55 protein-coding genes and 1 pseudogene (2 of these 56 running past the window's edge) are annotated in these 56,544 nt (G+C 59.6%); 31 read left to right on the forward strand and 25 right to left on the reverse strand.

Features of this window, described 5'->3' with window-relative positions; genetic code table 11:
- The 5 genes in view from lysA to A8O26_RS01090 are tightly spaced (at most 13 nt apart) and all read left to right on the forward strand, a layout consistent with a single transcriptional unit that may run on beyond the window.
- A protein-coding gene (lysA, locus tag A8O26_RS01070) for a diaminopimelate decarboxylase (protein ID WP_064116396.1) crosses the window boundary here: on the forward strand, window positions 1-546 show its 3' end. 702 nt of this gene lie to the left of the window's left edge; 546 of the gene's 1,248 nt are visible here — the last part of the coding sequence; its start codon lies beyond the left edge, outside the window; its stop codon occupies window positions 544-546.
- Between the two features lie 3 nt (window positions 547-549).
- Window positions 550-1,380: a diaminopimelate epimerase gene (dapF, locus tag A8O26_RS01075; protein WP_064116397.1), complete on the forward strand. Its 831-nt coding sequence runs from the start codon at window positions 550-552 to the stop codon at window positions 1,378-1,380.
- A gap of 13 nt (window positions 1,381-1,393) precedes the next feature.
- A complete protein-coding gene (locus A8O26_RS01080; protein ID WP_064116398.1) occupies window positions 1,394-2,119 on the forward strand; it encodes a DUF484 family protein in 726 nt (241 codons plus the stop codon).
- 2 nt (window positions 2,120-2,121) lie between these two features.
- Complete coding sequence (xerC, locus tag A8O26_RS01085) at window positions 2,122-3,021, forward strand: tyrosine recombinase XerC (RefSeq protein WP_064116399.1); 900 nt, start codon at window positions 2,122-2,124, stop codon at window positions 3,019-3,021.
- Window positions 3,018-3,725 carry an HAD family hydrolase gene (locus A8O26_RS01090; RefSeq protein WP_064116400.1) on the forward strand — a complete coding sequence of 236 codons (708 nt, stop codon included), beginning with the start codon at window positions 3,018-3,020 and terminating at the stop codon, window positions 3,723-3,725. Before xerC ends, A8O26_RS01090 begins: the two co-directional genes overlap by 4 nt.
- A gap of 191 nt (window positions 3,726-3,916) precedes the next feature.
- On the opposite strand, the gene sutA is transcribed toward A8O26_RS01090, so the two are convergent.
- The 4 genes from sutA to glnK form a co-directional block, all read right to left on the reverse strand.
- On the reverse strand, window positions 3,917-4,243 hold the full coding sequence (gene sutA, locus A8O26_RS01095) for a transcriptional regulator SutA (protein ID WP_007920420.1): 327 nt from the start codon (window positions 4,241-4,243) through the stop codon (window positions 3,917-3,919).
- A 102-nt stretch (window positions 4,244-4,345) separates the two neighbouring features.
- Window positions 4,346-4,771 (reverse strand): secondary thiamine-phosphate synthase enzyme YjbQ, encoded by a 426-nt coding sequence (locus A8O26_RS01100; RefSeq protein WP_064116401.1) that lies wholly within the window; start codon window positions 4,769-4,771, stop codon window positions 4,346-4,348.
- A gap of 214 nt (window positions 4,772-4,985) precedes the next feature.
- Complete coding sequence (locus tag A8O26_RS01105; protein WP_064116402.1) at window positions 4,986-6,323, reverse strand: ammonium transporter; 1,338 nt, start codon at window positions 6,321-6,323, stop codon at window positions 4,986-4,988.
- Between the two features lie 38 nt (window positions 6,324-6,361).
- On the reverse strand, window positions 6,362-6,700 hold the full coding sequence (gene glnK, locus A8O26_RS01110; protein WP_002555808.1) for a P-II family nitrogen regulator: 339 nt from the start codon (window positions 6,698-6,700) through the stop codon (window positions 6,362-6,364).
- Between the two features lie 413 nt (window positions 6,701-7,113).
- Here glnK and A8O26_RS01115 point away from each other — a divergent pair, with 413 nt between their 5' ends.
- Entirely contained in the window at window positions 7,114-7,374 is a 261-nt protein-coding gene (locus A8O26_RS01115) for an accessory factor UbiK family protein (protein ID WP_007920416.1), read from the forward strand.
- Window positions 7,375-7,737: 363 nt separating this feature from the next.
- Complete coding sequence (locus A8O26_RS01120; protein WP_064116403.1) at window positions 7,738-8,259, forward strand: BRO-N domain-containing protein; 522 nt, start codon at window positions 7,738-7,740, stop codon at window positions 8,257-8,259.
- On the opposite strand, the gene A8O26_RS01125 is transcribed toward A8O26_RS01120, so the two are convergent.
- A complete protein-coding gene (locus tag A8O26_RS01125) occupies window positions 8,254-8,523 on the reverse strand; it encodes a HigA family addiction module antitoxin (RefSeq protein WP_064116404.1) in 270 nt (89 codons plus the stop codon). The genes A8O26_RS01120 and A8O26_RS01125 overlap by 6 nt on opposite strands.
- A gap of 910 nt (window positions 8,524-9,433) precedes the next feature.
- On the opposite strand from A8O26_RS01125, the gene A8O26_RS01130 reads away from it, so the two are divergent.
- The 9 genes from A8O26_RS01130 to A8O26_RS01165 all read left to right on the forward strand — a co-directional run bounded on the left by A8O26_RS01130 (window position 9,434) and on the right by A8O26_RS01165 (window position 18,261).
- The gene (locus A8O26_RS01130) at window positions 9,434-9,886 is read left to right on the forward strand and encodes an N-acetyltransferase (RefSeq protein WP_224794712.1); all 453 of its coding nucleotides are present in this window, start codon (window positions 9,434-9,436) and stop codon (window positions 9,884-9,886) included.
- 34 nt (window positions 9,887-9,920) lie between these two features.
- Window positions 9,921-10,091 carry a hypothetical protein gene (locus tag A8O26_RS29915; RefSeq protein ID WP_172828102.1) on the forward strand — a complete coding sequence of 57 codons (171 nt, stop codon included), beginning with the start codon at window positions 9,921-9,923 and terminating at the stop codon, window positions 10,089-10,091.
- 171 nt (window positions 10,092-10,262) lie between these two features.
- Window positions 10,263-11,756: a YifB family Mg chelatase-like AAA ATPase gene (locus A8O26_RS01135; protein ID WP_064116405.1), complete on the forward strand. Its 1,494-nt coding sequence runs from the start codon at window positions 10,263-10,265 to the stop codon at window positions 11,754-11,756.
- 304 nt (window positions 11,757-12,060) lie between these two features.
- Window positions 12,061-13,233, forward strand: a complete 1,173-nt coding sequence (locus A8O26_RS01140) for a hypothetical protein (RefSeq protein ID WP_064116406.1) — start codon at window positions 12,061-12,063, stop codon at window positions 13,231-13,233.
- Between the two features lies 1 nt (window position 13,234).
- A complete protein-coding gene (locus A8O26_RS01145; RefSeq protein ID WP_437339872.1) occupies window positions 13,235-13,849 on the forward strand; it encodes an adenylyl-sulfate kinase in 615 nt (204 codons plus the stop codon).
- A 2-nt stretch (window positions 13,850-13,851) separates the two neighbouring features.
- On the forward strand, window positions 13,852-14,601 hold the full coding sequence (locus tag A8O26_RS01150; RefSeq protein WP_064116408.1) for a class I SAM-dependent methyltransferase: 750 nt from the start codon (window positions 13,852-13,854) through the stop codon (window positions 14,599-14,601).
- Window positions 14,602-14,607: 6 nt separating this feature from the next.
- Window positions 14,608-16,923: a PEP/pyruvate-binding domain-containing protein gene (locus A8O26_RS01155; RefSeq protein ID WP_064116409.1), complete on the forward strand. Its 2,316-nt coding sequence runs from the start codon at window positions 14,608-14,610 to the stop codon at window positions 16,921-16,923.
- Window positions 16,920-17,540 (forward strand): gamma-glutamyl-gamma-aminobutyrate hydrolase family protein, encoded by a 621-nt coding sequence (locus A8O26_RS01160; protein ID WP_064116410.1) that lies wholly within the window; start codon window positions 16,920-16,922, stop codon window positions 17,538-17,540. The genes A8O26_RS01155 and A8O26_RS01160 overlap by 4 nt, the downstream gene beginning before the upstream one ends.
- Window positions 17,541-17,547: 7 nt before the next feature.
- Complete coding sequence (locus A8O26_RS01165) at window positions 17,548-18,261, forward strand: phosphocholine cytidylyltransferase family protein (RefSeq protein WP_064116411.1); 714 nt, start codon at window positions 17,548-17,550, stop codon at window positions 18,259-18,261.
- 12 nt (window positions 18,262-18,273) lie between these two features.
- Here the strand turns inward: A8O26_RS01165 and A8O26_RS01170 are convergent, their stop codons facing one another.
- On the reverse strand, window positions 18,274-20,250 hold the full coding sequence (locus A8O26_RS01170) for a methyl-accepting chemotaxis protein (RefSeq protein WP_064116412.1): 1,977 nt from the start codon (window positions 20,248-20,250) through the stop codon (window positions 18,274-18,276).
- Window positions 20,251-20,434: 184 nt separating this feature from the next.
- Window positions 20,435-21,355 (reverse strand): LysR substrate-binding domain-containing protein, encoded by a 921-nt coding sequence (locus tag A8O26_RS01175; RefSeq protein WP_064116413.1) that lies wholly within the window; start codon window positions 21,353-21,355, stop codon window positions 20,435-20,437.
- A 158-nt stretch (window positions 21,356-21,513) separates the two neighbouring features.
- Between A8O26_RS01175 and A8O26_RS01180 the strand changes: the two genes are divergently transcribed.
- The gene (locus A8O26_RS01180) at window positions 21,514-22,908 is read left to right on the forward strand and encodes a NorM family multidrug efflux MATE transporter (protein WP_064116650.1); all 1,395 of its coding nucleotides are present in this window, start codon (window positions 21,514-21,516) and stop codon (window positions 22,906-22,908) included.
- Between the two features lie 141 nt (window positions 22,909-23,049).
- On the opposite strand, the gene A8O26_RS01185 is transcribed toward A8O26_RS01180, so the two are convergent.
- Window positions 23,050-24,723: a putative bifunctional diguanylate cyclase/phosphodiesterase gene (locus A8O26_RS01185; RefSeq protein ID WP_064116414.1), complete on the reverse strand. Its 1,674-nt coding sequence runs from the start codon at window positions 24,721-24,723 to the stop codon at window positions 23,050-23,052.
- A 263-nt stretch (window positions 24,724-24,986) separates the two neighbouring features.
- Here A8O26_RS01185 and rep point away from each other — a divergent pair, with 263 nt between their 5' ends.
- On the forward strand, window positions 24,987-26,996 hold the full coding sequence (gene rep, locus A8O26_RS01190) for a DNA helicase Rep (protein WP_064116415.1): 2,010 nt from the start codon (window positions 24,987-24,989) through the stop codon (window positions 26,994-26,996).
- A gap of 59 nt (window positions 26,997-27,055) precedes the next feature.
- On the forward strand, window positions 27,056-27,628 hold the full coding sequence (locus A8O26_RS01195; protein WP_064116416.1) for a xanthine phosphoribosyltransferase: 573 nt from the start codon (window positions 27,056-27,058) through the stop codon (window positions 27,626-27,628).
- 137 nt (window positions 27,629-27,765) lie between these two features.
- Here A8O26_RS01195 and A8O26_RS01200 read toward each other — a convergent pair whose 3' ends face one another.
- The 6 genes from A8O26_RS01200 to dadA all read right to left on the reverse strand — a co-directional run bounded on the left by A8O26_RS01200 (window position 27,766) and on the right by dadA (window position 34,045).
- The gene (locus tag A8O26_RS01200) at window positions 27,766-29,688 is read right to left on the reverse strand and encodes an acetyl-CoA hydrolase/transferase C-terminal domain-containing protein (protein WP_064116417.1); all 1,923 of its coding nucleotides are present in this window, start codon (window positions 29,686-29,688) and stop codon (window positions 27,766-27,768) included.
- A 323-nt stretch (window positions 29,689-30,011) separates the two neighbouring features.
- Complete coding sequence (locus A8O26_RS01205; protein ID WP_064116418.1) at window positions 30,012-30,428, reverse strand: c-type cytochrome; 417 nt, start codon at window positions 30,426-30,428, stop codon at window positions 30,012-30,014.
- Window positions 30,429-30,610: 182 nt separating this feature from the next.
- Window positions 30,611-31,159 carry a cupin domain-containing protein gene (locus tag A8O26_RS01210; protein WP_025112726.1) on the reverse strand — a complete coding sequence of 183 codons (549 nt, stop codon included), beginning with the start codon at window positions 31,157-31,159 and terminating at the stop codon, window positions 30,611-30,613.
- An 88-nt stretch (window positions 31,160-31,247) separates the two neighbouring features.
- Window positions 31,248-32,321, reverse strand: a complete 1,074-nt coding sequence (alr, locus tag A8O26_RS01215; protein WP_064116419.1) for an alanine racemase — start codon at window positions 32,319-32,321, stop codon at window positions 31,248-31,250.
- Window positions 32,322-32,415: 94 nt separating this feature from the next.
- A complete protein-coding gene (locus A8O26_RS01220; protein WP_064116420.1) occupies window positions 32,416-32,769 on the reverse strand; it encodes a RidA family protein in 354 nt (117 codons plus the stop codon).
- Complete coding sequence (gene dadA / locus A8O26_RS01225; protein WP_016985828.1) at window positions 32,741-34,045, reverse strand: D-amino acid dehydrogenase; 1,305 nt, start codon at window positions 34,043-34,045, stop codon at window positions 32,741-32,743. Before dadA ends, A8O26_RS01220 begins: the two co-directional genes overlap by 29 nt.
- Before the next feature lie 156 nt (window positions 34,046-34,201).
- Here dadA and A8O26_RS01230 point away from each other — a divergent pair, with 156 nt between their 5' ends.
- Complete coding sequence (locus A8O26_RS01230) at window positions 34,202-34,690, forward strand: Lrp/AsnC ligand binding domain-containing protein (RefSeq protein WP_003177284.1); 489 nt, start codon at window positions 34,202-34,204, stop codon at window positions 34,688-34,690.
- Between the two features lie 110 nt (window positions 34,691-34,800).
- Here the strand turns inward: A8O26_RS01230 and A8O26_RS01235 are convergent, their stop codons facing one another.
- The gene (locus A8O26_RS01235) at window positions 34,801-35,154 is read right to left on the reverse strand and encodes a YkgJ family cysteine cluster protein (RefSeq protein WP_064116421.1); all 354 of its coding nucleotides are present in this window, start codon (window positions 35,152-35,154) and stop codon (window positions 34,801-34,803) included.
- A 148-nt stretch (window positions 35,155-35,302) separates the two neighbouring features.
- On the opposite strand from A8O26_RS01235, the gene A8O26_RS01240 reads away from it, so the two are divergent.
- The gene (locus A8O26_RS01240; RefSeq protein ID WP_064116422.1) at window positions 35,303-36,613 is read left to right on the forward strand and encodes an NAD(P)/FAD-dependent oxidoreductase; all 1,311 of its coding nucleotides are present in this window, start codon (window positions 35,303-35,305) and stop codon (window positions 36,611-36,613) included.
- 144 nt (window positions 36,614-36,757) lie between these two features.
- Here A8O26_RS01240 and A8O26_RS01245 read toward each other — a convergent pair whose 3' ends face one another.
- Window positions 36,758-37,003 (reverse strand): DUF1127 domain-containing protein, encoded by a 246-nt coding sequence (locus A8O26_RS01245; RefSeq protein ID WP_064116423.1) that lies wholly within the window; start codon window positions 37,001-37,003, stop codon window positions 36,758-36,760.
- A gap of 180 nt (window positions 37,004-37,183) precedes the next feature.
- Here A8O26_RS01245 and A8O26_RS01250 point away from each other — a divergent pair, with 180 nt between their 5' ends.
- Both A8O26_RS01250 and A8O26_RS01255 read left to right on the forward strand, forming a co-directional pair.
- Window positions 37,184-38,605, forward strand: coding sequence for a PLP-dependent aminotransferase family protein (locus A8O26_RS01250; protein WP_064116424.1), 1,422 nt, complete (start codon window positions 37,184-37,186; stop codon window positions 38,603-38,605).
- A 60-nt stretch (window positions 38,606-38,665) separates the two neighbouring features.
- Entirely contained in the window at window positions 38,666-40,234 is a 1,569-nt protein-coding gene (locus tag A8O26_RS01255) for a phospholipase D family protein (protein ID WP_064116425.1), read from the forward strand.
- An 83-nt stretch (window positions 40,235-40,317) separates the two neighbouring features.
- On the opposite strand, the gene A8O26_RS01260 is transcribed toward A8O26_RS01255, so the two are convergent.
- Together A8O26_RS01260 and A8O26_RS01265 are read right to left on the reverse strand one after the other, a co-directional pair.
- Window positions 40,318-41,463, reverse strand: a complete 1,146-nt coding sequence (locus A8O26_RS01260) for an MFS transporter (protein WP_064116426.1) — start codon at window positions 41,461-41,463, stop codon at window positions 40,318-40,320.
- Window positions 41,464-41,651: 188 nt separating this feature from the next.
- Window positions 41,652-43,145: an aldehyde dehydrogenase gene (locus A8O26_RS01265; RefSeq protein ID WP_038359230.1), complete on the reverse strand. Its 1,494-nt coding sequence runs from the start codon at window positions 43,143-43,145 to the stop codon at window positions 41,652-41,654.
- Window positions 43,146-43,382: 237 nt separating this feature from the next.
- Between A8O26_RS01265 and A8O26_RS01270 the strand changes: the two genes are divergently transcribed.
- On the forward strand, window positions 43,383-43,745 hold the full coding sequence (locus tag A8O26_RS01270; RefSeq protein ID WP_025112716.1) for a cupin domain-containing protein: 363 nt from the start codon (window positions 43,383-43,385) through the stop codon (window positions 43,743-43,745).
- A 180-nt stretch (window positions 43,746-43,925) separates the two neighbouring features.
- Here A8O26_RS01270 and rpmG read toward each other — a convergent pair whose 3' ends face one another.
- Together rpmG and rpmB are read right to left on the reverse strand one after the other, a co-directional pair.
- Complete coding sequence (gene rpmG / locus A8O26_RS01275) at window positions 43,926-44,081, reverse strand: 50S ribosomal protein L33 (RefSeq protein ID WP_003177274.1); 156 nt, start codon at window positions 44,079-44,081, stop codon at window positions 43,926-43,928.
- 11 nt (window positions 44,082-44,092) lie between these two features.
- Window positions 44,093-44,326: a 50S ribosomal protein L28 gene (rpmB, locus tag A8O26_RS01280; protein ID WP_007920377.1), complete on the reverse strand. Its 234-nt coding sequence runs from the start codon at window positions 44,324-44,326 to the stop codon at window positions 44,093-44,095.
- Window positions 44,327-44,774: 448 nt separating this feature from the next.
- On the opposite strand from rpmB, the gene A8O26_RS01285 reads away from it, so the two are divergent.
- Window positions 44,775-46,361: an ABC transporter substrate-binding protein gene (locus A8O26_RS01285; protein WP_064116427.1), complete on the forward strand. Its 1,587-nt coding sequence runs from the start codon at window positions 44,775-44,777 to the stop codon at window positions 46,359-46,361.
- Between the two features lie 135 nt (window positions 46,362-46,496).
- Here the strand turns inward: A8O26_RS01285 and radC are convergent, their stop codons facing one another.
- Window positions 46,497-47,171 (reverse strand): RadC family protein, encoded by a 675-nt coding sequence (gene radC / locus A8O26_RS01290; protein ID WP_064116428.1) that lies wholly within the window; start codon window positions 47,169-47,171, stop codon window positions 46,497-46,499.
- A 135-nt stretch (window positions 47,172-47,306) separates the two neighbouring features.
- Between radC and coaBC the strand changes: the two genes are divergently transcribed.
- The 4 genes and pseudogenes from coaBC to argB all read left to right on the forward strand — a co-directional run bounded on the left by coaBC (window position 47,307) and on the right by argB (window position 51,541).
- Window positions 47,307-48,515 (forward strand): bifunctional phosphopantothenoylcysteine decarboxylase/phosphopantothenate--cysteine ligase CoaBC, encoded by a 1,209-nt coding sequence (coaBC, locus tag A8O26_RS01295; protein WP_064116429.1) that lies wholly within the window; start codon window positions 47,307-47,309, stop codon window positions 48,513-48,515.
- Window positions 48,516-48,520: 5 nt separating this feature from the next.
- Entirely contained in the window at window positions 48,521-48,976 is a 456-nt protein-coding gene (gene dut, locus A8O26_RS01300) for a dUTP diphosphatase (RefSeq protein ID WP_064116430.1), read from the forward strand.
- 265 nt (window positions 48,977-49,241) lie between these two features.
- Window positions 49,242-50,618 (forward strand): annotated as a pseudogene (locus tag A8O26_RS01305) (phosphomannomutase/phosphoglucomutase); the annotation flags it as partial.
- Window positions 50,619-50,635: 17 nt separating this feature from the next.
- Window positions 50,636-51,541, forward strand: coding sequence for an acetylglutamate kinase (gene argB / locus A8O26_RS01310; protein WP_003229488.1), 906 nt, complete (start codon window positions 50,636-50,638; stop codon window positions 51,539-51,541).
- 175 nt (window positions 51,542-51,716) lie between these two features.
- Here argB and pyrE read toward each other — a convergent pair whose 3' ends face one another.
- On the reverse strand, window positions 51,717-52,361 hold the full coding sequence (gene pyrE, locus A8O26_RS01315) for an orotate phosphoribosyltransferase (RefSeq protein ID WP_008078597.1): 645 nt from the start codon (window positions 52,359-52,361) through the stop codon (window positions 51,717-51,719).
- An 82-nt stretch (window positions 52,362-52,443) separates the two neighbouring features.
- On the opposite strand from pyrE, the gene A8O26_RS01320 reads away from it, so the two are divergent.
- Complete coding sequence (locus A8O26_RS01320; protein WP_007920349.1) at window positions 52,444-53,223, forward strand: exodeoxyribonuclease III; 780 nt, start codon at window positions 52,444-52,446, stop codon at window positions 53,221-53,223.
- 80 nt (window positions 53,224-53,303) lie between these two features.
- Here A8O26_RS01320 and gltS read toward each other — a convergent pair whose 3' ends face one another.
- The 3 genes from gltS to rph all read right to left on the reverse strand — a co-directional run bounded on the left by gltS (window position 53,304) and on the right by rph (window position 56,014).
- A complete protein-coding gene (gene gltS, locus A8O26_RS01325) occupies window positions 53,304-54,512 on the reverse strand; it encodes a sodium/glutamate symporter (protein ID WP_064116432.1) in 1,209 nt (402 codons plus the stop codon).
- A 381-nt stretch (window positions 54,513-54,893) separates the two neighbouring features.
- The gene (locus A8O26_RS01330; RefSeq protein WP_064116433.1) at window positions 54,894-55,262 is read right to left on the reverse strand and encodes a DUF4870 domain-containing protein; all 369 of its coding nucleotides are present in this window, start codon (window positions 55,260-55,262) and stop codon (window positions 54,894-54,896) included.
- Window positions 55,263-55,291: 29 nt separating this feature from the next.
- Window positions 55,292-56,014 (reverse strand): ribonuclease PH, encoded by a 723-nt coding sequence (gene rph, locus A8O26_RS01335; protein ID WP_027610407.1) that lies wholly within the window; start codon window positions 56,012-56,014, stop codon window positions 55,292-55,294.
- A gap of 271 nt (window positions 56,015-56,285) precedes the next feature.
- Here rph and A8O26_RS01340 point away from each other — a divergent pair, with 271 nt between their 5' ends.
- Window positions 56,286-56,544: the start of a YicC/YloC family endoribonuclease gene (locus A8O26_RS01340; RefSeq protein WP_064116434.1), read on the forward strand. Its footprint extends 605 nt past the window's final position; the window shows 259 of its 864 coding nt (coding positions 1-259); the start codon lies at window positions 56,286-56,288; its stop codon lies beyond the right edge, outside the window.

The raw sequence follows: 56,544 nt of genomic DNA on the forward strand, positions 1-56,544 counted from the left end.
GATCTCGGTGGTGGTTTGGGCGTGCGTTATCGCGATGAAGAGCCGCCATTGGCTGCCGACTACATCAAAGCCGTGCGCGAGCGTCTGAGCGGTCGTGATCTGGCGCTGGTGTTCGAGCCGGGCCGTTTCATCGTTGCCAACGCCGGCGTGCTGCTGACGCAGGTCGAGTACCTCAAGCACACCGAACACAAGGATTTCGCCATCGTCGACGCGGCGATGAACGACCTGATCCGCCCGGCGCTGTATCAGGCGTGGATGGACGTCACCGCGGTCAAGCCGCGTGACACTGCCGCGCGCAAATACGACATCGTTGGCCCGATCTGCGAAACCGGCGACTTCCTCGCCAAGGACCGTGAGCTGGCGCTGGAAGAAGGCGACCTGCTGACCGTGCATTCGGCCGGTGCCTACGGTTTTGTCATGAGTTCCAACTACAACACTCGCGGCCGTGCCGCTGAAGTGCTGGTAGACGGTGATCAGGTTTTTGAAGTGCGCCGCCGCGAAACCGTGGCTGAGCTGTTTGCCGGCGAAAGCCTGCTGCCGGAGTAACCCATGCTGCTGCGTTTTACTAAAATGCACGGCTTGGGCAATGACTTCATGGTTCTCGACCTGGTCAGCCAGCACGCGCATATTCAGCCAAAGCACGCCAAGCAATGGGGCGACCGCCACACCGGCATCGGCTTCGACCAGTTGCTGATTGTTGAGGCGCCGAGCAATCCGGACGTGGATTTCCGCTACCGGATCTTCAACTCCGATGGCTCGGAAGTCGAGCAGTGCGGCAACGGTGCGCGCTGTTTTGCGCGCTTCGTGCTCGACAAGCGTCTGACCGCGAAACGGCAGATTCGCGTCGAGACCAAGGGCGGCATCATCGAACTGGACGTGCGTAACGACGGCCAGATCGGCGTGAACATGGGCGCCCCGCGTCTGGTGCCGGCGGATATTCCGTTCCAAGCGCCAGCGCAGGCCATCAGCTATCAGCTGGAAGTGGACGGCACCACGGTCGAACTGGCCGCCGTGTCGATGGGCAACCCGCACGCGGTGTTGCGCGTGCAGGACATCAACAGTGCACCGGTGCATGAACTGGGGCCGAAAATCGAACACCACCCGCGCTTCCCCGCGCGAGTGAACGTCGGTTTTCTCCAGGTCATCGACCGCAACCGTGCGCAGTTGCGCGTGTGGGAACGTGGCGCCGGGGAAACCCAGGCCTGCGGTACCGGCGCGTGTGCAGCGGCTGTCGCTGCGATCAGCCAGGGGTGGATGGATTCGCCGCTATTGATCGACCTGCCCGGCGGGCGTCTGTCCATCGAATGGGCAGGCCCTGGCCAACCGGTGCTGATGACCGGTCCGGCAGTGCGTGTATACGAAGGACAAGTACGTCTTTGAGTGAGCAGAAACCATGACCGATAAGCCTCAGGTACCCGCCCGACAGTCCGACGAATCAGCGTCCGAGAGCCTCGAGGCGGCAGCGGTTGCCGCATACCTCGAGGCGCATCCGGACTTCTTCGTCGAGCACGAAGAACTGCTGCCTGCCCTGCGCATTCCTCACCAGCGTGGCGATACCGTTTCGCTGGTCGAGCGGCAGATGACCATCCTGCGCGACCGCAACATCGAGATGCGTCATCGGCTCTCGCAGTTGATGGACGTCGCCCGCGACAACGATCGCCTGTTCGACAAGACCCGCCGTCTCATTCTCTCCTTGATGGATGCCGCCAGCCTGGAAGACGTGGTGATCAGCGTCGAAGACAGCCTGCGCCAGGATTTTCAGGTGCCTTTTGTCAGCCTGATTCTACTGGGAGACAACCCAGCGCCGGTTGGTCGCTGGGTAACTCACGCTGATGCACAAGTCGCTATCGGCGGCCTGCTCACCGAAGGCAAAAGCGTCAGCGGCAGCCTGCGTGAGCATGAACTGGATTTCCTCTTCGGCGAGGAACAGCGCAAGCAGATCGGCTCAACTGCCGTGGTCGCCGTCAGCCATCAAGGCATCCACGGCATTCTGGCAATTGCCAGCCGTGATCCGCAGCACTACAAGAGTTCGGTCGGTACGCTGTTCTTGAGCTACATCGCCGAAGTCATGGGCCGCGTGCTGCCACGGGTCAACAGCTCGCTGCGCTCGGTACGCTGAACATGGAACGACAACTGGACGCTTACTGCGAACATCTGCGCAGTGAGCGACAGGTGTCGCCGCACACGCTGTCGGCCTACCGCCGCGACCTCGATAAAGTCCTCGGCTGGTGCGTCAAACAGAACATCGGCAGTTGGTCTGCGCTGGACATTCAGCGTCTGCGCAGCCTGATTGCTCGCTTGCATGCGCAGGGCCAGTCCTCGCGCAGCCTCGCCCGATTGCTTTCGGCGGTGCGCGGGCTCTATCACTATCTGAATCGCGAAGGCCTTTGCGATCACGATCCGGCGACCGGTCTGGCGCCGCCGAAAGGCGAACGTCGCCTGCCGAAAACCCTCGACACCGACCGTGCGCTGCAACTGCTTGAAGGCGCGGTGGAGGATGATTTTCTGGCGCGGCGCGATCAGGCGATTCTGGAATTGTTCTATTCATCCGGCCTGCGCCTTTCCGAACTGACCGGGCTCAATCTTGATCAACTCGACCTCGCCGACGGCATGGTTCAGGTGCTCGGCAAGGGCAGCAAAACCCGCCTGCTGCCGGTCGGCAAAAAGGCCCGCGAAGCGATCGAACAATGGCTGCCGTTGCGCGCGATGACCAACCCGGCGGACGACGCCGTGTTCGTCAGCCAGCAAGGCCGACGCCTCGGCCCGCGGGCGATTCAGGTGCGGGTCAAACTCGCCGGCGAGCGTGAACTGGGGCAGAACCTGCACCCGCACATGCTGCGGCACTCTTTCGCCAGCCACTTGCTGGAATCCTCGCAGGACTTGCGCGCGGTGCAGGAATTGCTCGGCCACTCCGACATCAAGACCACGCAGATCTATACCCACCTGGACTTCCAGCACCTGGCGGCGGTCTACGACAGCGCCCACCCACGGGCCAAACGCATGAAAGGCGATGATTCATGAGCATCCAGTTGATCACCTTCGACCTCGACGACACCTTGTGGGACACCGCCCCGGTGATCGTCAGCGCCGAAGCGGTATTGCGCGAATGGCTGAGCGAACATGCGCCGAATCTGGGCGCGGTGCCGGTGGAACATTTGTGGGCGATTCGTGAGCGCGTGCTGGCGAACGAGCCGGGGCTCAAGCATCGAATCAGCGCGCTGCGTCGGCGAGTGCTGTTTCATGCAATGGAAGACGCTGGATACGCCCATGGCGAAGCCACCGACCTGGCGGACAAGGGTTTTGAAGTCTTTCTGCATGCGCGGCATCAGATCGAAGTGTTCCCCGAAGTCGAGCCCGTGCTGGAGATTCTCGCCAATCACTATGCCCTCGGCGTGGTCACCAACGGCAATGCCGATGTGCGTCGGCTGGGGCTGGCGGATTACTTCAAGTTTGCGCTGTGCGCCGAAGATATCGGCATCGCCAAACCGGATGCGCGGTTGTTCCACGAGGCGTTGCAGCGTGGCGGCGCGACCGCCGAAACCGCCGTGCATATCGGCGATCATCCGGGGGATGACATTGCCGGGGCGCAGCAGGCTGGGTTGCGCGCGATATGGTTTAACCCGGCGGGTAAGGTCTGGGAAGCGGATCGCTTGCCGGATGCCGAAATCCGTAGCCTGACCGATTTGCCAGCGGTGCTTGCCCGCTGGAATGCCACCTCGAACTGATCTACTACCCCCTGTGGGAGCGAGCCTGCTCGCGAAGGCATTCTGTCATTCGATACTGATGGTGACTGACCCACCGCTTTCGCGAGCAGGCTCGCTCCCACAGGGGAATTGCGTTCACTTCGACTGCTCTATTTCAGGCATGAAAAAGCCCGCAGCGACGGCGGGCTTTTTCAGCAAGCCAGCGGCACGCCTCAGATAGGGCGGCTGCCGTACTTGTTGTCCGGCTTTTTCGGAGGATCGGCGACCACATTGGCCTCCACTTCCTGAACCTTGCCGCCGCGCGACAGGAACTCTTCCATGGCCTTGGCCAGGGCGTCGCGTTCCTTGTTCTTGGCTTCAATGCTCGGCAACTCGTCTACCGACACCGCAGCCTTGGCTTTGCCTTTGGCAGCCGGGGCCGGCGTATCGTCGCCACCATCGTCGTCAGCAACGTCTTCCGCTGCTGCTTCCAGACCTTCCTCGGCCTCGTCTTCGTCGCCTACTTCGAGGTCGTCGTTTTCCAGATCATCGTCGCTCATGTTCTACCTCATGACTTGCGAAAAGCAGATTAGTTATAGACCAGCTTTGGCAACTGTCGAAAGTCGCCGTTAAAAAATCAGTAACCATTGGTGACCAACGGTTTATGCCCCTTCACCGTGCAAGGTGGCGAGGACTTTTCGAGCACCGCCGTGATCACGGTGCTCGCCCAGATAAACGCCTTGCCAAGTGCCCAGTGCCAGGCGACCTGCCGAAACCGGCAGACTGATCTGGCAACCAAGCACGCTGGCCTTGAAGTGCGCCGGGAGGTCGTCCAGGCCTTCGTCGTTATGCTCATAGCCGTCTGTTCCTTGTGGGATCAGACGATTGAAAAATCGTTCGAAGTCGCGACGGACCGCCGGATCGGCGTTCTCGTTGATGGTCAACGACGCCGAGGTATGCTGCAGCCACAAATGCAACAGACCGACCCGACACGCCCCGAGTTCAGGCAGGCCGGCGAGTAACTCGTCCGTTACCAGATGAAAGCCCCGGGGCCGTGCCCGCAGGGTTATCAGAGTCTGTTGCCACATACAGTTCTCCGCACGTTCGGGGCGCATTCTAGCGCGCTCTGGGAAAAAACAAAGGCCCTAATATTCCTGCAATGATGTAAGCCATTGGCCGCAGAAAAACGCCCGTCGTAAACACGACCAAAGCCGTACGAAAAATCCTTTCAGCTGCTCTTTCAATGACAAATTCCAGACAAAAAAATGCCCGGCGAACCGGGCAAGTTTTTAGTGCGCGTACTTACAGGTTGTAGCCGCGTTCGTTGTGTTGTGCCAGATCGAGACCGACCGACTCTTCTTCCTCGGTCACACGCAGACCCATCACGGCGTCCAGGACCTTGAGGATGATGAAGGTGACGATCGCGGTGTAGATCACCGTGAAGCCGACGCCTTTGCACTGAATCCACACTTGCGCAGCGATGTCGGTGACGGTGCCGAAGCCACCCAGCGACGGTGCAGCGAACACACCGGTGAGGATCGCGCCGAGGATACCGCCGATGCCGTGCACGCCGAAGGCATCCAGGGAATCGTCATAACCGAGTTTGCGTTTCAGGGTGGTGGCGCAGAAGAAGCACACCACGCCTGCGGCCAGACCGATCACCAATGCGCCCATCGGACCCACGGTACCGGCAGCCGGAGTGATCGCTACCAGACCGGCAACCACACCCGAGGCGATGCCCAGCGCGCTTGGTTTGCCGTGAGTGATCCACTCGGCAAACATCCAGCCCAGCGCCGCCGCAGCGGTAGCGATCTGGGTCACCAGCATCGCCATACCGGCAGTGCCGTTGGCGGCGGCGGCGGAACCGGCGTTGAAGCCGAACCAGCCGACCCACAGCATCGCTGCGCCCATCAGGGTGTAACCGAGGTTGTGCGGGGCCATCGGAGTGGTCGGGAAGCCTTTGCGCTTGCCCAATACCAGGCAGCAGATCAGACCGGCCACACCGGCGTTGATGTGCACCACGGTGCCGCCCGCGAAGTCGAGCACGCCCCAGTCCCACAACAGGCCGCCGTTACCGGACCAGACCATGTGCGCGATCGGTGCGTAAACCAGGGTGAACCAGATACCCATGAAGATCAGCATCGCGGAGAACTTCATCCGCTCGGCAAATGCACCGACGATCAGCGCCGGGGTGATGATCGCGAAGGTCATCTGGAAGGTGACGAAAACCGCCTCCGGGAACAACGCCGCAGGCCCGGTCAGGCTGGCTGGCGTGATACCGGCGAGGAACGCCTTGCCGAAGCCGCCGACAAAGGAGTTGAAGTTGACGACGCCCTGCTCCATGCCAGTGGTGTCGAACGCGATGCTGTAGCCATAAATGACCCACAGGACGCTGATCAGACCGGTAATGGCGAAGCACTGCATCATCACGGAAAGAATGTTTTTCGAGCGAACCATGCCGCCGTAGAACAGCGCCAGGCCGGGGATGGTCATAAACAGCACGAGGGCTGTCGAGGTGAGCATCCAGGCAGTGTCGCCGGAATTGAGGACCGGGGCCGCCACTTCGTCTGCCGCCATAGCAAGGCCGGGCATTACGATAGACAACAGGGCTCCTAGCCCTGCGAATTTACGCAGAGTCATATTGTTTTCTCCTGGGGCGTTGGGGTTTGTGGCGGCGTTTAAATCGCGTCGGTATCGGTTTCGCCGGTACGGATGCGAATCGCCTGTTCCAGATTGACCACGAAGATCTTGCCGTCACCGATCTTGCCGGTGTTGGCCGCTTTGGTGATCGCCTCGATCACCCGATCCAGATCCTTGTCGTCGATGGCCACGTCGATTTTCACCTTGGGCAGAAAATCGACCACATATTCCGCGCCGCGATACAGCTCGGTGTGACCCTTCTGCCGGCCGAAGCCTTTGACTTCAGTAACGGTAATGCCCTGCACGCCGATTTCGGACAGCGACTCGCGCACGTCGTCCAACTTGAACGGCTTGATGATGGCAGTGACTAGCTTCATGAAACTCTCTCCCGAATTGGTGGACTTGCCCCAGGAAAACAAACCCGACTCAAGTCTAAGCGCAGTGCCTGGCTTTGTAACGCATCGTCGGCCTTACCTGCCCGACTGACGCCAGCTAACCGCTGCTGACGAAACTCCCCGCTTCGTCTGCCGCACTGCATTCGTCACAGCGACTGCATCAGTGCATGGGTCGAAGGTGACTAAGCAGAAAGCTTGCCATCTCGCCAAAAACCCCTGATTTCAATCCCTTGGCCGCTGCCGCAAGCACTCCCGTGCAAAAGGCCCTGCGGATACGCACAACAACGGTGCGTCGCCGTCCGTCCGCCTGCGCGAAAAGCGTGCATCCCTGACCGCGAGATTGACTATAGACACTGCGTGATACACTGCCGGCCATTGTTTCCAGGACATCCACCATGCTCGCGCCCAAAGACTTCCTCGACGCCCTGAGCGGCACCGCCTCCCGCCTCTTCAGCGGCGACACCCCGCTGCCGAAAGCCGAAATCGAAAGCCAGTTCAAGATGCTGCTGCAGAGTGCCTTCAGCAAACTCGACCTGGTGAGCCGTGAAGAGTTTGATAGCCAGATGGTTGTTTTGGCGCGTACTCGCGCTCGACTTGAGAGTCTCGAAGCCAAGGTTGCCGAGATGGAAGCGAAGCTGACGCCGCCCGCTGAATAATCCGCGCCCCCTGTAGGAGCTGCCGAAGGCTGCGATCTTTTGATCTCCAGCCTTTCAATCATCTCGGCAACGTCCTACAACTTGCAGCACCGCCGTCCGATTGCGCCGAAAAGCCGAGGTTTCTAAGCTCATCCGATGCTGAATGTTCAGCACCGGGTTTGGCGACCTGGATCGAATTTGACGCAATGCAACTAAATTCACAGAGAGGTTTTTTCTCTCAACGAGTTATGGCGGCTTTGCGTGGGAGACCTCAGGGTCTGCCGGTTTCGAATTCACCGGTTCGCCAACCCGCGCATAGCTGCCACCTTTTCGTTTGGCGACGAACAGAAGCAGTTTTCTTCACTTGAATTCGAGAACTGAACCATGGACGAAAACTACCTGACACCTAGCATCTTCACCCGCCACAAACTCCCCCTCCACGCCCTTCTCATCCAGAACCAACCCTGGTTCTGCGCCCGAGACCTGAGCCGCCTGCTGCACATCTACCTCAACGAACGCATGCTGCGAAAACTCGACCCCGACCAATACCAAACCCGTAAAACCCTGATCCACAACCAGATCGAAAACACCCTGCTGATCAGCGAGTCCGGCATCTACGCCCTCCTCGTCTACCACTACTGCCCCGAATACCGAGCCCTGCGCGAATGGCTCACCCACCAGGTCATCCCCACCCTGCGCGACGCCCAACACCCCAGCACAAGCGAACGCCCTCAGCTGAGCCTGCTCAGTTGGCCGGACATGACGTTGAGTTTGTTGCATTGGAATAACCAGCCGTGGATACGGTTACAAGATGTGCCGCAGATGATGGTGGAACGGGAACAGACCAAGCGCCCAATGACGGGGCCATGGTGGAAAAGAGCTTCGCGGATGCTGCAATCGCTATAAACCCGCATGCCGGAGCTGGGCCCTGCGCAAATCGTAAGTCGATTGGAGATTCATCCAGAACTCAGGCGTAGTGTTGAGATGAGTGGCAAGGCTGATTGCCAGATCGGCGCAGATCCTGAGCTGGCATTTCACTAGCTTTTCGATCTCACTTTCGGGCCAGTTGGTGGGCATGGCCAGATCCATGACAGTCATGCCCAACGGCTCCATGAATTCCTTATTCAGAACCTCGCCCGGATGAATCGGGCGCATACCATTGCGGTCCATTTTTCGCCTCCAGAGGCTGCGTTGAGTGGCCAAACTGGAGCATCCGACTCCCGGATACAAGACCTTCACCCCTTTCGCCGGCGTCCTACAACTATTAGGGCATGGCCCTACAAACATCAGAGTCTGCGCCCAGTTACGCAGCCCTTACGCATGTCATTACATTGGCAAACGAAATACGCCCATCAAAATGGAGGTATCTGTGAAGGATAAGAAGAGGAAGGAAAAGCTATTTCAGATTGTTGATTTGCACCTTGAAGCACTCCGTTTGGCTGGGGATATGTCAGCCAACCAACGGCGATTTATTGAAGTTGCTGTTACATGTGGGCCAGCGCTTGAGCCAAGCGGGGCGCTGGCCGGTAGAAGGTCCTGAGTGAAAAATAAAGAAGGCGTCCATAGGACGCCTTTTTTGTTCGGAGGAATAGTCGCAGCGATTCTTTAGCTCCTGGCTTTACGGCCTTGGGTTCAGAATCCGACAGGCTAGCCCGTCGTCACTACTTCAGAGAAACCAGCTTTCTCTGCTGCCAAAAATGCGGGGGAGCTTTTGCTGGTGCCCAGTCCCGACGAATGCGCAGTTGCAGTCCTCGAACGTGAGGATCCTTGAGTACCGCTCAGGAGTCAAAGCTCATTTACGATCGAGAGCAGCGCAAAACCCTCATCCATGCCGATATAAAGTATTGCCTCTCCGCCCTCTCACACCCTGAACTGGCCATCTCCAACGTCCTTCACTAACGCAAGCACAGTCCTACGAGGACCGTCCCCTACGTCTGATTACGTAAGCATCAATGCCTTCGATATCGTCTGCAGATTGATCCCACAGAACAAGACGATGCGAAGAAAAGGCAAAGGTACCGAACTTCGAAATCAGACACTCAAATCTGAATCCCGAAAACTCGCACATCAAACAATGTCCATGGACCCAGAAGCCCTGGCAGCTGGAGTTGATGCTCTATCACTCAGGATCGATCCGATTACTCCAGTAGCAATCAACGCATTCCACCAGTGGACCGGCCCCGTTGGGTATCCATGGGACGCTGTTTTGGACTGGAAGACCAAAGATGCAAAAGGGCTGGACTTGGCGTTCTGGTACGAAGAAGAACTGTGCGGACTGTGCTACGCAACGCCGCGAAGAAGCACGATCTGCATGAAAATCGTGCTTTTGCAGGGACACACCTGCAAGACGAATACCTTGCGGGGCTGGATCGCTCCGATGGCATTGCTGACAACAGAATTCTACGCCCGGAAGCTGGGGTGCACGCAAATCGAAGTACAAGAGCCAGACTCAGGCGCCATCCCTTACTATCAAACGCTGGGATTTTATTTTGATACAACCGGCCGCCTTGTCTTTCCATTGGACGACCAATAAGATCGAATCAAGCATCCCGGCACGTGAGGTGTTTATGAAGCAGAAGAAGCAGCAAACCCAACCGGCACGGGTTTCCAAACCGGGTACCGAGGCACTCGGTCTGCCGGACAGAGTTTCAGCCAGTCAGCGGCATTTTCTGAAAGTGGCCGCGACCTATGGCAAGGAAATGGAGCCCGATGGTTGGCTTGCCGGTGGTGGAACCTGAGTACCGCAAAAATGACCGCCTAACAGGCGGTTTTTTTATGCCTGAGGATTAGTGCCTTCAGCAACATCCAGTGAAAGTTCGCCCTTAAAACTGTCCGACCAACGCCCTCTCCCCAGACTACCCTTCAAAAACCCGCAGGAAGCGGCCCCCGATTCAGCTCAAGGAACGACCATGTCCCTCTCCATCGTCCACAGCCGCGCCCAGATTGGCGTGGAAGCCCCCGCTGTCACCGTCGAAGTCCATCTGGCCAACGGTCTGCCGTCGCTGACCATGGTCGGCCTGCCCGAGGCGGCGGTAAAGGAGAGCAAGGATCGGGTGCGCAGCGCGATCATCAATTCCGGGCTGCAGTTTCCGGCGCGGCGGATCACCTTGAATCTGGCGCCAGCGGATCTGCCCAAGGATGGCGGGCGGTTTGATCTGGCGATTGCCTTGGGGATTCTCTCGGCGAGTGTGCAGGTGCCGTGTCTGACGCTGGATGATGTGGAATGTCTGGGGGAGCTGGCGTTGTCCGGCGCAGTACGAGCGGTGCGCGGCGTGTTGCCGGCAGCACTGGCGGCGCGCAAGGCGGGGCGTGCGCTGGTGGTGCCGCGGGCGAATGCCGAGGAGGCGTGTCTGGCCTCGGGGTTGAAGGTGTTTGCGGTGGATCATTTGCTGGAGGCGGTGGCGCATTTCAACGGGCATACGCCGGTTGAGCCCTATGTCTCCGACGGGTTGATGCATGCCAGCAAGCCTTATCCCGACTTGAATGAAGTGCAGGGGCAAGTGGCGGCGAAACGAGCGCTGCTGATTGCTGCTGCGGGAGCCCATAACCTGTTGTTCAGCGGGCCGCCTGGGACGGGTAAGACATTGTTGGCGAGTCGCCTGCCGGGACTGTTGCCACCGTTGGCCGAGAGTGAAGCACTGGAGGTGGCGGCGATTCAGTCCGTCGCCAGTGGCGCACCGCTGACCCATTGGCCGCAGCGTCCCTTCCGTCAACCGCACCACTCGGCATCCGGGCCGGCACTGGTCGGTGGCAGCTCAAAACCGCAACCCGGCGAAATCACCCTCGCCCACCACGGCGTGCTGTTCCTCGATGAGCTGCCGGAGTTTGATCGCAAGGTGCTGGAGGTTTTACGCGAGCCTTTGGAGTCCGGGTTCATCGTGATCGCCCGGGCCAAGGACCGCGTGCGTTTCCCCGCGCGCTTTCAGTTGGTGGCGGCGATGAACCCTTGCCCCTGTGGATATCTTGGCGAACCCAGTGGCAAGTGTTCGTGCACACCGGACATGGTTCAGCGTTATCGCAACAAGTTGTCGGGCCCCCTGTTGGACCGGATCGACTTACACCTGACGGTCGCGCGGGAGGCGACAGCGCTGAACCCTGCGGTAAAGCCAGGAGAAGACAGCGCCAGTGCGGCCGCGTTGGTAGCCGAGGCCCGCGAACGACAACAGAAACGCCAGGGATGTGCCAATGCGTTTCTTGATCTGCCAGGCCTGCGTCGCCACTGCAAGTTATCCACAGCCGATGAGGCCTGGCTGGAATCAGCCTGTGAACGGCTGACTCTGTCACTGCGCTCGGCGCACCGGTTGCTCAAGGTCGCCAGGACGTTGGCCGATCTGAGCCAGGAAAAAGACATTACACGCGAACACCTGGCGGAGGCATTGCAGTATCGGCCGGCAACGCAATGAAAATGACAGCGCTACTCGCAAGTGAACTGCCCCGAAAATAAACACCCGAGCGCTAATGGCGCTTGGCCGAGATGTGATATAACGACGGCGCTCTTTTTTACTGCATTCTGTCTATCGTCAAGACATAGAGCATTTTTCATCATGGAGTGGAGGCGGGGCATCATGGACAAGATTTCTACTGTTACCGGACAAAGCTGTTCAATTCATTAGTTCAAATCAAGATAACTAAAAAGCCCTTGCCCGGCGTTATTACTCCGTTTGGCGCTGGCCTTATTTAAACAAACTTTGAAAGCAAAACCTCATTATGAAAAATGTTTACTTGCTCAGCAACGTGGCGGACGGTGGCAAAACATATCTCGAGTATCTGATTCCAGCGCTTAAATCGCTTCGAGAAAAGTATAACTGTGTCGTGCTCAATACTGATCGTACCGGCTTGAATAGAGAGGAAGTCGAAGCCGTCCTCGATTTCCCGGTAGAGCAGGTTGACAATGAATTCCTTGCAAGCCTGAAATCGCAGGTTGTCATTTCAAATGATGCCTATTCCGGACGCCTGCTGGACAACTCGAATTTTGGCATCTTCATCAGCCACGGCAATGTCGGGATGCCGACCAAAGACAAGTATTACTATGCCGAATTGACCTCTTACTGGGATGTGGTCATCGCGTCTTCCCGGTCAGGCTTTGATTTGATTACTGCCGGAATGCAGGCATACCGTCGCGACAGAAAGGCCCTGAAAACACTATTGATCGATGGACTCGCGTTGCGCTCGGACATGCGCAGCACCAGCCCGGTGGCCACGCTGCCGGTGAAGATCCCCGGTAATTTCGAATCATCACCGCCATCGACAAAAACCACGGATGACTACGTCGTAGGGCTTCTGCCGACCCAATTGGGTATCTGCCCGAACGGGGCGACTCTGTATGAGAATCTGCAGACCGTCATCAATGCAGTGAAGTCGCAAATTCCCCACGCGACGTTCATCTTGCGTCCGTACATGGCCGAACTTTCCCATCCGACCGTGAAGGATCTGTGCGAACAACTGTCTGCCCATGACTGGATAACCATAGACAAGCCCGGGACCAGCAGCACGGCTTTCTATACACAATGCGACACGGTCATCACCGATGCATCCACCGGCGGTGTTTCGTTCATGCTCAATACCTGCAAACTGCCGATTTATTATGTGCCCTATACCGAAGAGCACAATCTCACGGTCGACGCCTGGCTAAAGCAAATGGATAACCTGTTGCCAATTGCCAGAAGCAGCAATGAGCTCAGGGACATGGCACTGGGGTTCAGCCTGCTGAAACCAGAAGACAGCTATTACATATATAACAAGTTCTACCAGGCACAATACAGCGACTTGCCCCTGCCTCAGGAAGTGTTCCACGACCTGATTGAATATCGGCACGAGTCGCAGTATTGCCCGCTCTCGATTGACTCTTTCGGAGACATAATCGAGCGGGACAAACATTAAAATAACGCAGGCCTGGCCTCATGCAAGGAAACAGCCTGCCGATACACTCGAATCGAACACAAGTCAGAACACTATGAAATGTGATGCTGGTGGACAGGTAATCTGGATTACGGGCCTTTCGGGAGCGGGCAAATCAACGCTGGCCGGTGAATTGGTTGCCAGACTGCGTGCTGAAGGACGCTCGGTGGTCATGCTCGATGGCGATGAATTGCGCGAAGTATTTGGCGCAGCCGCCGCCAACTCACAGAACCACGGCCGCGAAGGTCGTCTGGCCCTCGCTTTGCAATACGCTCGTCTGTGCAAAATGATCGCAGCACAGGGACAAACCGTGGTGATCGCCACGATCTCGCTGTTTCGCGAGGTTCACGAGTGGAACCGCGCCCACCTGCCCAAATATTTCGAGATTTATCTGAAGGTGCCCGTCGAGGAGTTGCGTCGCCGCGACCCCAAGGACATCTATCGCCGTTTCGATGCAGGCGAACTGCACAACGTTGCCGGGCTCGACCTGGCCATTGATGAACCGCTGGCCGCCGACTGCCTGGTTGAGTTCGATCGCGAACGCTCCAGCCAGCGTCTGGCCGATGATTTGCTCCCTAAAATTCTTGGAAGGAACTGACAATGAAAACCGAATGGGACTACACCACCCTGGCCGATGCTTATTTGAAGCGCCCTGACTACGCCGACGCGGCCATCGACGCCATGCTGTCGATTGCCGGTGCCGAGCAAGGCGACAAGTTCTGCGACGTCGGCGCGGGTGTTGCGCACTTGACGCTGATGCTGGCCGCCCGTGGCCTGGATGTGACAGCGGTAGAACCCAACGATGCGATGCGCGGCAATGGCATCAAGCGCACCGCAGAACTGCAAAACGTCAAATGGCACGAAGGCACCGGTGAAGCCACCGGCCAGTCGGCGCAAGCGTTCGACATGGTCACGTTCGGCAGCTCCTTCAACGTCTGCGACCGTCAGCAGGCCCTTAAGGAAACCGCGCGCATTCTCAAGCCGCGCGGCTGGTTTGCCTGCATGTGGAACCACCGCAATCTGGAAGACCCGATCCAGGCACGCATCGAAGCGATCATCAAAGAGCGCGTGGCCGGTTACGGCTACGGCACCCGTCGCGAAGACCAGACCGCTGTAATCGATGCCAGCGAATTGTTCGGCCCGGTCGTGCATCTGGATGCCCGCGTGATTCACGAGCAGTCGATCGAAGAATGCCTCGAAGCCTGGCGCTCGCACGCCACGCTGGAACGTCAGGCTGGCGCCAGCTTCCATGAAGTGATCGCGGCCATCGACGACTACCTGAAAAGCCTGCAGACGCCGTCGATCCAGATTCCATACTCGACCAACATCTGGGTTGCTCAACTGAGATAACCGCTGATGGCCCTGCATTTCTCAACCAAGGCCGGCACCCTGACCAGCCTGCAAGGGCGACTCGCCTCGGCGCAGATTGCGCCGTTGCTGTCATTCACTGTGGCGGACTGGCAACTGGATCAGCGCGCCTGCGTTGAGGATATCCAACGCCGGCTGCCAGCCGCTCCGTGGATCGTGCGCTCCAGTTGCGGGCGCGAGGACAGCGCGCAGGCGTCGTTCGCCGGCGCCTTCCTGTCGGTGCCGAATGTCGAGGAGGCTGAGCTGATCTCGGCGATCGAACAGGTCATCGCCAGTTACGGCGATGTGCACCTGACCGACGAGATTCTGATTCAGCCAATGCTCGGCAATGTGGCGCGCTCCGGCGTAGCCTTCTCTCACGACCCCAACACCTGCGCACCGTATCGCGTGGTGAATTGGTCGGAGGGCGATGACACCGCCGCCGTCACTGGCGGCATGGGTGGGCGGCTCTGGCAGCAGGCGGCGCACAGTGAAGTGGCAGCGCCTGTGTCGCTCGCACCAGTGGTGGCCTTGCTCGAGGAATTGCTCAGCCTGTTTGGTGATCGGCCGGTCGACTGCGAGTTCGCGGTCACCCGTGATGCTGAAGGCGAGACGCTCTGGCTGCTGCAAGCGCGGCCATTGATTCTGCCGACGGCGCCTGAGTCTGCGGCCACTCAGTTCGCCCGTCTGCAAAGCATTCAAAACAAAGTCGAACGGGGCATGCGTCCGCACCCCTTTCTGATCGGTCAGCGCACGGTGTACGGCGTGATGCCCGACTGGAACCCGGCCGAGATCATCGGCATCCGGCCCAAACCGCTGGCGCTTTCGCTGTATCGGGATCTGGTCACCGACTCGATCTGGGCCTACCAGCGCCATAATTATGGCTACCGTAACTTGCGCAGCTTCCCGCTGATGCCGCACTTTTTCGGTCTGCCGTATATCGACGTGCGTCTGTCGTTCAACTCGTTTATCCCGGCCGATCTTGATGAAGGACTGGCGGGGCGTCTGGTCGATTACTACATCGATCGCTTGCTGGCGGAACCGACGCTGCACGACAAGGTAGAGTTCGAGATCGTGTTCTCCTGCTACACCCTCGACTTGTCGCAGCAACTGGAGCGTTTGCGCAGTGCCGGTTTTCTTGAGCATGAACTGGACGCCATCAGCACCAGTCTGCGCAAGCTGACCAACCGCATCGTGCACCCCAAGGACGGTTTGTGGCGCAGCGATGCCAACAAGCTCGAGGTGCTCAACGCTCGTCGCGAAGAGCTGCTGGCCTCCGATGCCGATCCGCTCGAACGCATTTACTGGCTGCTGGAGGATGCCAAGCGTTACGGCACCCTGCCCTTCGCCGGCCTGGCCCGCGCCGGGTTTGTTGCCGTGCAGATGCTTCGATCGCTGGTCAGCGTCGGCGTGTTTTCGCAGGCGGATTACGATGCGTTCATGGCCGGGGTGTCCACGGTCAGCGGGCAGTTGGCCCGTGACCGCGCCACCCTCGACAAAACCACGTTCCTCGCCCGTTACGGGCATTTGCGACCGGGCACTTACGACATCCTCTCGCCGCGTTACGACGAGGCGCCGGAGCTGTATTTCGACTGGACGCAAAGCCCCGCCGCGCCGGAACCGCTGCGACCGTTTTCGCTGACGCTGCCGCAGATGCGCGAAATCGTCAAACAGCTCGAAGCCCACGGATTGCAGCCTGATCCGGTGGGATTGCTGGACTTCCTGCAGAACGGCATCGAGCTGCGCGAGCTGGCCAAGTTTCACTTCACGCGTAACCTTTCCGATGCCTTGGCTCTGATCGCGCAGGTCGGTGCGCAGTACGGCATTGATCGCGAGGATCTGGCCTATTGCGACATCAGCGCCTTCCAGGAGCTGCATGTCGCTGCAGCAGATCCGAAGGAAGTGCTGATGCGCAGCATTGAACAGGGCAAGGCGCGCTACGCCGAAACGCTCAAAGTGTCGCTACCGCCGGTGATTACCTGTCCGGAAGATGTCTGGTGTTTCGAGTGGCCGGAAACGGCGCCCAACTTCATTACGCAAAAACGCGTGACCGCGCCGGTGGTGCTGTGTGATGACCGGGAAAAACTCGCCGGGGCGATCGTCTGCATTCCCAATGCCGATCCGGGATTTGACTGGCTGTTCGCCTACCCGATTGCCGGGCTGATCACCGCGTGGGGCGGCGCCAATTCGCACATGGCGATCCGTGCCGGTGAACTGGGCCTGCCGGCGGTCATTGGCGCGGGCGAAGTGCTCTACCGGCGCTGGTCGACGGCAGACTTTCTGCACCTCGATTGTCCGGGGCGCCGAGTGGAGTTGATGTCATGACAGTGGTCGCGATCAGTCAGCGTGTCGACACACTCCCTGAGCGCGGCGAAAGCCGTGATGCGCTGGATCAGCGCCTGATCGCGTTTGTGCTGGCGGCAGGCTTTATCCCTGCGCCAGTGCCCAACGGCTGGCAATCACCCGATGACCTCGATCGTTGGCTGGCGGCGGTAAACCCGCAAGCGATCATGCTGTCGGGTGGCAATGACATCGGTCAGTGCCCGGCCCGTGATCGGACCGAAAGCAGGCTGCTGGATCACGCACAGGCGCGCCATCTGCCGTTGCTGGGGATTTGCCGGGGTATGCAAATGCTGGCGCACTGGTCGGGTGTCTCGTTGAAACCGGTCACCGGCCATGTACGCACCCGGCATCAGTTGTCCGGGCAGATCGCCGCCGAGGTCAACAGCTATCACACCCTCGCCATCGCTGATTGCCCGCCCGGGTTTGAAGTGCTGGCGCGCAGCGAGGACGGCGAAATCGAAGCGATCCGCCACCTGCAACTACCGTGGCAGGGCTGGATGTGGCACCCCGAGCGCGAAAGCGATTTCGCAGCGCACGACCTTCAGCGCCTGCAGCAACTGTTTGGCGAAACCCAATCCACTGAAGAACTCACGGGATAGACCTGTTGTGAAAGCCATTATCCTGGCTGCCGGACGTGGCAGCCGCATGAAAAGCCTCACTGATGAACGCCCAAAATGTCTGGTCGAACTGCGCGGTAAACCGCTGCTGGAATGGCAGCTGGAGTCGTTACGTGCAGCGGGTATCAGCGACATCGCGGTAGTGACCGGCTACAAGCGCGAGCTGCTGGCAGAACGTGGTCTGAGCGAGTTTCACAACCCGCGCTGGGCCGAGACCAACATGGTTTCATCACTGGCCTGCGCCGAGTCCTGGCTTCAGGGCGAGCCGTGCATCGTCAGTTATTCGGATATTTTCTACAGCCCTGTGGCCGTACAGTCGTTGATCAACAGCGACGCAGCGCTGGCCGTAACCTACGATCCCGATTGGTTGCAACTGTGGACCGAGCGCTTCGGCGACCCGTTGCTGGATGCCGAAACCTTTCGCCTGACCGCCGCGCACACGCTGGCCGAAATCGGCAACAAGCCGCAATCGGTGGACGATGTTCAGGGGCAGTACATGGGGCTTTTGCGCTTCACTCCCGAAGGCTGGGCGGAAGTCGTGCGGCTGCGCGCCGAACTGTCGCCGCAGCAACGCGACAGCATGCACATGACCAACACCCTGCAACGCGTTATCGATGCCGGTCGTGTGCCGATCGAAGCTGTCGCCTACACCGGCGAATGGGGAGAGGTCGACTCCAGTGAAGACCTCTCGGTGTATCAATAAAGCACCGGCGCCTTAACGGAACCGGTCAACCTCCTGACGCAGATCGGCAGCCAGCTTCTCCAGTTCCTTGGCAGTGACTGCCAGGTTGGATACCACTTCGCGCTGCTCACTGTTGGCCAATGCAATGCTCTGCAGATTACTGCTGAGCAAAGTAGCGGTGCTGCTCTGCTCCTGCGTCGCCGTGGTGATCGCGGCAAACTGCTGCCCCGCCGAACGGCTCTGCTCATCAATGCGCGCCAGCGCCGAAGCGACGTCGGCGTTACGCGACAAGCCTTCCTGCATCAGCACATTGCCCTGCTCCATGGTGCTGATCGCGTTGCCGGTTTCCTGCTGGATGCTGTGAATCATGCTGGAAATTTCATCAGTCGCCTGACGAGTACGCGAAGCCAGGCTGCGCACTTCATCCGCCACCACGGCGAAGCCGCGACCTTGCTCACCGGCACGCGCCGCTTCAATCGCAGCGTTGAGTGCCAGCAGGTTGGTCTGTTCGGCAATCGAGGTGATCACACCGACGATGCCGCCGATTTCCTGCGAGCGCTGACCGAGGGTGTTGATAACCGTGGCGGTGCTGTTCAAGGCGCCAGCGATTTGCTCCAGCGACGACGAAGCCTCTTCCATTGAGCTGCGGCCAATCTGCGTTTGCTGAGCATTTTCCTGCGCCAGACGCTGGGTCGCGCCCATGTTGTCGGCGATGTTCAACGAAGTGGCGCTGAACTCTTCCACCGCACCGGCCATGCTGGTGATTTCGCCGGACTGCTGCTCCATGCCTTCGTACGCGCCGCCGGACAAACCGGACAGCGCCTGCGCACGGCTGTTGACCTCTTCCGAAGAGCGGCGGATGTGCTCGACCATGGTCGACAGCGCCTGACTCATCTGGTTGAACGCGCGGGACAACTGACCGATTTCATCATTGCTCGACACGTTCAGGCGCACGCTCAGATCACCGGCGCCCAAGGCTTCGGCCTGACGCACCAGATCGCTCAGTGGCGCCAGTTTGCTGCGCAGCAGCCAGACCACCGAACCGACCGCCAGCAACATCGCCAACAGGCTGCCAATGGCCAGTTGCGTACCAACGCTCCAGGTCACCGCGCGGATCTCGGTTTTCGGCATGCTCGCCACCACCGACCATGGTCCGCCATCGAATGGCACGGCGATGCTGTAGAAGTCTTCCGAGGTGTCGCTCCAGAACTCACCCTTGCCCGGTTTCGCCGCCAGACCTTTGATCACCGGGACCGCTTGATCCAGCGCCTGCACACCTGCCGGTGCGACCAGCCATTTGTTTTGCTCATCGAGCAACGCCAGCGAACCGCTCTGGCCGATACGGAAGCGTTTCAGGTTGTCGAACTGGATGTTCTGCGCGTCGGTGTAATCGAAACCAACGAACAGCACCGCAATCACCTTGCCGCTGCCGTCGCGCACAGGCGTGTACTGAGTCATGTAGGAACGATCAAACAGCAAGGCGCGACCGACATAACCCTGCCCGGCCATCAACTTCGCGTACGCCGGGTGGGCGTGATCGAGCAAGGTGCCGATGGCGCGGGTGCCGTCCTGTTTGGTCAGCGAGGTGCTGACCCGCACGAAGTCTTCGCCGCTGCGCACGAACAGTGTGGCGACGCCGGCGGTCATCTGCTTGAACTCGTCGACTTCCTTGAAGTTGTTGTTCAACACTTCGCTGCCCAGGTGCAGGCCCGGGGTCTGGGTGCCAGCCACCGTCACCGGCTCATCGGCGTGAATGCTCAAACCGGCGCTGAAGCGCTTCTCGAACAAGCCGCTCAGGCGCTGAGTGCTTTCGCGCAGCGTGCCGTGGAAGGTGCTCAATTGGTCGGCCAGCAGCCGCGCCTCACTGGCCAGATGCTCTTCACGGGTGGCGAGGTTGGCGGTATCCAGCGAACGCAGGGCGAACACCGTACTGCCGCTGATGACTATCGCCAGTATCACGGCGAGCGCGAGGCCCAGCTGCGAGGCGATCCGAGCGCGAGGTTGAGACATGGACAGCTCCTGGCCGAGCCACGGGATCCTCCTTGATCTCGACTCGGATAATTTTCTAATAGTGGGGGTGAATCGTGGAGACCGGCACGACGGTTCCACTTGCTCATAGTCGGCGGTGAAACCGAATACTTGAGCATATAACAGGGGTATGGCGTAAGGCCGGCATTGTGGCGGCTCTAACGTTTCAGCTCAAGCGCGCAACTGCCGGCAGCGCCATGGCGCGGACTTCGCCTTGCAGGAAGTCGCTGAGGCGGCGCAAACGTTCACCTCCGGGACGGGTCTTTGGCCACACCAGGTAATAATTCAGTCCGCTGGCGACCGCCGTCGGCCACGGCAGGCTCAGCCGTCCCTGCGCCACATCTTCGGCGACCATCAACAGATCGCCCATCGATACCCCGTAACCACGCGCCGCTGCGATCATGCCCAGCTCCAGGGTATCGAACACCTGCCCGCCCTTGAGCGAAACCTGATCGGACAGCCCCATGTGCTCCAGCCAACTGCGCCAGTCACGACGGTCGGGCGTCGGGTGGAGCAACTCGGCAGAGGCCAGCCGAGACAAATCCCACGGCTGATCATTCAGCAAGTTCGGTGCGCCGACCGGGATCAGTTCTTCCGGAAACAACAGACTCGCTTCCCAGTCCGGGGGGAAATGGCCATCGCTCAGCAGCACCGCGCAGTCGAACGGCTCATCGTTGAAATCCACCGAATCCACATCCATCCACGCGCTGGTCAGTTGCACTTCGTTGCCCGGCTGCAAGTGACGGAAGCGGCTGAGCCGCGCCAGCAACCAACGCATAGTCAGGGTCGACGGGGCTTTCATGCGCAAAATGTCGTCTTCGGCACGCAAGGTATTGCAGGCCCGCTCCAGTGCACCGAAGCCTTCGCGGATGCCCGGCAACAGCAAGCGCGCGGCTTCAGTCAATTGCAGATTGCGCCCGCTGCGATGAAACAGCCGACAGGCGAAGTGATCTTCAAGGGTTCGAATATGCCGACTCACCGCACTTTGAGTGATCGACAGCTCCTCGGCAGCCCGGGTGAACGAGCTGTGTCGCGCCGCCGCTTCAAATGCGCGCAGGGCATACAAGGGAGGAAGACGACGAGACATACAGAAAGCTCCTATAGCGGGATGCAGCCAGCCTGACTGAATTTTCTCAGGATGAGTTTTAATCATGCGACCCATCCTTTTTATCCCTTTGTGCAAAGCCTGCCAAGGCCTGAGAATCGACGCTCCCCTGTTCCCTCCGAAATCGAGTGGTGATGACCATGCAGCATCCTGTGCGTACCGAACTCTGGGCCATCCTGCGGCTGGCAGGGCCGTTGATTGCTTCACAGTTGGCGCACATGCTGATGGTGCTGACTGACACGTTGATGATGGCGCGCCTGAGTCCGGAAGCGCTGGCCGGTGGCGGTCTCGGCGCGGCGAGCTATTCGTTCGTGTCGATTTTCTGCATCGGCGTGATTGCGGCGGTCGGCACGCTGGTAGCGATTCGCAAGGGCGCCGGCGACATCATCGGCGCCGCACGGCTGACTCAGGCCGGGTTGTGGCTGGCGTGGCTGATGGCGCTGGGCGCCGGGTTGCTGCTGTGGAACCTCAAACCAGTGTTGCTGCTGTTCGGCCAGACCGAAACCAACGTCAATGCCGCCGGGCAATTCCTGGTTGCCCTGCCCTTTGCCCTGCCCGGCTACCTGAGCTTCATGGCTTTGCGCGGGTTCACCAGTGCGATCGGGCGGGCGACGCCGGTGATGGTCATCAGTCTGGCCGGCACGGTGGCCAACTTCCTGCTCAACTATGCGCTGATCACCGGCATGTTCGGCCTGCCGAAAATGGGCCTGACGGGCATTGGCCTGGTCACGGCAATTGTGGCCAACTGCATGGCGTTGGCGCTGGCCTGGCACATTCGCCGGCATCCGGCTTATGACGCTTATCCCTTGCGCGAAGGCTTGTCGCGGCCCAACCGCCAGTACCTGAAAGAACTCTGGCGCCTCGGCCTGCCGATTGGCGGCACCTACGCGGTGGAAGTCGGCCTGTTCGCCTTCGCGGCACTGTGCATGGGCACCATGGGCAGCACGCAGTTGGGCGCGCACCAGATTGCTCTGCAAATCGTCTCGGTAGCGTTCATGGTGCCCGCGGGCATGTCGTACGCGATCACCATGCGCGTCGGCCAGCATTACGGCGCGGGGCAATTAAGCGATGCGCGGATGTCCGGGCGGGTCGGAATCGTCTTTGGCGCCGTGGTGATGCTGGGATTTGCGATGGTGTTCTGGCTGCTGCCGAATCAGTTGGTGGGGTTGTTCCTCGATCACAATGATCCGGCGTTTGCCGAAGTGATTCGCCTGGCGGTGAGCCTGTTGGCGGTGGCGGCGTGGTTCGAGCTGTTTGACGGCACGCAGACGATTGCCATGGGCTGCATTCGTGGGCTCAAAGATGCGAAAACCACGTTTCTGGTCGGGCTCGGCTGCTATTGGTTGATCGGTGCGCCAGCGGCGTGGTGGATGGCGTTCCACCTAGATTGGGGGCCGACGGGCGTCTGGTGGGGTTTGGCGCTGGGCCTGGCGTGCGCGGCGGTGAGCCTGACGCTGGCGTTTGAGTGGAAAATGAAGCGGATGATTCGGCTGGAACCGCAATCTCGGGGCTTCAAAATCCCTCAGCCTGAATGAGTTTCCCCTTGTGGGAGCGAGCCTGCTCCGGGCGGCGTTCCGACGAATGAGATCGATCAGTCAAATCATCTTTGCCTGACACACCGCTTTCGCGAGCAGGCTCGCTCCCACAGGGGCTCATGCCTGACCCGGAGATTGTATTTAGCTCACGATTTCCAAGGCTGGCTGTTGGCTTGAGCCGAAGGTCAGGTACTCAACCAGCTCCGCCAGCGGCAACGGCCGGCTGATCAGATAACCCTGCACCTGATCGCAACCAAAGCCGCGCAGCAGTTCCAGTTGCTCGGGCGTCTCGACCCCTTCCGCGACTACTTCCAGATGCAGGTTGTGCGCGAGATTGATCATCGCATGCACCAATTTACGGTTCTCTTCGCGCTGTTCCATGCCACCGACAAAGCTCTTGTCGATCTTCAGCAAGGTGATCGGCAGGCTGTTGAGGTGCACGAACGATGAGAACCCGGTGCCGAAGTCATCCAGCGAAAAACGCACACCGAGGCGCCCGAGCGCATCCATGGTCTGCTTGACCAGATCGCTGCGGCGCATCACCGCGGTTTCAGTCAGTTCGAACTCGAGCCATTGCGCTTCAACACCACGCTCAGCGATCAAGCGGCTGAGCGTCGGCAACAACTGACTGTCCTGAAACTGGCGGAACGACAGGTTGATGGCCATGTGCAGCGCCGGCAGCCCGCGTTCGCGCAACGCCTGCATGTCACGCAGAGCGCGGGAAATCACCCAGTAACCCAGCGGCACGATCAAACCACTCTGCTCGGCCAGCGGCACGAATTCGCTCGGTGGCAGCAAGCCGCGCTCGCCATGACGCCAGCGCACCAAGGCTTCGAGGCCGACAATCTGGCCGTCCTCAAGGTTCAGGCGTGGCTGGTAATGCAGTTCCAGCTCATCGCGACGCAAGGCCCGGCGCAGCTCGCTTTCGAGGTCGGCCATGCTCCGCGCGTTGCGGTTGATACGTTCGTTGAAGATGTGAAAGGTGCAGCCTTGCGTGCTTTTGGCTTGCTGCATGGCGATGTGTGCGTGCCACATCAGCGGATCGGCGCCACCCTGTGCGCGGGCATGGGCGATGCCGAGGCTGGAGCCGATCAACAGGCTTTCGCCATCGACCCAATAAGGTTCGGCGAGTGCTTCGGTGATGCGTTCGGCCATCCACTCGGCGCGTTGCGGCGCGCGGCGGGTATCGATTAGCAGGGCGAATTCGTCGCTGCCCAGCCGCGCCAGTTGATCACCGGCCTCCAGCTGACTTTTCAGCCGTGCGACCACTTGCAGGATCAAGCGATCGCCGGCCTGGTGGCCGAGGGCATCGTTGGCGTGGCGGAAGTTGTCGAGATCGAGATGCCCGAGGGCCAGGCCGCGCCCGTCGTTTTCCGCGAGGCGCGCCGTGAGCAAGGTCTGGAAACCCTGACGATTGGCGATGCCGGTCAGCGGATCCTGTTCGGCGAGGCGTTGCAGGGTGTTTTCGAGAACGCCGCGTTCGCGCACATGGCGCAGGCAGCGGCGCAGCATGCCGGCGTCGAGGGCATCGAACACCAGCCAGTCACTGACGCCAACCGGCGCAGTGTCCGGTTCGTGTTCCAGCAGCAACACCGTCGGCAGGCTGCAACGGCCCGGAGCCGGCTGCAAAGCAGGAATGGTCAACAACACCGCGTGGCGGTTGTCTTCGAACAAACTGCTGACCGACTCCCAGCTCGGCGCGCTGATCAGCACTGCCGCGCTGCCCATTGGAGCCAGACACTCGCGCAATAACGCTGTCCACGCTGGCTCTTCGGCCAGTAGCAGCAAACGCAAGGGTTCGACAGGCGTAGACAAGCTAGCTCCCTAGACTCTGCAATGATGTGGGCGGGGGCATTATGCCGTTGCGACGACCAATGACCAAATGACAACGGTTATCAAAACGTTATTTTGTGTCACGAATGAGTACATTAGCCGCAAAATCACCGCGCATCCTCCGCGAAAGTAACAAAACCGGCAAATTTGAATCGCGCGGTACGTCACAAGTCGGAGAGAGCAGCACAATTCTCTGAGCCTGTTAAAATGCCGGCCCATTTCGTCAACGACTCCCGAATTTTCGTATGTCCCGACTCAATCCCCGGCAGCAAGAAGCCGTGAACTACGTCGGCGGCCCTCTATTGGTGCTCGCCGGTGCTGGCTCCGGCAAGACCAGCGTGATCACGCGCAAAATCGCGCACCTGATCCAGAACTGCGGCATTCGCGCCCAGTACATCGTCGCCATGACCTTTACCAACAAGGCTGCGCGCGAGATGAAAGAGCGGGTCGGCACCCTGCTGCGGGCCGGCGAAGGGCGTGGCCTGACGGTTTGCACCTTCCACAACCTCGGCCTGAACATCATCCGCAAGGAACACGCGCGGCTGGGGTACAAACCCGGTTTCTCGATCTTTGACGAGACCGATGTAAAAGCGCTGATGACCGACATCATGCAGAAGGAATACGCAGGCGAAGACGGCGTCGACGAGATCAAGAACATGATCGGCGCCTGGAAAAACGACCTGATCCTGCCGCCTCAAGCGCTGGAGAACGCGCGTAATCCCAAGGAACAGACTGCCGCCATCGTCTACACCCACTATCAGCGCACGCTGAAAGCGTTCAACGCGGTGGATTTCGACGACCTGATCCTGCTGCCGGTAAAACTCTTCGAAGAACACGCCGACATCCTCGAAAAGTGGCAGAACAAGGTGCGTTACCTGCTGGTCGACGAATATCAGGACACCAACGCCAGCCAATACCTGCTGGTAAAAATGCTCATCGGCAAGCGCAACCAGTTCACCGTGGTCGGCGACGACGACCAGTCGATCTACGCCTGGCGCGGCGCGCGGCCAGAAAACCTGATGCTGCTCAAGGACGACTATCCGTCCTTGAAAGTGGTGATGCTCGAACAGAACTACCGCTCGACGAGCCGCATCCTGCGCTGCGCCAACGTGCTGATCTCGAACAACCCGCACGAATTCGAAAAACAGTTGTGGAGTGAGATGGGCCACGGCGACGAGATCCGCGTGATCCGCTGCCGCAACGAGGACGCCGAAGCCGAGCGCGTGGCCATGGAAATCCTCAGCCTGCACTTGCGCACCGACCGCCCGTACAGCGATTTTGCCATCCTCTATCGCGGTAACTATCAGGCCAAGCTGATCGAACTGAAATTGCAGCACCATCAGGTGCCGTATCGCCTGAGCGGCGGCAACAGCTTCTTCGGCCGTCAGGAAGTGAAAGACCTGATGGCCTACTTCCGCCTGATCGTCAACCCGGATGACGACAACGCCTTCCTGCGGGTGATCAACGTGCCGCGCCGCGAAATCGGCTCGACCACCCTGGAAAAACTCGGCAACTACGCCACCGAGCGCAAAATCTCGATGTACGCCGCCACCGACGAAATCGGTCTGGGCGAACATCTGGACAGCCGTTTCACCGATCGCCTGTCGCGCTTCAAGCGTTTCATGGACAAAGTGCGCGAGCAGTGTGCCGGCGAAGACCCGATTTCGGCGCTGCGCAGCATGGTCATGGACATCGACTACGAGAACTGGCTGCGCACCAACAGCTCCAGCGACAAGGCTGCCGACTACCGGATGAGCAACGTCTGGTTCCTGATCGAGGCGTTGAAAAACACCCTCGAGAAGGACGAAGAAGGCGAAATGACCGTCGAGGACGCCATCGGCAAACTGGTCCTGCGCGACATGCTCGAACGTCAGCAGGAAGAAGAAGACGGCGCCGAAGGCGTGCAGATGATGACGCTGCATGCGTCCAAGGGCCTGGAATTCCCTTACGTGTTCATCATGGGCATGGAAGAGGAAATCCTCCCGCACCGCTCCAGCATCGAAGCCGACACCATCGAAGAAGAACGCCGCCTGGCCTACGTGGGCATCACCCGCGCGCGCCAGACCCTGGCATTCACCTTCGCCGCCAAGCGCAAGCAGTACGGCGAGATCATCGACTGCGCGCCGAGCCGCTTCCTCGATGAGCTGCCGCCGGACGATCTGGCCTGGGAAGGCAACGACGATACACCGACCGAAGTCAAAGTCGTGCGCGGCAACAGCGCATTGGCTGATATACGCGCGATGTTAAAGCGCTAGAATTGACCACTTTTTTTACTAGACCTTCGGCGCACAAAGCGCCAAAAGAGGACAGCTTCATGGAAGCATTGCAGCAGAAAATCCGCGAACAAGGCATTGTGCTTTCCGACCAGGTCCTGAAGGTCGACGCCTTCCTGAACCACCAGATCGACCCGGCCCTGATGAAGCTGATCGGCGACGAATTCGCCACGCTGTTCAAGGATTCGGGCATCACCAAGATCGTCACCATCGAAGCCTCGGGTATTGCCCCGGCAATCATGACCGGTCTGAACCTCGGCGTGCCGGTGATCTTCGCCCGCAAGCAACAATCCCTGACCCTGACTGAAAACCTGCTGTCGGCGACCGTTTACTCGTTCACCAAAAAGACCGAAAGCACCGTGGCCATCTCGCCACGCCACCTGACCAGCAGCGACCGCGTGTTGATCATCGACGACTTTTTGGCCAACGGTAAGGCGTCGCAAGCGCTGATCTCGATCATCAAGCAAGCTGGCGCGACCGTGGCCGGTCTGGGTATCGTCATCGAGAAGTCGTTCCAGGGCGGCCGCGCCGAACTGGATTCGCAGGGCTACCGCGTTGAATCGCTGGCCCGGGTGAAATCGCTGACGGGTGGCGTTGTCACCTTCATCGAATAACCGCTGAAAGCCGCAAGCTCACCGCAATACCTGTGGGAGCGAGCTTGCTCGCGAAGGTGTCAGATCAGTCCCCTCTTCAGTGACTGACTAACCGCTTTCGCGAGCAAGCTCGCTCCCACAGGTTTTTTTGTCGTTTGTTACTGTGCGGTGGCTTTTAGGCCGGTGAGCAGCAGGCGCTGGAACAGGTCTTCTTTCAGGCCGTCCGGGTTGGTCAGTTGCATGCGTTGAAGATGCTCGGGATACAGCGAAGCCTCCGGCGCATCGAGAGCTGCCTTGCCCAGTTCCAGAATCTCGGTGAGTTTGAATTTGCTCTTCAGCCAGTTCAGCGCCCGCAACAAATCCCGTTCGATCGCCGTGAAATCACAGCCCAGCGGATACTCCGGAAACAGGTTCGGATGGCGCGCGGCGATGGCCTGCAAACGCTGCGGGGTGTTGTCGGCAAAGCGTGGATCGAGGCGGAAATCCTTGGGCAGTTTGCCGACTTTTTGCGCTTGTTCGATCAAACCCTGCTGGAAGCGCGAGTCGCTGATATTCAGCAGCGATTCAATGACGACCGCATCGGATTTACCGCGCAGATCGGCGATGCCGTACTCGGTGACGACGATGTCACGCAGGTGCCGTGGGATCGTGCAGTGGCCGTACTCCCAGACGATGTTGGAACTGACATCGCCGCCGGACTCACGCCAACTGCGCAGAATCAGAATCGAACGGGCATCGTGCAACGCATGCCCCTGGGCAACAAAGTTGTACTGCCCGCCGACGCCACTGAGCACGCGCCCGTCTTCCAGTTGATCCGCCACACCGGCGCCGAGCAGGGTCATGGTGAACACGGTGTTGATGAACCGCGCATCAAGGCGTTGCAGACGCTTGAGTTCTTCCTGCCCATACAACTCGTTGATGTAGCTGATGCGGGTCATGTTGAATTCGAGGCGTTTGCTCTGCGGTAACTCGCGCAGACGTTCATAGAAACTGCGCGGGCCGAGGAAGAAGCCGCCGTGCACCGAGATGCCGTCAGTCTGCGCCGCCTCATCAAGGGTGCCGGCGTTGGCCTGTTCCTGGGTCGGCACATCGGGATAAACCTTGCGCCGGATGATCCCGGCATCCGCCAGCACCAGCAAGCCGTTGACGAACATTTCGCTGCAACCGTAGAGGCCTTTGGCGAATGGGCCGGTGCCGCCCTCGCGGTTGATCAATTGCGCCCACTGGCTGAGGTTGATGTCATCGAGCAACGCCTTGTAACCGGCGTTATCCGCCTGACGTGCGAGCAATGCAGCCGTCAGTGCATCGCCCATCGAGCCGATGCCAATTTGCAAGGTGCCGCCATCGCGCACCAGTGTGCTCGCGTGAACACCAATGAAATGGTCCTGAAACCCCACCGGCATGTTCGGCGTGGAAAATAGCGTGCTGCTGTCCTTGGCGTCGATCAGCAAGTCGAAGGTGTCGATATCGACTTCAGCATCGCCGGGCATGTACGGCAGATCGGTGTGAACCTGGCCGACCAGCAAAATGGTGTCCCCGGCTTGGCGACGCTTGGCGATCATCGGCAACAGGTCGAGGGTGATGTCCGGGTTGCAACTCAGACTCAGGCGATCCGGGTGTTCGCTGCTACTGGCGAGCAACTGCGCGACCAGATTCAGCCCGGCGGCGTTGATGTCGCGAGCGGCGTGGCTGTAGTTGCTGCTGACGTAATCCTGCTGAGCCGGCGCGCTGTTGAGCAGGCTGCCGGGTTGCATGAAGAACTGTTCGATGCGGATGTTGGCGGGCAGGCTGTCGCGGTGCAGGTCGGCGAGGAAATCGAATTCCGGGTAGTCGCCGAAGACGCGCTCGACGAAGGGTTCGATAAAGCGCTTCTGCAAACCATCGCCCAACGTCGGGCGGCCGAGGCACAGCGCGGTGTAGATCGTCAGCTGCCGCTCGGGCAGCTCTTTGATTCGTCGGTACAGCGCGTTGACGAAGTGATTGGGTTTGCCCAGGCCCAGCGGCATGCCCATGTGGATATGTGCCGGCAAGCGTGCCAGCACGTCATCCACTGCCTGTTCGATCGAACACAACTGCACCATCTGAAGCCTCCTGCCCGTTCCGTGAATAGGGGTAGACCGAGCTTGCCTTGAGTTTGCTGCAATGAACAGAGTCAGATTTCCCTCACCCTAGCCCTCTCCCAGAGGTAGAGGGGACTGATTGGGGGATATTGGGGAGGTACGCCGACGTGAAATAGCTTTGCTGAATCCATAATCGCTAAGGTCTTTCAGGTCGATGTCGGACGCCAGACACCTCGATCGGCCCCCTCTCCCTCTGGGAGAGGGCTGGGGTGAGGGTGAGGGGCTCTTGAATCGCAGGCACAAAAAAACCGTCCGAAGACGGTTTTTTTCATCAGAAGCGCGGCTTATTTCAGGCCGGACATCTTCTGGATTGCGCCCTTCAACTCGTCATCCGAGCAATCGGCGCAGGTGCCTTTTGGCGGCATCGCGTTCAGGCCGGTAATGGCTTTGGCCAACAGCCCGTCGAGGCCGCCCTGATGATCGGCGCGGTCTTTCCAGGCGCCGGCATCACCAATTTTCGGCGCGCCCAACAGGCCAGTACCGTGGCAAGCGTTGCAATGTTTGGCAATCACTTCATCCGGAGTCTTCGCACCGCCACCGCCGCCGGCAGTCGCAGCCACTTCCATCCCCTTGCATTCCTGCCCTTGAACACACACCTGGCCGACGGGCTCGAGGCGTTTGGCAATGTCGTCATTCGTCGCAGCTTGAGCGCTGACAGCCCAGAGGGCCAATACGGTTGCTGGTGCAGCCAGCATTTTCATAATTAGATTCACGCGTTCACCCTCAATGGTGGCTATTCACGCCTGCGGCCACGGTTCGCAGGCGGGCGCAAGTATAGCGGGTAGCCCGCCACACTGAAACAACCCCATGATTGAAGGGGTCTTGTTGCGCATCGGTAAAACAGCTTGGGTGCCTTGGCCGTAATGGCCTGGCGCCTCTTGGTTTAAAAGTTTGCCGGCGTGGCTGCGCTGATTAGTCGCGCAGGCAAGTCGAACGGATTACGGAAACGATGCGGCTTGGTACTTTCAAAGTAGTAGCTGTCACCGGCTTCGAGAATAAAAGTTTCCAGACCCACCACCAGTTCCAGTCGACCTTCCACCAGAATCCCGGTTTCCTCGCCTTCATGGGTGAGCATTTCTTCGCCGGTATCGGCGCCCGGCGGGTAGATTTCGTTGAGAAAGGCGATGGCGCGGCTGGGGTGCGCACGGCCGACCAGTTTCATGGTCACGGCGCCGTCGGAAATGTCGATCAGCTCGTTGGCCTTGTAGACGATCTGGGTCGGGATTTCCTGCAGGATTTCTTCGGAAAAGAACTCGACCATGGACATGGGGATGCCGCCAAGAACCTTCCTCAGCGAACTGATCGAAGGGCTGACGCTGTTCTTTTCGATCATCGAAATGGTGCTGTTGGTGACGCCCGCGCGTTTGGCGAGTTCACGCTGGGAAAGCCCTTTGAGCTTGCGGATCGATTGCAGTCGTTCACCGACGTCCAAGGCGGGAGCCTCCTGATGTTGTAAGAATATTGAGCGTTATCATGGCGACAGCGTTCAGTATTTACAACACTTGGCCCCCGCAGCGGCGTCAACCCTCGGAATAGAGCCTTGGCACCCGACGCAGGTTGCAGAAGATCTGGTACGGGATGGTGTCGGCCCACTGCGCCACTTCGCTGGCGAGGATGTTTTTGCCCCACAGTTCGACGATCGAACCGAGGTCGGCTTCCGGCACGTCGGTGAGATCGATGCAAAGCATGTCCATCGACACACGACCGAGAATGCGACTGCGTTTACCCGCCACCAACACCGGCGTACCGGTCGGCGCCTGACGCGGGTAGCCGTCGGCATACCCCATGGCGACCACGCCGATGCGCATCGGCTTGTCGGTGATGAATTTGGCGCCGTAACCCACTGGCTCACCGGCGGGCAGCTCACGTACGCAGATGACTTTCGATTCCAGGGTCATCACCGGTTGCAAACGATCGGCAACGGCGTTGGCTTCTTCGAACGGTGTCGCACCGTAGAGCATGATGCCCGGGCGCACCCAATCACTATGAATCTGTGGCCAGCCAAGTACGGCAGGCGAGTTACGCAGGCTGACTTCCGCCGCCAAACCCTGACGCGCCGCTTCAAACACCGCGACTTGCTCGGTGCTGCTCTGCGCGTGCAGCTCATCGGCGCGGGCGAAGTGGCTCATCAACACAATTTTCGCCACTTTGCCGCTCGCCAGCAGGCGCTGATAAGCCGCCGGATAATCCTTTGGATGCAGACCCACGCGGTGCATGCCCGAATCGAGCTTCAGCCACACCGTGATCGGTTTGCTCAGTGCCGCCTGCTCGATCGCTTCGAGCTGCCACAGCGAGTGCACCACGGTCCAGAAATCGTGCTCGACGATCAGCGCAAGCTCATCGGCTTCGAAGATGCCTTCGAGCAACAATACCGGGGCCTTGATGCCGGCCGCGCGCAACTCCAAAGCCTCCTCGATGCAGGCGACGGCAAATCCGTCGGCCTCGGCTTCCAGCGCCTGGGCGCAGCGCACCGCGCCATGTCCGTACGCATCGGCCTTGATCACCGCAAGCGCCTTGGCGCCGGTGACTTCGCGGGCAATTCGGTAGTTGTGGCGCAGGGCTTCTAGGTCGATCAGGGCACGGGCAGGACGCATGGCGGCAGACTTCTAGGCGGTCATGGGAAGAAAAACCGGCGCCGACTGACGACGTGAACCGCCAACAGCGCCGGGAGAGGGATCTTTACAACGGTTACGGCAGCGCGGCGACGATAGAGATTTCTACCAGAATGCTCGGCTTGGCCATTTTCGCTTCGACGGTGGCACGGGCCGGGGCAGTGCCTTTTGGCAGCCACTGGTCCCACACCGAGTTCATCCCGGCAAAATGCGCTTCGATGTCGTTCAGGTAGATCGTCGCCGACAGCAAATGCTGTTTGTCGGTGCCGGCCAGATCAAGCAAACGCTCGATATTGGCCAGTACGTCACGGGTCTGCTGTTCAATCCCGGCGTCGAAGTCGTCGCCGACCTGCCCGGCCAGATACACGGTGCCGTTGTGGCTGACGATCTGACTCATGCGCTCATTGGTGAGCTGGCGCTGGATTGACATGTTTTGCGGACTCCTGGGTTTTGTTGCCATAACGGGAAATATCGAGGCCTTCGGCACTGATCTGCGGCTTTTTCTTCGCCATCAGGTCTGCCAGCAAGCGACCGGAACCGCACGCCATGGTCCAACCGAGCGTGCCGTGACCGGTATTGAGGAACAGGTTCTTGAACGGCGTGGCGCCAACAATCGGTGTACCGTCCGGGGTGGTCGGACGCAGACCGGTCCAGAAACTCGCCTCGGCCAGATTACCGCCCTGAGGATAAAGGTCGTTGACGATCATCTCCAGGGTTTCGCGGCGACGCGGGTTCAGCGACAGGTCAAAACCGGCGATTTCGGCCATGCCGCCGACGCGGATGCGGTTGTCGAAACGGGTGATCGCGACCTTGTAGGTCTCGTCGAGAATAGTCGAAGTCGGGGCCATCGCCGGGTTGGTGATCGGCACGGTCAGCGAGTAACCCTTGAGCGGATACACCGGGGCTTTGATGCCCAGCGGCTTGAGCAGTTGCGGCGAGTAACTGCCGAGTGCCAGCACGTAGCGGTCGGCGGTTTCCAGCTTGCCGTCGATCCACACACCGTTGATGCGATCACCGGCGTAGTCGAGCTTCTGGATGTCCTGGCCGAAGCGGAATTCGACACCGAGTTTCACCGCCATTTCGGCGAGACGCGTGGTGAACATCTGGCAGTCGCCGGTCTGATCGTTCGGCAGGCGCAGGGCACCGGCGAGGATGTCAGTCACACCCGCCAAGGCTGGCTCGACGCGGGCAATGCCGGCGCGGTCGAGGACTTCAAACGGCACGCCGGATTCTTTCAGCACGGCGATGTCTTTGGCGGCGCCATCGAGCTGCGCCTGAGTGCGGAACAATTGAGTGGTGCCGAGGCTGCGGCCTTCGTAGGCGATGCCGGTTTCGGCGCGCAATTCGTCGAGGCAATCGCGGCTGTACTCGGACAGGCGGACCATGCGCTCTTTGTTCACCGCGTAACGGTTGGCGGTGCAGTTGCGCAGCATCTGCGCCATCCACAGGTACTGGTCGATGTCGGCGGTGGCCTTGATCGCGAGAGGGGCGTGGCGTTGCAGCAGCCATTTGATCGCCTTCAGCGGCACGCCCGGCGCGGCCCACGGCGAGGCGTAGCCCGGCGAGACCTGGCCGGCGTTGGCGAAGCTGGTCTCCATGGCCGCAGCCGGCTGCCGGTCGACCACCACCACTTCAAACCCGGCACGGGCCAGATAGTAAGCACTGGCGGTACCGATGACGCCGCTACCCAAGACCATTACGCGCATTTTTGTATCCCTCATCGCGGCAGGGCCGCGTACGTCTGTTGTTAGAGCAATGATGCGCGCAGTGTAAAAAAGAAATGCCAGTGCTTTTCACTATATAAGCGCCTATATTTGGCGACAATTCTCGGCAAAAACCCCTTTCACAGAGGCGCATCCCCTATGCGTACCAACACTCAGACCAAACGTGAGCTGGACAAGATCGACCGCAACATCTTGCGGATTCTGCAGGCGGACGGGCGGATTTCCTTTACCGAACTCGGCGAGAAGGTCGGGCTGTCGACCACACCATGCACCGAGCGGGTACGGCGTCTGGAGCGCGAAGGGATCATCATGGGCTACAACGCCCGGCTGAATCCGCAGCACTTGAAGGGTAGCTTGCTGGTGTTTGTCGAGATCAGCCTCGACTACAAATCCGGCGACACTTTCGAAGAGTTCCGACGCGCGGTGCTGAAATTGCCGCACGTGCTGGAGTGTCATCTGGTGTCAGGGGATTTCGACTATCTGGTGAAGGCGCGGATTTCCGAGATGGCCTCGTACCGCAAGTTACTGGGCGACATTCTGTTGAAGCTGCCGCATGTGCGGGAGTCGAAGAGTTATATCGTCATGGAAGAGGTGAAAGAGAGCCTGAGCTTACCTATTCCGGATTGAAGATCGGTGGCGCTCCATTCGCGAGCAGGCTCGCTCCCACAGGGGAATGCATTCCAAATGTGGGAGCGAGCCTGCTCGCGAAAGCGTCGACTCGGTTCCGAGTGAACGCGTTAAACCAACACCTGCCGATTCGCCGCCATGTACTCGAAAATCTGCTTCTCCACCCGCGGATGAATCAGCTCCACCGGTCGTCGCTCATTCGGGCAAGGCAAGGTTTTGGTCGTGCCGAACAGCCGGCAAATCAGCGGCCGCTCTTCATACACCGTGCAACCATTCGGCCCCAGGTGCACACAGTTCAACTCTTCCATCGCCGCATCCTGTTCGGCGCGGGTCTTGCGCGGCAAGCGGGCCATTTCTTCCGGCGAAGTGGTCACCGGACCGCAGCAATCGTGGCAGCCGGGCACGCACTCGAACGAGGGAATCTGCTGGCGCAGGGCGCGGATTTTCTGGCTGTTGCAGCTCATTGCAGCGGTGACCGAGATGAAATAGGCGGCAATTGTGCCGCAAAAGCCGCGATCCAGACACCGCCGGCCGACCAGTGTTGCCCGCGTTCGGGCGTGCGGCTTATGCTCCGTCAAATTTTTTCGACACCCACGCCTCAGGATGACGCCCATGACCGCCCGCGCCGACACCTTCGCGAGCCAACCCCACGTTGCCTCTTACTACGCCGCCAGCAGCCTGCCGCAGCCGGATCACCCTGCGCTGCAAGGTGAAGTGGTGGCCGATGTGTGCGTGGTTGGCGGCGGCTTTTCCGGGTTGAACACCGCACTGGAACTGGCCGAACGCGGGCTCAGCGTAGTGTTGCTGGAAGCGCACAAGATCGGTTGGGGCGCCAGCGGTCGCAACGGCGGACAACTGATTCGCGGCGTCGGTCACGGCCTCGATCAGTTCGCCAACGTCGTCGGAGCCGACGGCGTGCGCGAGATGAAACTCATGGGCCTCGAGGCGGTGGAAATCGTTCGCCAGCGCGTCGAGCGTTTTCAGATTGCCTGCGACCTGACCTGGGGCTACTGCGACCTCGCCAACAAGCCCGCCGACCTTGAAGGTTTTGCCGAAGACGCCGAGGAACTGCGCGGTCTCGGTTATCGCTACGAAACACGTCTGTTGCAAGCCAGCGAAATGCACACGGTGGTCGGTTCCACGCGTTATGTCGGCGGCTTGATCGACATGGGTTCCGGGCATCTGCATCCGCTGAACCTGGCCTTGGGCGAAGCGGCAGCGGCGCAGCAGTTGGGCGTAAAACTGTTCGAACATTGCGCAGTGACGCGTATCGATTACGGCCCTGAAGTGAAGGTGCACACGGCGCAAGGCTCGGTCCGCGCGAAGACCCTGGTGCTCGGCTGCAATGCCTATCTCAATGGCCTGAATCCGCAACTCAGCGGCAAAGTCCTGCCCGCCGGCAGCTACATCATCGCCACCGAGCCGTTGAGCGAAAAACAGGCGCACAACCTGCTGCCGCAGAACATGGCGGTCTGTGATCAGCGAGTGGCGCTGGATTACTACCGACTCTCGGCGGATCGGCGTTTGTTGTTCGGCGGTGCCTGCCATTACTCGGGACGGGATCCAAAAGACATCGCCGCGTATATGCAGCCGAAGATGCTCGAGGTCTTCCCGCAACTGGCTGGCGTGAAGATCGACTTTCAATGGGGCGGCATGATCGGCATCGGTGCCAACCGTTTGCCGCAGATCGGTCGGCTTGCGGAACAGCCGAATGTGTATTACGCCCAGGCCTATTCCGGGCACGGGGTGAATGCCACACACTTGGCGGGCAAGTTGCTCGCCGAGGCGATCAGCGGGCAACACAGCGGTGGTTTTGACCTGTTTGCCAAGGTGCCGCACATCACCTTCCCGGGCGGCAAGCATTTGCGCTCGCCGTTGTTGGCGTTGGGGATGTTGTGGCATCGCCTCAAAGAGTTGGTCTGATGGTTTTGCAGTGATCCTGAGGCCGCTTTCGCGAGCAGGCTCGCTCCCACAAGGGATATGCGGTGGTTTGGAATGTTGTATCCACCGAAGATCAATGTGGGAGCGAGCCTGCTCGCGAAGGGGCCGGCAAGAACAATACAGATCTCAGATCCGCCAGAACGGCTTCAACCCCTCCTCCAGCGCCTGCTCTCGGGTCAGCCCGATGTCCTTGAGCTGATCCGCCGTCAGCGCCAGCAACGCCCTGCGCGTGTGCAGGCGATGCCACATCAGACCCCAGCGGCTCAGGCCGGACGGTGCGTTACGCATGATCTCGTTGCGCGCACGATCCTTTTGCCCTGCCGCCAGTTCCTGACTGTGTAACGTCAGCCGCACATCGCTCAAGCCGTTCATTTTTGTCGCTCCTGTTTACTTGGGTAGCCAGAGATTCCATGATGCGCGGGCGAGCGAAACCATTACAGATTCAAAGCAACTGTATTAACTCCATACAGATTTGCCGCTTTGCGGACTGAATTGTCCTTTGTTACTCAATCTGTACTGGTTTATCGAATCACCTGCACCGAGGCAGCGCCCATGACCCTCTACGTAAACCTCGCCGAATTGCTCGGCACGCGCATCGAAAACGGCTTCTATCGTCCCGGTGACCGGCTGCCGTCGGTGCGTGCTCTGAGCGTCGAACACGGGGTCAGCCTGAGCACGGTGCAGCAGGCTTATCGCGTACTCGAAGACAGCGGCCTGGCCACGCCGAAACCCAAGTCCGGCTACTTTGTCCCGGTCGGCCGCGAGTTGCCGGAGCTGCCCGCCGTGGGTAGACCGGCGCAACGACCGGTGGAAATTTCGCAATGGGATCAGGTGCTGGAGCTGATTCGCGCGGTGCCGCGCAAGGATGTCGTGCAACTGGGTCGCGGCATGCCGGACATCAGCTCACCGACCATGAAACCGCTGTTGCGCGGACTGGCGCGAATCAGCCGTCGCCAGGACATGCCCGGTCTGTATTACGACAACATCCACGGCACCCTCGAACTGCGCGAGCAGATTGCTCGGCTGATGCTCGACTCCGGTTGCCAACTGAGCGCCAGCGATCTGGTCGTCACCACCGGTTGCCACGAAGCGCTGTCCACCAGCATCCACGCAATCTGCGAGCCGGGCGATATCGTTGCGGTGGACTCGCCAAGTTTTCACGGCGCCATGCAGACGCTGAAAGGCCTCGGCATGAAAGCCCTGGAAATCCCCACCGACCCGCTCACCGGCATCAGCCTCGAAGCGCTGGAACTGGCGCTGGAACAATGGCCGATCAAGGTCATCCAGCTCACCCCGAACTGCAACAATCCGCTCGGCTACATCATGCCGGAGTCGCGCAAACGCGCCCTGCTCAACCTCGCGCAGCGCTTCGACGTGGCGATCATCGAGGACGATGTGTATGGCGAGCTGGCCTACACCTACCCGCGCCCGCGCACGATCAAGTCCTTTGACGAAGATGGCCGCGTGTTGCTCTGCAGTTCGTTTTCCAAAACCCTGGCGCCGGGGCTGCGGATTGGCTGGGTCGCCCCGGGCCGCTATCTGGAACGGGTGCTGCACATGAAATACATCAGCACCGGATCGACTGCGCCGCAGCCGCAGATCGCTATAGCCGAATTTCTCAAAGCGGGGCATTTCGAACCGCATTTGCGGCGGATGCGCACGCAATACCAACGTAATCGCGACATGATGATCGATTGGGTCACGCGCTATTTCCCGGTGGGTACGCGCGCCAGCCGCCCACAAGGCAGCTTCATGCTTTGGGTCGAATTGCCGGAGGGCTTCGATACCTTGAAACTGAATCGTGCGCTGCACGACCAAGGCGTACAGATTGCTGTTGGCAGTATCTTTTCCGCTTCGGGCAAGTACCGCAATTGCCTGCGCATGAACTACGCTGCCAAACCAACACCGCAAATCGAAGAAGCGGTGCGCAAAGTCGGCGCGACAGCGATCAAACTATTGGCCGCAACCGACTGACCTTTCTGCAGAGCCCAGCGTCCATATGCCGACCCTTGCCGCCAATCGGAACGATCCTACGTGAGCTTCAGACAGTCCCTCCCCGCTCTGCTGTTACTCGCCTCGTTCCTGAGTGGTTGTGCCACCCTCGACGTGCCGCGCGAACCCAGCCAGGCATTGCCCGCGTCCGACTCCAGCTTCGGCCGGTCGATCCAGGCCCAAGCGGCGCCTTATCAGGGCCGCTCGGGTTTTCGCCTGCTGTCCAACAGCAGTGAAGCGTTTACCGCGCGCGCCGAACTGATCCGCAACGCCCAGACGAGCCTCGATCTGCAGTACTACATCGTCCACGACGGCATCAGCACGCGGATGCTGGTCGAGGAACTGCTCAAGGCTGCCGACCGGGGGGTGCGCGTGCGCATCCTGCTCGACGACACCACCAGCGATGGCCTCGACCAGATCATCGCCACCCTGGCGGCGCATCCGCAGATCCAGATTCGCCTGTTCAACCCTCTGCATCTGGGCCGCAGCACTGGCGTCACCCGCGCGGCGGGGCGCTTGTTCAATCTGTCGCTGCAACACCGACGCATGCACAACAAACTGTGGCTGGCCGACAACAGCGCGGCCATCGTCGGCGGGCGCAATCTGGGTGACGAATATTTCGATGCCGAGCCGAACCTGAATTTCACCGACATCGACATGCTCAGCGTCGGGCCGGTCGCCGAGCAGCTCGGGCACAGTTTCGACCAGTACTGGAACAGCGCGCTGAGCAAGCCGATCGACGAATTCCTCTCCAGCAAACCGAGCGCCAAGGATCTACAGAACACCCGCACACGACTGGAAGAGTCGCTGGACGCCACCCGCCAACAGAACCACGCGCTGTATCAACAGTTGATGACCTTCAAGACTGCGCCGCGCATGGATATCTGGCGCAAAGAGCTGATCTGGGCATGGAATCAGGCGTTGTGGGATGCGCCAAGCAAAGTGTTGGCTAAGGGTGAGCCGGACTCGCAATTGCTGCTGACCACGCAACTGGCACCCGAACTGAGAGGCGTGAGCAAAGAGCTGGTGATGATTTCGGCGTACTTCGTGCCGGGCCAACCGGGACTGGTCTATCTGACCGGGCGTGCCGATGCCGGTGTATCCGTGAGCCTTTTGACCAATTCGCTGGAAGCCACCGACGTGCCGGCCGTGCACGGCGGGTACGCGCCGTATCGCAAAGCCTTGTTGGAACATGGTGTGAAGCTGTATGAACTGCGGCGCCAGCCTGGGGATAACTATGGCAGCGGTCCGCACGTGTTTTACAGCAAGTCGTTCCGCGGCTCGGATTCGAGCTTGCACAGCAAGGCGATGATTTTCGATCGCCAGAAGTCGTTTATCGGCTCGTTCAACTTCGACCCGCGCTCGGTGCTCTGGAACACCGAAGTCGGGGTGTTGGTCGACAGCCCGGAACTGGCCGAGCATGTGCGCGAACTGGCTTTGCAAGGTATGGCGCCGGCGTTGAGTTATCAGGCGAAATTGCAGGATGGCCAGATTGTCTGGGTCACCGAAGACAATGGCCAGATGCATACGCTAACCAAAGAGCCGGGGAGTTGGTGGCGACGGTTCAATGCGTGGTTCAGCACCACTGTCGGCCTTGAGCGGATGCTGTGAGCAAATAGAGTCTGACTGTGGCGAGGGAGCTTGCTCCCTCGCCACAGGTCATCACTCAGTTCAGGTTCAGGTTCAGGTTCAGGTCAGGCAGGTTCGGCCACAGTGCCAAATGCACCTTGCCGCATCAGTAAAATCACCAAACCAAATGCCCCAATCGCCATCAACAACGGCAATGCATGCCCGCTGATCCACTGACTGCCCGCCCCCGCCGCCAGCGGCCCGATCAGACAGCCTACGCCCCACAGTTGCGCGATGTGCGCATTGGCACGCACCAGCGCATCGTCGCGATAACGCTCGCCAATCAAAATCAGCGACAGCGTAAACAAACCACCAGCACTCGCTCCGAACAGCACCCACAACGGCCAGATCAGCAGCGTATCGAGCAACAGCGGAATCGCCAGGCTCGACAGCATCAACACCACCGCACAACCCGCGAACAACGTACGTCGCGACAGATAATCGGCCAGTGCTCCAATCGGCAGTTGCAGCAACGCATCCCCGACCACCACGGTACTGACCATCGCCAAGGCGATCTCGGCAGTGAAGCCCTGTTGCAGGCAATACACCGGTAGCAACGTCAGGATCATCGCCTCGAACGCGGCGAACAACGACACCGCCCAGGCAATCGCCGGCAGCTCGCGGGCGAAGCCCCACAACTCGCGGAACGTGACGCTGCTGGCCTCACTGCTCGGCGCACCGCTGCGGCCCAGTAACAGCAGAGGCGACACCAGCAGCAAAGCGACACCGACCCAGAAACCGTAATCATGCTCGGTACCCAGTGCCCCCAGCAGCAACGGCCCAGACAGTTGGCTCAAGGCATAACTGCTGCCATACAGCGCCACCAGGCGTCCGCGCCAGTTTTCGACCACCAGTTGATTGATCCAGCTTTCACCGAGGATGAACACGATGGTCAGGATCACGCCGATCATCAGGCGCAGCACCAGCCAGATCGGGTAACTCGGCAACAGCGCCAACAAGCCGATCGACAACGCCCCGGCCCACAGGCACAGGCGCATCAGGTTCGCCGTGCCGAAACGTGCCGCCAGATGGCTGGAAATCTTCGCGCCCAACAACACGCCAATCGCTGGCATTGCTGCCATCACGCCGATGGCGAAGGCGCCGTACCCCCAACCCTCCAGACGCAATGACACCAACGGCATGCTGACCCCCAGGGCCAGGCCGACACTCAAGACAGACGCCAACACGGCGAAATACGTCGCCCACCGCATGTTCCACGCTCCTGTGGATTATTTTTATGTGCACCACAAAACCACTGTGGGAGCGAGCTTGCTCGCGAATACGGTTTCACATTCAGCAGATTTGCTGACTGATACACCGCCTTCGCGAGCAAGCTCGCTCCCACAGGGGATCTCTGTCTGGTTTGGGAGCCTGATTGAATCAGGCTCCCCTCAGCGGCTTACAGCTTGATCCACGTCGCTTTCAGCTCGGTGTACTTGTCGAACGCGTGCAGCGATTTATCGCGGCCGTTGCCCGACTGCTTGAAACCGCCGAACGGCGCGGTCATGTCGCCGCCATCGTACTGATTGACCCACACGCTACCCGCGCGCAGTGCCTTGGCGGTCAGGTGCGCCTTGGAGATGTCTTGGGTCCAGACTGCTGCGGCCAGACCGTACGGCGTGTCGTTGGCGATCTGGATCGCTTCTTCAGCGGTGTCAAAAGCGATCACCGACAGCACCGGGCCGAAGATCTCTTCCTGAGCGATCTTCATCGCGTTGCTCACGCCGTCGAAAATCGTCGGTTCAACGTAGGTGCCACCGGTTTCCTGAAGAATGCGTTTACCGCCAGCCACCAGTTTCGCGCCATCGCTATGACCGGACTCGATGTACGACAGCACGGTGTTCATTTGCTGGGTATCGACCAGCGCACCGACGTTGGTGGCCGGATCCAGCGGGTTGCCCGGCTTCCAGGTTTTCAGCGCCTCAATCACCATCGGCAGGAATGTGTCCTTGATCGAACGCTCGACCAACAGACGCGAGCCGGCGGTGCAGACTTCGCCCTGGTTGAAGGCGATGGCGCTGGCAGCGGATTCGGCTGCAGCTTGCAGATCCGGCGCATCGGCAAAGACGATGTTCGGGCTCTTGCCACCGGCTTCGAGCCAGACGCGTTTCATGTTCGATTCGCCGGAGTAGATCATCAGTTGCTTGGCGATCTTGGTCGAACCGGTGAACACCAGCGTATCGACATCGTTGTGCAGGGCCAGTGCCTTGCCAACGGTGTGACCATAACCCGGCAGCACGTTGAGCACGCCTTTCGGAATACCGGCTTCAACGGCCAGCGCAGCGATGCGGATAGCGGTCAGCGGGGATTTTTCCGACGGTTTGAGGATCACCGAGTTACCGGTCGACAGCGCCGGGCCGAGTTTCCAGCAGGCCATCATCAGCGGGAAGTTCCACGGCACGATGGCGCCGACCACGCCCACGGGCTCGCGGGTTACCAGACCGAGCTGATCGTGCGGCGTAGCGGCGACTTCGTCGTAGATCTTGTCGATCGCTTCGCCGCTCCAGCTCAGCGCTTGCGCCGCGCCGGGAACGTCGATGTACAGCGAATCGCTGATCGGCTTGCCCATGTCGAGCGTTTCGAGCAGAGCCAGTTCTTCGGCGTGCTGCTTGAGCAGGCCGGCAAAACGGATCATGGTGGCTTTGCGTTTGGTCGGTGCCAGGCGCGACCACACGCCGGAATTGAACGTGGCGCGGGCGTTTTCCACGGCGCGCTGAGCGTCGGCGGCGTCACAGCTGGCAATCTTGCCGAGCAGACGGCCATCGACCGGGCTGATGCATTCGAAGGTCTCGCCGGAGACCGCGTCGGTGTATTCGCCGTTGAGGTAAGCGCGGCCTTCGATCTTCAGGTCGCGGGCGCGTTGTTCCCAGTCGGCACGAGTCAGGGTGGTCATTTAAGTGTCCTCCTCTTGTTGAATACGAGCGCCGCGCGATCTTCGCCAGCGTCCTCAAAAATTCTGCCCGGCCAGCCTGCATTTCGGCCCATGGCACCCGCCACCCTAAACCAGCGGCCGGGGTTGTTTCAATATATTTGACATAAGCGCGCTATACGGCCTTGCGGTGTTCATTTTAATAAACATAGACTTTCGCCCATTCCAACCATCGCGCCGTCATCACGGGAGAAAACAACAATGAACATCCAGAACGTCGTCGACATCAGCCTGACCAGCAGCGAAGCCGAGCGCTATCGCCCGGACCCGGCCAAAGTGCTCAAGGGCGATCCGGAACAAGCGGTGTTTCATCAATATGAAAGCCCTTGTGGGCAGATGGGCGTCGGCGTTTGGGAAGGTGCAGTCGGACAGTGGACGGTGAATTACACCGAGCATGAGTACTGCGAAATTTTGCAGGGCGTTTCGGTGCTGCGTGACAGCGATGGCAATGCCAAGACCTTGCGTGTTGGCGACCGGTTTGTGATTCCGGCGGGGTTTCGTGGGACCTGGGAAGTGCTGGAGGCTTGCCGCAAGGTCTATGTGATCTTTGAACAGAAGGCTTAAGGATTTTCCCTGATCTTACCGGCGCCTTCGCGAGCAGGCTCGCTCCCACATTGAACCGTATTCCATTGTGGGAGCGAGCCTGCTCGCGAAGGGGCCAGAACAGGAAACACAAAATCCGAAACAACAAAAAAGGCCCGTATCGTGAGATACGGGCCTTTTTTGTAAGTCGGGAAAAATCAATTACTTGATTTTGCCTTCCTTGTAGATCACGTGCTTGCGAACAACCGGATCATATTTCTTGATCTCGATTTTGTCCGGGGTAGTACGCTTGTTCTTGTCGGTAGTGTAGAAGTGACCAGTACCGGCGCTCGAGATCAAACGAATCAATTCACGCATGATTAGCTCCCTTAAATCTTGCCATCGCGGCGAAGTTCGGCGAGCACGACAGTGATGCCACGCTTGTCGATGATACGCATGCCTTTGGCAGATACGCGCAGACGCACAAAACGTTTCTCTTCTTCAACCCAGAAGCGGTGATGCTGCAGGTTCGGCAGGAAACGACGACGGGTTTTGTTGTTTGCGTGGGAAATGTTATTCCCAGTCACCGGACCCTTACCGGTAACTTGACATACTCTCGACATGCCTCAGCCCTCTAAAACCACATGCCCAACCCGGCATGGGTTGGCCGCTTAATCTCTCAGTCATTTGGCGCCAGGCGCCGCGTTTCTTTAGAGGTCTTACCGGCTACACCTACAGTGAAGGAACCGGGCCCCTAGAAAAGAGCGCTGCTTTATACCAGAAAGACCGGGGTGCAACAACATTCGGTGTGCAATCAATCGCTAAAAAGGCACTTTTTCGGCCTGCGAACGCTTTGGATAAAGGCCGGCATCGATTTTTACCACTCGTCGCAGAAAATCGACTGCGCGGGGGTTTCAGACTTTTTGCGGCACGCCGCGGTCTGAAAAACCGCTGTCACTGTGCCCTGAAAATGCAAAAAGGGGATAGTCATTTGTAATCCAGCCCTCTAGGGTAGGCCTTTTCCAGACTGCACTTGCAGATGGGCCTTCGATCTGTAAAAGGAAACCGACCATGCGCCTCGCTGCCCTACCCCTGTTGCTCGCCCCGCTCCTGCTGAGCCCATTGGCCCAGGCCGCCGCGCTGAGCGTCTGCACCGAGGCCAGCCCGGAAGGGTTCGACGTGGTGCAGTACAACTCGTTGACCACCACCAACGCCTCGGCCGACGTGCTGATGAACCGTCTGGTGGATTTCGACACCGCCAGCGGCAAAGTCGTGCCGAGCCTCGCCGACAGCTGGGAAGTCAGCACCGATGGCCTGACTTATGTATTCAAGCTGCGCCCACAGGTGAAGTTTCATACCACTGAATATTTCAAACCCAGCCGTGAGCTGACTGCCGAAGACGTCAAATTCAGTTTCGACCGCATGCTCGACCCGGCCAACCCGTGGCACAAGGTCGCTCAAAGCGGCTTCCCGCACGCGCAATCGATGCAGTTGCCTGCACTGATCAAGAAGATTGACGCGCTTGATCCGCTGACCGTGCGCTTCACCCTTGATCACCCGGACTCGACGTTCCTGGCCACCCTGAGCATGGGCTTTGCCTCGATCTATTCCGCCGAATACGCCGACAAATTGATGAAGGCCGGCGCGACCGACAAACTCAACAGCCAGCCGATCGGCACCGGTCCATTCGTTTTCACCCGCTTCCAGAAAGACGCAGCGATCCGCTACAAGGCCAACCCGGATTACTTCGGCGGCAAGCCTGCGGTCGATCCGTTGATTTTCGCCATCACACCGGACGCCAACGTGCGCCTGCAGAAACTGCGGCGCAACGAATGCCAGATCGCCCTGTCGCCAAAACCACTCGACGTACAGGCCGCGCTGAAAGAACCGACGTTGAAAGTCGAAAAGACTGACGCGTTCATGACCGCTTTCGTCGGCATCAACAGCCAGCATCCGCCGCTGGACAAGCCGGAAGTGCGCCAGGCGATCAACCTCGCCTTCGACAAGGCCAACTACATCAAAGCCGTATTCGAAGACACCGCCGAAGCCGCCAACGGCCCGTATCCGCCGAACACCTGGAGCTACGCGAAGAACTTGCCGGGTTATCCACACGATGTGGCAAAGGCCAAGGCACTGATGGCCAAGGCCGGTTTGAAGGACGGTTTCCAGACCACCATCTGGACGCGTCCGTCGGGCAGCCTGCTCAACCCGAATCCAAGCCTCGGCGCGCAACTGCTGCAATCGGATCTGGCGGAAATCGGCATTCAGGCGGAAATCCGCGTGATCGAGTGGGGCGAACTGATTCGCCGGGCCAAGGCCGGCGAGCATGACCTGCTGTTCATGGGTTGGGCCGGTGACAACGGCGACCCGGACAACTTCCTCACGCCGCAGTTTTCCTGCGCCGCGGTCAAGTCCGGCACCAACTTCGCCCGCTACTGCAACGCGGATCTGGACAAGCTGATCAGCGCCGGCAAAACCACCAGCGAGCAAGGCGTGCGCACCAAGCTGTATGAGCAGGCGCAAGCGCAGATTCAGCAGCAAGCGTTGTGGCTGCCGCTGGCGCACCCGACTGCCTATGCACTGACGCGTAAAGACGTGCAGGGTTATTCGGTAAGCCCGTTCGGCCGCCAGGACTATTCCAAGGTCAACCTCAAATAACCTTGCTTGCATAGTTCCCAATGTGGGAGCGAGCCTGCTCGCGAAAGCGGTCCGTCAGTAACAAAAATGCTGACTGACACACCGCCTTCACGAACAGGCTCGCTCCCACAGGGGTTTAGCGTTTGTCCCTGAGAACTACATCCAGCCACACTCCGCCATCGACAGCGGCTCGCCATCACCGATGATGAAGTGATCGAGCACTCGCACATCAACCAACTCCAGCGCCTTTTGCAGCCGTTTGGTCAGCAAGCGATCAGCCTGACTGGGATCAGTATTCCCCGACGGATGGTTGTGGCACAGAATCACCGCCGCGGCGTTATTGGCCAAGGCACGCTTCACGACCTCCCGGGGATGCACGCTGGTGTTGTCGATCGAGCCGCGAAACAGCGCCTCGAAATTCAGCACCTGGTGTTTTGAGTCAAGAAACAGACAGCCGAACACCTCATGGGGCTCATGCCGCAGCATGGCTTTGAGGTAATCACGGACCACCTGGGGATTTTCCAGCGCCGGCTTCTTGCGCATACGCTCGGCCAGATGCCGCCGCGCCATCTCCAGCACCGCTTGCAGTTGCGCGTACTTTGCCGGGCCCAAACCCAATTGTTCGCTGAACGCGGCAAGATCGGCTTCGAGCAAAACCCGCAGGCTGCCGAACTGGCTCAAAAGGTGTCGCGCCAGGTCCACAGCGCTTTTGCCGGAGACCCCGGTGCGCAGAAAAATCGCCAGTAATTCGGCATCGGAAAGGCTTCCCGAGCCCTGTTCAAGTAGCTTCTCCCGCGGGCGTTCCGCCGCAGGCCAATCGCGAATACTCATACACATTCCCTGTCTGTGGGCGCCGCTGTTCCGTAGCGGTCGCTGTGATATCTTAGCCCATCTTTTTTGCGGGCGAATTCACCCTGGGGAGGGGGTTTCGCCACGTATGTCACCCACGAAATGAAAGGCAGACCTATGCAGCGGCTGTATCGGAAACGCATCGTTCTGGGCGTCGGCGGCGGCATCGCGGCCTACAAGAGCGCCGATCTGGTTCGTCGCCTGATCGACCAGGGCGCCGAAGTGCGCGTGGTCATGACCCATGGCGGCGCCGAGTTCATCACCCCGCTGACCATGCAGGCGCTGTCCGGCCACCCGGTGCATCTCGACTTGCTCGACCCGGCCGCCGAAGCTGCGATGGGCCATATCGAGCTGGCGAAATGGGCCGATCTGGTGCTGATCGCCCCGGCCACCGCCGACCTGCTCGCGCGTCTGGCACAAGGCATCGCCAACGATTTGCTGACCACTTTGGTGCTGGCCACCGACGCCGTTGTGGCTCTCGCGCCAGCCATGAATCAGGCGATGTGGCGCGATCCGGCCACCCAGGCCAACCTGCAACTCCTTGAAAGCCGTGGCCTGAAGACTTTCGGCCCGGCCTCGGGCAGTCAGGCCTGCGGCGATGTCGGCATGGGCCGCATGATGGAAGCCACCGACCTCGCACAGTGCGCGGCGGACTGCTTCCAGCGTCAGGCACTGACTGGTAAACACGTGGTGATCACCGCCGGCCCGACCCAGGAAAACATCGACCCGGTGCGCTACATCACCAACCACAGCTCCGGCAAAATGGGCTTTGCCCTCGCCGAAGCAGCGGTTGAAGCCGGCGCCCGCGTCACGCTGATCAGCGGCCCGGTGCACCTGCCGACGCCGGATCGCGTTACACGCATCGATGTGGTCAGCGCCCGCGACATGCTCGCGGCTTGCGAATCGGCGATCCCGTGCGACGTGTTCATCGCCTCGGCAGCCGTTGCGGACTACCGCCCGGAAGTCGTCGCCCCGCAAAAACTCAAGAAAGATCCTACGAGCGGTGACGGCTTCGTCCTGCAAATGGTGCGCAATCCAGACATTCTGGCCACCATCGCGACCCGTCCCGACCGTCCGTTCAGTGTCGGCTTTGCCGCCGAGACCGAACACTTGCTCGACTACGCTGCACGCAAGCTGAAGGACAAGAATCTCGATTTGATCGTCGCCAACGACGTCGCCAACCCGAGCATCGGCTTCAACAGCGAAGAAAACGCCTGCAGTGTGATTGACCGTGAGCTGCACGCCACGGTTTTCGCCCAGACCAGCAAGAGCAAGATCGCTCGCCAACTGGTCACTTTTATCGCCGAACGTCTGAACCAGGTTTAATTTACATGCACGCTTTGCAAGCCAAGATCCTCGACCCACGCATCGGTACCGATTTCCCGCTGCCGCAATACGCCACACCGGGCTCCGCCGGCCTCGACCTGCGCGCCATGCTGGAGCAGGACATCGTGATCAAGCCGGGTGAAACCGTGCTGATCCCCACCGGTCTGTCGGTTTACATCGGTGACCCGAACCTCGCCGCGCTGATCCTGCCGCGCTCGGGTATGGGCCATAAGCACGGCATCGTGCTGGGCAACCTCGTCGGCCTGATCGACTCCGATTACCAGGGCCCGCTGATGGTGTCCTGCTGGAACCGTGGCCAGACCGATTTCACCATGACCGTCGGCGAACGTCTGGCGCAGCTGGTGCTGGTGCCGGTAGTGCAGGCGCATTTCGAAATGGTTGAAGAATTCGTCGAAACCGAACGCGGCACCGGCGGTTTCGGCCACACCGGCACCAAGTAACCCGTTAGAAATTATTGTGGTGAGGGGATTTATCCCCTCACCCAGAATTTGTGCAATTTGTGCGACAGGTTTTAACACCGTAAATCAAGGTTTTGCCGGCCGAAAGCCACGCCAGCCGAGGCGTCATGGCCCTTTCACACCACGAACTCTCTGTGGAAAACGCCGTCATACCCTTCAGTTTGAGCCTGCCGTCGAACGATTCGTCGGTCTGTCCCGCCCCTTTCGAGATGGAGCATTTCCGTAGATGAGCACCCCAGCCAAGATCGCCCCGACGCTGCCCGACAGCATTTTCCGCGCCTATGACATTCGCGGCACCGTGCCGGAATTCCTCAATGCCGAAACCGCTTACTGGATTGGCCGCGCCATCGGTTCGCAGAGCCTCGCTCAAGGTGAGCCAAACGTGTCCGTCGGCCGCGACGGTCGCCTGTCCGGCCCGGAGCTGGTTGCCGAGCTGATCCGCGGTATCGCCGAGAGCGGCTGCCACGTCAGCGATGTCGGTCTGGTACCGACGCCGGCGCTGTACTACGCCGCCAACGTGTTGGCCGGCAAATCCGGAGTGATGCTCACCGGTAGCCACAACCCGTCGAACTACAACGGTTTCAAGATCGTCATCGCCGGCGACACCCTCGCCAACGAACAGATCCAGGCCCTGCATGAACGCCTCAAGAGCAACAATTTGAGCAGCGGCACGGGCAGCGTCACTCAGGTCGAAATCCTCGACCGCTACAACACCGAAATTGTCCAGGACATCAAACTGGCCCGGCGCATGAAGGTCGTGGTCGACTGCGGCAACGGCGCGGCCGGCGTGATCGCCCCGCAACTGATCGAAGCGCTGAACTGCGAAGTAATCCCGCTGTTCTGCGAGGTCGATGGCAACTTCCCCAACCATCACCCGGATCCGGGCAAGCCTGAGAACCTTGTCGACCTGATCGCCAAGGTCAAGGAAACCAACGCCGATATCGGCCTGGCCTTCGACGGCGACGGCGACCGCGTCGGCGTGGTGACCAACACTGGCAGCATCGTCTACCCGGATCGCCTGCTGATGCTGTTCGCCCGTGACGTGGTCGCGCGCAACCCGGACGCGGAAATCATCTTCGACGTCAAATGCACCCGTCGTCTGGTGCCGTTGATCAAGGAATACGGCGGTCGCCCGCTAATGTGGAAGACCGGCCATTCGTTGATCAAAAAGAAAATGAAACAATCCGGCGCGCTATTGGCCGGCGAAATGAGCGGGCACATCTTCTTCAAGGAGCGTTGGTTCGGTTTCGACGACGGCATCTACAGCGCCGCACGACTGCTGGAGATCCTCAGCAAGGAAAAATCCACCGCGGAAGAGCTGTTTGCGACCTTCCCGAACGATATTTCTACGCCGGAAATCAATATCCATGTGACCGAAGAGAGCAAATTCAGCATCATTGATGCTCTGCACGACGCACAGTGGGGCGCAGGCGCTGACCTGACCACCATCGACGGCGTGCGAGTCGATTACGCCAAAGGCTGGGGCCTGGTGCGCGCATCCAACACCACACCGGTGCTGGTGCTGCGTTTCGAGGCCGATGACGAGGCTGAATTGCAACGCATCAAGGATGTGTTCCACGCCCAACTGAAACGCGTTGCACCTGATCTCCAACTACCGTTCTGATTCACCCGGAGCCCTGAATGACCCTCGAACGCGAAGCCGCCGCCCATACCGCCCAGGTCCTGTCCGAAGCGTTGCCTTACATCCGACGTTATGTCGGCAAGACCCTGGTGATCAAATACGGCGGCAACGCGATGGAAAGCGAGGAGCTGAAAACCGGCTTCGCCCGCGACATCGTCTTGATGAAAGCCGTGGGCATCAACCCGGTGGTCGTGCACGGTGGTGGCCCGCAGATCGGTGATCTGCTCAAGCGCCTGTCGATCGAAAGCCACTTCGTCGATGGCATGCGCGTCACGGACGCCGCGACCATGGACGTCGTGGAAATGGTCCTCGGTGGCCAGGTCAACAAGAGCATCGTCAACCTGATCAACCGCCACGGCGGCAGCGCCATCGGCCTGACCGGTAAAGACGCCGGGCTGATTCGGGCGAAGAAGCTCACCGTGACCCGCCAGACACCGGAGATGACCCAGCCGGAAATCATCGACATCGGCCAGGTGGGCGAAGTGGTCGGGATCAATACCGAATTGCTGAACTTGCTGGTCAAAGGCAACTTCATTCCGGTGATCGCGCCGATTGGTGTGGGTGAGAACGGCGAGTCGTACAACATCAACGCGGATTTGGTGGCCGGCAAAGTCGCCGAAGCACTGAAAGCCGAGAAGCTGATGCTGCTGACCAACATCGCCGGCCTGATGGACAAGTCGGGCACCGTGCTGACCGGTCTGAGCACACAGCAGGTCGACGATCTGATTGCCGACGGCACCATCTACGGCGGCATGCTGCCGAAGATTCGTTGCGCACTGGAAGCGGTGCAGGGCGGCGTGGGTAGCTCGCTGATCATCGATGGTCGCGTGCCGAACGCGATCCTCCTGGAAATCTTCACCGACACCGGTGTGGGCACGCTGATCAGCAATCGCAAGCGCCCTTAAGGCTTAGCGCACACAAAAAGACCCCGCTCAGCCTGACTGAGCGGGGTCTTTTTTTGCACCGCAATCCCTGTGGGAGCGAGCTTGCTCGCGAAGACGGCGTCACATTCAACATTGATGCAAGCTGACCCACCGCTTTCGCGAGCAAGCACGCTCCCACAGGTTTGTTACAAGGCCATTAAACGCCGAACTGGGCGCGATAGGCTTCCACGGCTGGCAAATGCTGCTTGAGCTGCGGATCATCGGCGAGGAATTCCAGCACCTGATTCAGCGAAACAATGCTGATCACCGGGATTCCGAAGTCGCGCTCGACTTCCTGGATGGCGGACAATTCACCGTTGCCGCGCTCCTGGCGGTTCAGCGCGATCAGCACGCCGGCGGCCTTGGCGCCGTCCTGGGAAGCGATGATTTGCATCACTTCACGAATTGCGGTGCCGGCAGTGATTACGTCGTCGATGATCAGTACATCGCCGGTCAGCGGTGCGCCGACCAGACTGCCGCCTTCGCCGTGGGCCTTGGCTTCCTTGCGGTTGAAGCACCATGGCAGGTCACGGTCGTGGTGCTCGGCCAGCGCGACGGCGGTGGTCGCCGCCAACGGGATGCCTTTGTAGGCCGGGCCGAACAGGACGTCGAAGGGAATGCCGCTTTCAGCAATGGCTGCGGCGTAGAAACGCCCCAGTTGCGCCAGGGCCGAACCCGAGTTGAACAGGCCGGCATTGAAGAAGTAAGGACTGGTGCGTCCGGACTTCAGGGTGAACTCACCGAAGCGCAAAACGCCGCGATCGATGGCAAAACGAATGAAATCGCGCTGATACGCTTGCATGAAAAAAACCCCAAATACCACGGATTTAGCTAATTAGCTTGACGCCGTGTATCATACACGCACGCGATTTTTGGGGCCATTTATGCGGATCATCAGTGTGAACGTCAATGGTATTCAGGCTGCAGTCGAGCGTGGTTTGCTCAGTTGGCTGCAAGCACAGAATGCCGACGTCATCTGCCTGCAGGACACCCGTGCCTCCGCCTTTGAACTGGATGACCCAGCCTTCCAACTGGATGGCTACTTCCTTTATGCCTGCGATGCTGAAGTCCCTGCCCAAGGTGGCGTGGCTTTGTATTCGCGGTTGCAACCGAAGGCTGTCATCAGCGGTCTCGGTTTCGAGACGGCCGACCGCTACGGGCGCTACCTGCAAGCAGATTTCGACAAAGTCAGTATTGCCACCTTGCTGCTCCCTTCGGGGATGAACGGCGATGAGGACTTGAACCAGAAGTTCAAGCTCATGGACGACTTCGGCAAGTACCTGGACAAACAGCGACGCAAACGTCGCGAGTACATTTATTGTGGCTCGCTGTACGTGGCGCAGCAGAAGCTCGACATCAAAAACTGGCGCGACAGCCAGCAATCCCCGGGATTCCTGGCGCCAGAACGCGCCTGGATGGACGAGATTGTCGGCAACATGGGCTATGTCGATGCGCTGCGCGAAGTCAGCCGCGAAGGCGACCAGTACAGCTGGTGGCCGGATAACGAACAGGCCGAAATGCTCAATCTGGGCTGGCGCTTCGACTATCAGATCCTGACCCCAGGGCTGCGGCGCTTCGTGCGCAGTGCACGCCTGCCGCGTCAGCCACGGTTCTCGCAGCACGCACCGTTGATCGTCGACTACGACTGGACGCTGACCATCTAAGCGTCGTTTCGCAGTTAAAAAAATGCCCGTATCGCAAGATACGGGCATTTTTTATGCCTGCGTTCGAGGCTGAATCAAACTCAGACGGCGACGAAGAACGGCAGCATCAAATACAACTTGATCACGATGACATTAATGATGTCGATGAAGAACGCGCCCACCATCGGCACCACCAGAAATGCGATCTGCGAGGGCCCGTAACGCTGCGTCACCGCTTGCATGTTGGCAATGGCGGTCGGCGTCGCGCCAAGCCCGAAACCGCAATGCCCTGCCGCCAGCACTGCCGCATCGTAATTGCGCCCCATCACCCGGAACGTCACGAAGATCGCGAACAGCGCCATGACCAGCGCCTGCACGGCCAGAATGATGAAGATCGGCAAGGCCAACGCGGCCAGATCCCACAACTTCAGTGACATCAAGGCGATTGCCAGGAACAACGACAGACTGACATTACCCAGCACCGAGACTTCACGCTCAAACACCTGATACAGGCCAAGCGCCGAAAGACCATTGCGCAGCACCACACCGACGAACAGGACGCATACGAAGGTTGGCAATTCGAACGCCGTCCCCTGCAAAAACCCATTCAACAGATTGCCTACCAGCAAACTGACCGCAATCAGCGCCAGGGTTTCGATAAACGAAAACGGTGTGATCGAGCGCTCTTTATTCGGCTGCTCAAAACCCTTGGGCAGTCGCGGCGTGTCCTGCTGATTGCAACCGGGTACTTCCACGCGCTTGATGAGCAAGCGAGCGACCGGTCCTCCGATCAAACCACCGAGCACCAGCCCGAACGTCGCGGAGGCCATTGCCAGCTCGGAGGCAGAAGCCAGACCGTACTTCTCACTGAACACCGTGCCCCACGCCGCACCGGTACCGTGTCCCCCCGCCAGAGTGATCGAGCCCGTCAGCAAACCCATCAAAGGGTCGAGCCCGAGCATTGTGGCCAGCCCGATACCCATCGCATTCTGCACCACCAACAGGCCGGTGACGGCCAGCAGAAAAATCCTCACGATGCGGCCGCCTTTCTTCAGACTGGCAAAATCCGCACTCAGACCAATAGTGGCAAAGAAAGCCAGCATCAAAGGCGTTTGCAGAGAGGTCTCAAAGCGCACCTCAATATCGAACGCTCGCAATAACAATAATCCCAGGGCAACTACCAAGCCGCCGGCTACAGGTTCAGGGATATTGTAACTGCGCATGAAACCAACACGTGTAACTAGTCCGCGCCCCAGTAATAACACCAGAGACGCGGCCACCAGCGTTCCATAAAAATCGAGCTGCATCATTTGGATTGTTCTTGGCTAAATATTCAGAGGCGAACTTTCTACCTGGGCACGCCCATGAATCGGCTGATTGTCTCAACACTGATTAATTTGGAATTCAAGTACCTTCGATGGCTTGAATATATCGAAATATTTCAGAAGCAATATCACGCAGGGCAACTTTAACAATCGCCAAGCGCCGTTGCCAAGGACATGAGCGCGCACGCAGGCGCACAGTTGTGACCAAAGATGTAAGAACGGAATATATATAAATTCACACGCTACCGCTGATCGCAGACAGACTATTCCTACGCCCTGTAGATGCTTATTTAATTGCAAAAACGCAAATGCCCTGACAAGTCAGGGCATTTATTCAACACTTCGAATTGCGTCAAGGCGTGACGCTTACTTAATCAGTCGCCAAGTGAACGGATAACGGTAGGGAAACCCCTTATTAGCCTTCACCGCACCCACAATCGGCAGTACCAATGCACAAACAACCACCGGAACAATCAAAACATACCCGATAAGCACCGCCATCATTGCCACACTGATGACCATGGCAATAGTCATGGTGATCTGGAAGTTCAACGCTTCCTTGCCCTGCGCATCGATAAAGGCGTCACTCTCACGCTTCACCTGCCAGAGGATCAGCGGCCCAATCAGATTGCCAAATGGAAACATGCTCCCCAAAAAGCTGGACAAGTGACAAAGCATCGCCCATTGGCGAACCTCCTGGTTCGGCTTGGGCAGCAGCTCTTGCTCGTCACTCATCGCGTCCTCCTTGCAGGTTACGAACCTGCTCAGTCGGCCAGCGCGGCCTTCTGCAGTTCGAAGATTTCGTTCATGCCTTTCTTGGCCAGTTCCAGCATGGCGTTGAGGTCTTCAGGCTGGAACGGCGCGCCTTCAGCGGTACCCTGCACTTCGATGAAACCACCGGTGCTGGTCATCACCACGTTGAGGTCAGTCTCGGCAGCGGAGTCTTCAAGATAGTCCAGATCCAGCACTGGCTCACCTTGATACATACCCACCGATACGGCACCGATCATTTGCTTGAGTGGATCGCCACCCTTCAGGCCGCCACGCTTCTTGATCACTTTCAGCGCGTCAACCAGCGCAACCATGGCACCGGTAATGGACGCCGTGCGGGTGCCGCCGTCAGCCTGAATCACGTCGCAATCGACGTACAGAGTCACATCGCCCAGCTTGGACATGTCCAGCGCAGCGCGCAGGGAACGGCCGATCAGACGCTGGATTTCCAGGGTGCGGCCGCCTTGCTTGCCACGGCTCGCTTCGCGCTGGTTACGCTCGCCAGTGGCGCGCGGCAGCATGCCGTACTCGGCGGTCAACCAGCCCTGGCCCTGGCCTTTGAGGAAGCGCGGCACGCCGTTTTCGACGCTGACGGTGCAGATGACTTTGGTATCACCGAATTCGACCAGTACGGATCCCTCGGCGTGTTTGGTGTAGTTGCGGGTAATGCGGATCGAGCGGAGCTGATCGGCAGCGCGACCACTTGGACGTTTCATAGGGAATACCTGTACTGGGGACGGAAAACTGCCGAGCATTATAGAGCCCTGCACCGCGCCTGGGCACTCGTTAAAAATCCCGACCGACGATCGCAGGCCCTGAAACGCGTATTACCGACGGGCTGCAGCCCTTTGTCACACCGTGTGTTTGGGCGCATTCGCCGCACTGCGCTACAATCCTGCGCCTTTGCTGCCAGTCGGCTTAAATTCATTGATATCGCGCCAGCGGAACTCAGGTTTCGCGCCGATCTGCATTTGCGAGGTCACCGCCATGGTGCACAGCATGACCGCCTTCGCCCGCGTCGAGAAAGCCGGCGCACAGGGCACCCTGAGCTGGGAACTGCGCTCGGTCAACAGCCGCTATCTGGAACCGCACTTGCGCCTGCCTGAATCGTTTCGCGACCTCGAAGGCGCGGTGCGTGAAGCACTGCGTCAAGGCCTGTCGCGGGGCAAACTGGAATGCACCCTGCGCTTCACCGAAGAAAGCACCGGCAAACCGCTGCAAGTCGACCGCGAACGCGCCGCGCAGT

It is taken from the genome of Pseudomonas fluorescens (assembly GCF_001648775.1).
Taxonomy (GTDB): Bacteria; Pseudomonadota; Gammaproteobacteria; order Pseudomonadales; family Pseudomonadaceae; genus Aquipseudomonas; species Aquipseudomonas fluorescens_M.

Coding starts and splice junctions, on each gene's coding strand:
- A8O26_RS01270 (WP_025112716.1), top strand. CDS start 43,383: ATGAACATCCAGAACGTCGTCGACATCAGCCTGACCAGCAGCGAAGCC.
- A8O26_RS01330 (WP_064116433.1), bottom strand. CDS start 55,262: ATGAGTGACGAGCAAGAGCTGCTGCCCAAGCCGAACCAGGAGGTTCGC.
- rpmB (WP_007920377.1), bottom strand. CDS start 44,326: ATGTCGAGAGTATGTCAAGTTACCGGTAAGGGTCCGGTGACTGGGAAT.
- A8O26_RS01200 (WP_064116417.1), bottom strand. CDS start 29,688: ATGGTGCAGTTGTGTTCGATCGAACAGGCAGTGGATGACGTGCTGGCA.
- A8O26_RS01260 (WP_064116426.1), bottom strand. CDS start 41,463: ATGCGGTGGGCGACGTATTTCGCCGTGTTGGCGTCTGTCTTGAGTGTC.
- A8O26_RS01230 (WP_003177284.1), top strand. CDS start 34,202: ATGCGTACCAACACTCAGACCAAACGTGAGCTGGACAAGATCGACCGC.
- alr (WP_064116419.1), bottom strand. CDS start 32,321: ATGCGTCCTGCCCGTGCCCTGATCGACCTAGAAGCCCTGCGCCACAAC.
- rpmG (WP_003177274.1), bottom strand. CDS start 44,081: ATGCGTGAATTGATTCGTTTGATCTCGAGCGCCGGTACTGGTCACTTC.
- A8O26_RS01155 (WP_064116409.1), top strand. CDS start 14,608: ATGGCCCTGCATTTCTCAACCAAGGCCGGCACCCTGACCAGCCTGCAA.
- A8O26_RS01160 (WP_064116410.1), top strand. CDS start 16,920: ATGACAGTGGTCGCGATCAGTCAGCGTGTCGACACACTCCCTGAGCGC.
- A8O26_RS01140 (WP_064116406.1), top strand. CDS start 12,061: ATGAAAAATGTTTACTTGCTCAGCAACGTGGCGGACGGTGGCAAAACA.
- A8O26_RS01105 (WP_064116402.1), bottom strand. CDS start 6,323: ATGACTCTGCGTAAATTCGCAGGGCTAGGAGCCCTGTTGTCTATCGTA.
- A8O26_RS01150 (WP_064116408.1), top strand. CDS start 13,852: ATGAAAACCGAATGGGACTACACCACCCTGGCCGATGCTTATTTGAAG.
- sutA (WP_007920420.1), bottom strand. CDS start 4,243: ATGAGCGACGATGATCTGGAAAACGACGACCTCGAAGTAGGCGACGAA.
- A8O26_RS01265 (WP_038359230.1), bottom strand. CDS start 43,145: ATGACCACCCTGACTCGTGCCGACTGGGAACAACGCGCCCGCGACCTG.
- A8O26_RS01180 (WP_064116650.1), top strand. CDS start 21,514: ATGCAGCATCCTGTGCGTACCGAACTCTGGGCCATCCTGCGGCTGGCA.
- A8O26_RS01130 (WP_224794712.1), top strand. CDS start 9,434: ATGGACCCAGAAGCCCTGGCAGCTGGAGTTGATGCTCTATCACTCAGG.
- A8O26_RS01125 (WP_064116404.1), bottom strand. CDS start 8,523: ATGGACCGCAATGGTATGCGCCCGATTCATCCGGGCGAGGTTCTGAAT.
- A8O26_RS01285 (WP_064116427.1), top strand. CDS start 44,775: ATGCGCCTCGCTGCCCTACCCCTGTTGCTCGCCCCGCTCCTGCTGAGC.
- A8O26_RS01135 (WP_064116405.1), top strand. CDS start 10,263: ATGTCCCTCTCCATCGTCCACAGCCGCGCCCAGATTGGCGTGGAAGCC.
- glnK (WP_002555808.1), bottom strand. CDS start 6,700: ATGAAGCTAGTCACTGCCATCATCAAGCCGTTCAAGTTGGACGACGTG.
- A8O26_RS01195 (WP_064116416.1), top strand. CDS start 27,056: ATGGAAGCATTGCAGCAGAAAATCCGCGAACAAGGCATTGTGCTTTCC.
- rep (WP_064116415.1), top strand. CDS start 24,987: ATGTCCCGACTCAATCCCCGGCAGCAAGAAGCCGTGAACTACGTCGGC.
- A8O26_RS29915 (WP_172828102.1), top strand. CDS start 9,921: ATGAAGCAGAAGAAGCAGCAAACCCAACCGGCACGGGTTTCCAAACCG.
- A8O26_RS01220 (WP_064116420.1), bottom strand. CDS start 32,769: ATGTCAATCCAGCGCCAGCTCACCAATGAGCGCATGAGTCAGATCGTC.
- A8O26_RS01080 (WP_064116398.1), top strand. CDS start 1,394: ATGACCGATAAGCCTCAGGTACCCGCCCGACAGTCCGACGAATCAGCG.
- gltS (WP_064116432.1), bottom strand. CDS start 54,512: ATGATGCAGCTCGATTTTTATGGAACGCTGGTGGCCGCGTCTCTGGTG.
- A8O26_RS01320 (WP_007920349.1), top strand. CDS start 52,444: ATGCGGATCATCAGTGTGAACGTCAATGGTATTCAGGCTGCAGTCGAG.
- A8O26_RS01175 (WP_064116413.1), bottom strand. CDS start 21,355: ATGTCTCGTCGTCTTCCTCCCTTGTATGCCCTGCGCGCATTTGAAGCG.
- A8O26_RS01250 (WP_064116424.1), top strand. CDS start 37,184: ATGACCCTCTACGTAAACCTCGCCGAATTGCTCGGCACGCGCATCGAA.
- dapF (WP_064116397.1), top strand. CDS start 550: ATGCTGCTGCGTTTTACTAAAATGCACGGCTTGGGCAATGACTTCATG.
- A8O26_RS01100 (WP_064116401.1), bottom strand. CDS start 4,771: ATGTGGCAACAGACTCTGATAACCCTGCGGGCACGGCCCCGGGGCTTT.
- A8O26_RS01240 (WP_064116422.1), top strand. CDS start 35,303: ATGACCGCCCGCGCCGACACCTTCGCGAGCCAACCCCACGTTGCCTCT.
- dadA (WP_016985828.1), bottom strand. CDS start 34,045: ATGCGCGTAATGGTCTTGGGTAGCGGCGTCATCGGTACCGCCAGTGCT.
- A8O26_RS01235 (WP_064116421.1), bottom strand. CDS start 35,154: ATGAGCTGCAACAGCCAGAAAATCCGCGCCCTGCGCCAGCAGATTCCC.
- radC (WP_064116428.1), bottom strand. CDS start 47,171: ATGAGTATTCGCGATTGGCCTGCGGCGGAACGCCCGCGGGAGAAGCTA.
- pyrE (WP_008078597.1), bottom strand. CDS start 52,361: ATGCAAGCGTATCAGCGCGATTTCATTCGTTTTGCCATCGATCGCGGC.
- A8O26_RS01205 (WP_064116418.1), bottom strand. CDS start 30,428: ATGAAAATGCTGGCTGCACCAGCAACCGTATTGGCCCTCTGGGCTGTC.
- coaBC (WP_064116429.1), top strand. CDS start 47,307: ATGCAGCGGCTGTATCGGAAACGCATCGTTCTGGGCGTCGGCGGCGGC.
- argB (WP_003229488.1), top strand. CDS start 50,636: ATGACCCTCGAACGCGAAGCCGCCGCCCATACCGCCCAGGTCCTGTCC.
- A8O26_RS01170 (WP_064116412.1), bottom strand. CDS start 20,250: ATGTCTCAACCTCGCGCTCGGATCGCCTCGCAGCTGGGCCTCGCGCTC.
- dut (WP_064116430.1), top strand. CDS start 48,521: ATGCACGCTTTGCAAGCCAAGATCCTCGACCCACGCATCGGTACCGAT.
- A8O26_RS01090 (WP_064116400.1), top strand. CDS start 3,018: ATGAGCATCCAGTTGATCACCTTCGACCTCGACGACACCTTGTGGGAC.
- rph (WP_027610407.1), bottom strand. CDS start 56,014: ATGAAACGTCCAAGTGGTCGCGCTGCCGATCAGCTCCGCTCGATCCGC.
- A8O26_RS01120 (WP_064116403.1), top strand. CDS start 7,738: ATGGACGAAAACTACCTGACACCTAGCATCTTCACCCGCCACAAACTC.
- A8O26_RS01245 (WP_064116423.1), bottom strand. CDS start 37,003: ATGAACGGCTTGAGCGATGTGCGGCTGACGTTACACAGTCAGGAACTG.
- xerC (WP_064116399.1), top strand. CDS start 2,122: ATGGAACGACAACTGGACGCTTACTGCGAACATCTGCGCAGTGAGCGA.
- A8O26_RS01115 (WP_007920416.1), top strand. CDS start 7,114: ATGCTCGCGCCCAAAGACTTCCTCGACGCCCTGAGCGGCACCGCCTCC.